The organism is Larkinella ripae (assembly GCF_054780775.1).
Genome location: NZ_BAAGVR010000026.1, coordinates 1 through 57,671 on the forward strand (window position 1 = coordinate 1; position 57,671 = coordinate 57,671).

The following is a 57,671-nucleotide window of genomic DNA, read 5'->3' on the forward strand; positions in this document are numbered from 1 at the left end:
CCGGTTCGGTACCCGGTTTAGGCTTTAATTCTGGAAACCGGGTGCTGAGCGGAACGCCCATCCAGGCCGGTTCCTACCCATTGACCTACTCGGCCAGTGACGGCAAAGCAACGGCGTCAACCTCGGTGGTCGTAACCGTGGCGAGTCCCGCATCTACGAATAAACCGCCCGTTCCGCCATCCATTTCGCCCCTGACGGCCACGGTTGGGCAAGGCTTTTCGACGACCCTGCCGGTTTTTACCGATCCGGAAAATGGCGCGCTGACTTACGCCGTTGTTAACCGGCCGGGCTGGCTGAATTTCAATACCGGAAACCGGGTGCTGAACGGAACGCCCACGGCCTCGGGCACGCACACACTGACCTACTCGGCCACCGACAACAAAGGCGCGAAAACCAACCTTTCGGTCACCTTGACCGTCAATCCGGCACCGTCCGTGACGGGCAATTTTGAAGGGTTTCTGGATCAGGTATCGTGCAGCGGTTTTACGGGCTGGGTCTGGAACCGGGATCAGCCGAATGCCGCCGTGACGATCGAGTTTCTGGATGGGGGAACGCTGGCGACGGCCAGGGTGGTCGGGACGACTTCCGCCAACCAGTTCCGCCAGGATTTGCTGGACGCCGGAAAAGGCAACGGCGCGCACGGCTATTCGTTTGCCGTTCCGCAAAGCCTGAAAGATAACCAGACAAGAACCATCTGGGCGCGGGTGCAGTACAACGCCTACGTGCTGATGTGGTCGCCCAAACCGCTCAACTGCGCGCCCAACCAGCGGCTGGCGGCTGCCGGATTTCCCGACAGTGAATTACCGCTGGAACTCTCGCTGACGCCCAACCCGACCACCGGCCTGGTGAAAGTCCGCTTTCAGGTGGCCGAAAAACAGGAAGCCGAGCTGAACGTCACGGATTTGCTCGGACGAACGCTGCACCAGCGTACTCTTTTGGGGACGGGTCAGCCGCAGGAAGAAACCGTTGATCTGGGCCAAAACGCGAACGGCGTGTATTTCATCCACCTGAAAACCGATCAGAAAAACCGGAGCGGACGGGTGCTGCTGCACCGCTGATGACTAGGAACCGGCGTAGCCAATAGCCAGGCCGGTTCCCGGTTCTGTATCATCGCCATCGCTCCCGCCGTCGGGTTCGAGGGTGTCGTTTTCGTCTTCCTGGGGGGCGTCGGCGGGGTTCGCCAATTCCGGTTTGGTTTCCAGACCAATGGCATCCTGATGCCCGGTTTCATCGATTCGTTCGGGTCGATTCGTATCCATGCGTTTTTGAGCGTATTTCTTCAGTAACCGTGGTGGTGCCAGAATGTTTGCACCGGTTTTTGCGTTACATTGCCTGAAACCTCCGCCCCGAATTGGTCGTTATAGTAAGTATGAAGTTGTTTTTGCGTGTCCTTCGCTGGGCGTTGATCGTTATTGTTATTGTGTGTGCCGGCCTGCTAACCGCAGCCCACTGGATTAAATCGCGGGATAGCGACGCCGAAATTGCCGAAAAATTCCGCGATGCGCCGGCCCATCCGGTTGTTCACCGGTATAAAATTGGCGACCGGACCATCCGGTACATGGAAACCGACGAACCGGGCCAGGATTCGTTGCCGGTGGTGCTGTTTGTGCACGGTGCGCCCAGTTCGTCGTCGTTTTTCAGCAACTTTTTCAAGGATACCACGCTGCTCCACCGCGCTCATCTGGTGGCCGTCGACCGGCCGGGTTACGGGTATTCCGATTTTGGGCGGGTCGAAACGTCAATTGTCAATCAGGCCCGGTTTCTGCAACCCCTCATCAACCGCTACCGGAAAGCGTCGTTTTTTATGGTGGTCGGCTCATCCTACGGCGGCTCGGTGTCGGCCCGGCTGGCGATGAACAACCCGGAGCTGATCGATCACGTCGTCTTCGTATCGTCGGCGCTGGGGCCGGGCCTGGAGCGTACTTATCCCATTAGTTATTTCATCGACAAACCGCCTTTGCGCTGGCTGATTCCGCCCCTGTTGCTGCTGGCCAACGACGAAAAGCTGGCCCACCGCGAAGCGCTGACCGAAATTCTGCCCGACTGGTCCAAAATCAAGGCCGCAGTGACGTTTCTGCACGGCCAGCGCGATGATCTGGTGTATCCGACGAATGTAAACTTTGGCCGTTCGCACCTGACCAATGCCGAATCCAAAGAATTCCTGTTGCCCGAAAACCGGCACGATATTGTGTTCAACAAGCGTGAATACATGACGGAAATTATCGTCAACATTCTGAATACGTATTCCCATTCGGTGAAAACCCGAAAAAACCAACCCGGCGAATACCTTACGACCACCCATTGATCATGAAAAATTACCAGCTCCGCCGACTCTCCGACCAGCCGATTCTGACCGCAGCCGACGTAAAACCGTCGCACCCCCAATTCGAGGTGATGGGAGCGTTCAATCCGGCGGCTTGCCGGTTTGGCGACGAGATTCTGCTGCTGCTGCGTGTAGCCGAAGCCGTGAAGCCCCAGCCGGGCAAAATTCAGGTTCCCATCGTGCAGGAGCAAAACGGCCATTACCAGCTGATTGTCAAAACCTTCCCCGAGCCGGAGGGCGACTACGATCCGCGCGTCATTCAGCTGGGCGACCAGACCTATTTAACCTCCCTGAGCCACCTGAGGCTGGCCCGCAGCCGCGACGGCATTGCGTTTACGGTGGATTCCGACCCGTTTCTTTTTCCGCAACGGGCCGACGAATCGTTCGGCGTTGAAGATGCGCGCATCACGTTTCTGGACGGCCAATACTGGATTACGTACACGGCGGTTTCGGAAAACGGCCCCGGCGTGGGACTGGCCGTGACGACAGACTTTGTGACCTCCGAACGGCAGGGCATGATCATTCCGCCCCCCAACAAAGACGCCTGTCTGTTTCCGCAGAAAATCAACGGATTTTATTACATGCTGCACCGCCCGATGGTGTCGGACATCGGAAAACCGTCGATCTGGCTGGCCCGATCACCGGACGGCATTCACTGGGGCGACAACCGGTTTCTGTTCGGAGCCGCCGGAACGCAGTGGGAACACCTCAAAATCGGCGCCGGGCCCGAACCCATCCTGACCGACGAAGGCTGGCTGGTGTGCTACCACGGGGCGAGTGTCGACCACGAATATTCGCTGGCGCTGGCCCTGCTCGACCGCGACGATCCGTCGCGCATCCTTGACCGCTCCACCGCGCCCCTGATGACGCCGGAGCTGGACTGGGAGAAAGTCGGTTTTTTCCCGAACGTGGTCTTTACCAACGGGTGGGTGCAGATGCCCGATGGCCGGATTCTGGTCTACTACGGAGCGGCCGATTATTGCGTGGGCGTGGCCGAACTGGTGCGGGTTTAAACGGATCTTTATAAAACCGCATCGGTCAGTCTAAAGCTTTCTAGATTGACCGATGCGGTTTTATGCATCAGGTCGTTCCTCAACTAGTAATTACTGGTTTAGTGTTTGATGACCTTCAGGATGACATTGCTTGTTCCGCTGGTCACACGAACCAATAGCAAGCTCGGCGGTTGCTGATCCAACGGCAGGACTTGACGCTCGATTAGCGCTGGTTTTTCTACCTGTCGTTCGCTGAGAACCCGGCCGTCGGCGGCAAGTAGTTGCAGGTTCAGGGGCTTACCCGCGCCACCCCTGATTTCCACCACGATCTGGTGTGTGGTGACCGGATTGCCCAGAATAATGGCCTGAAACCCCTGCTCGGCTTCGACGGATAACCGACCGGCGGGCGGGGGACAAATCAGCGATTTTCCAGACCATTTCAGTTCGAAGGCTGAACCTTCCACGCGGGCGCTGATCAGCCGCGTAGTGTTGTCCTTGAGTGTTGCCGGGGTCGTAAAACTGTAGGCGTGAGCCCCGTTCCCTTTTCCGGAATCCTTTAAATCCTGCCGGAAAATGTTGGCCATCGTGCTGCCCCAGACGGTATTGCCGGTAAAAAACTCCACCCGAACGGGCGTGTTGGGTTTGTCGCGGTTCCAGACCCAGCCCCGCATTGTGCCGCACTCCACCTTGTCCAGGTAGCCATCGAAGTTACCGCTGATCGAGGGAGGGCCGGGCGTAACGGTCAGTACAAAACTGCCCTGCGCCGTTAGCCCCAGCGGATCGGCTGCTTTCAGCACGACCGTAAAGCTTCCCACCTGCGTGGGCGTGCCGCTGATCACATTATTCCGCATGGACAGACCATTGGGCAGGTTCTGGGCCGTCAGGGTCAACGGATGATTTTCCGGGTCGGTAAACGTGCCTGCCGGTAAAGCGAAACTAAAAGGATGGCCTTGCTGGGCGCTCTGACTGGACATAGGTCCGTGAAACCGTGGTGGCTCATTCTTGGGAACACCCGGCCCGTCGGCACAGGTCAGGAGTTGTCCAGACAGTTTCAGCACGTAGGTCGAACCCACCCCCGACACCCGGGCACTGATCAGGCGAGTGACTTTATCTTTCAGGGCGTCCGGGGTCTTAAAACTGAAAGCGTGCGCCCCGTTGCCTTTCCCGGCATTCTTCAAATCCTCCCGGTATATATTTGCCACCGTGAATCCCCAGCCGGTATTCCCGGTAAAAATCTCTATCAGCACAGGCGTATTGGGTTTGTCGCGGTTCCAGGCCCAGCCCCGGATCGTGCCGCACTCCACCTTGTCCAGATAACCGTCCAGACTCCCATCAATGGAAGGTGGTTGGGGAACAACTGTCAGCAGGAAACTGCCCTGCACCGTCAGCCCCAAATGGTCGGTGGCCGTCACCGTCACCGTGAACTTACCGGTCTGCGTGGGGACGCCATGAACCGCGTTATATTGGATCGACAATCCCTTGGGCAGGTTCTGGGCCGTGAGCGTCAACGGCTGGTTTTCCGGGTCGGTAAATAAGCCATTTAGTAAATACAAATGAAAATCGGCCTCCTCCTGAACAGTCTGATTGGGAATAGGCCCGTGAAAAACCGGGGGTAGATTTTTGGCCGAATTGTTGTCAATGCGCTGTTCTTCCGCAAAAGCAGACCCGGCAAACGCACCGTCTATAGCCTGCACACTCCAGTAGTAAATTCGTTCCGGTGTCAACCCGGTGAGCGGATAGGTCGTTGTCCGGCTGTTGCCCACGCGCACCACCCGCCGGAAACCGCTGTTCTGGTCAGCCGAGGGCGACAGCACATTCTGGCCGCCGGGCGTCTCGCTGACGTAGAGATTGTAGGTGAGCCCGACTTGCGGGGTTTGCCCGTCGGTGGCGGGTTTCCAACTTAAAACCGCACTTTTGCCATCGGCACTCCGAACGCTGGTCAGGCCCGAAGGCGCCGTAGGCCGGGTGTTGGCGATCGCGCTCGTGTTGCGGTAAAGCCGGGTCATGGACCGGCCACCGGCATACCCCGTGTTGAGCAGGTCGAGCCGCCCGTCGTTGTCGTAGTCGCCCCAGGCGCCTGAACTGTAGTTGGCTGAAACCAAATCGGAATGCTGGGCCGTCACGTTTACAAAACCGTCCGGCGTATTCCGGTACAGAGCGATCCGGTTCCCTGTGCAGAGCAGGTCCAGTCGGCCGTCGTTATCGTAATCGGCCCAGGCTGGCGAGCCGCCCAATCCTGAAATCAGATTGGATTTGTCTTCAAAACCGCTGCCTGTATTGCGGTACAGTTTACTCACAAACATACTGCTTCCCAGTCGGCCGGTCATGATCAGGTCGAGCCAGCCATCGTTATCGTAATCGCCCCAGGCCAACTCGCTATCATGCAGCTGGAGCAAGCCCGGAATCAGGCTGGATTTATCCTCAAAACCGCTGCCCGTGTTGTGCAAAAGTTTGCTAACCAGATCAGCATTCGTTTCCCTCCCCGTGATCATCAGGTCGAGTCGCCCATCATTGTCATAGTCACCCCAGGCCACATTACTGGCGCCCAGCTGAGGCAGGTCCGAAAACGCGCCGGCACTGGCAAAGCCTTGTCCAGTGTTGCGGTACAGGGCGCTGGCAGCGTTACCTACCTCGCCAAAGCCGGTCCGGATCAGGTCCAGCCAACCATCATTATCAACATCGGCCCAGGCTACTGAACCATCCGATAAGAAGGAGTTTGCCAGGTGAGGAACCAGATTGGATTCGTCGACAAAGCCGTTTGGCGTGTTTCGGAAAAGCCGGGCTACGGTGGTTAACGGCCGGCTCTCCTCCGTCATTCCGTTGATGAACAAATCCTGCCGCCCATCGTTGTTGTAATCTCCCCAGGCCACGACTCCTTCATAGACCTGGGGCAGATTTGGAATCAGGCCGGTGGCATCCACAAAACCGCTGCCCGTGTTGCGGTACAGCTTTGTAACCGGCTCGGAATTGGAGCCGGTGATGATAAAATCGAGCCGCCCATCGTTGTCAAAGTCGGCCCAGGAAACCGCACTGTAGCGCAACTGCGGCAGCCCCGGAAATTGCTGCGCCGTCACATTGATGAAATTTCCCGTTACAATTACTGGAGCCTGATTCACCGTCAATGTGAAGCTTCCCTGCGCCGTCAGCTTTAGCGGGTCCGCGGCTTTCAGCGTAATTGTTGTGCTGCCCACCTGCTTTGGCGTTCCACTGATGGTTTGTCCATCGCGAAACGACAATCCTTCCGGCAAATTTTCGCAGGTGATGGTCAGCACCTGATTTTCCGGGTCCGTAAAAAGCCCCGCCGGTAAGGTGAAACTGAACGGACTGCCCACCTGCGCCGTCTGGTTCGGAATCGGCCCGTGAAAAACCGGGGATTGGTTACTGGCTGCGGCATTGCTAATCGTCTGCTCAGCGGCAAAAGTCGAACCGGTAAAAACGCCGTCGATGGCCTGCACGCTCCAGTAGTAGGTCTTGCCCGGCGTTAAACCGGTGAGTGGATAGAACCTTGTTCGACTGTTGCCTTCGCGCGCAACCTGCCGCATACCGGTGGTCTGATTCGCCGAGGGCGACAGCACGTTCTGGCCGCCGGGTGTCTCGCTGACGTAGAGGTTGTAGGTCAGCCCGGCTTGCGGGGTTTGTACGTCGGTAGCGGGTTGCCAGCTCAAAACCGCACTCGTGCCATCGGCGCTCCGGATGCTGGTCAGGCCTGAAGGTACCGTCGGTGGTGTATTGGCGGGCGTGCCGGTATTGCGGTACAGTCTACTTGCGATGCCGTTGCTGTTCTTGCCAATCACCATCAAGTCCATGCGGCCGTCGTTGTCAAAGTCGGCCCAGCCCGCGCTGGCTTCCCGGGGCAAATCCGGAAGTTGATCCGTCACATTCACAAAACCGTCCGGTGTGTTCCGGTACAGACGGGAAACCGCGCCGGTAAACAGCAGATCGAGCCGCCCATCATTGTCGTAATCGGCCCAGGCTGCCGAGCCCGCCCGGAGTTGTTCCGCCCCCGGAATCAGGCTGGTTTTATCTTCGAAACCGCTACCAAAGTTTCGCTGAAGCCGGGTTCCGGCACCCGTTATTACCAACAGGTCAAGTTTGCCATCGCTGTCGTAGTCGGCCCAGAAGGGGGAGCCAAAAAGGCCTGTAACCAGCCGGGTCTCGTTGGTAAACTCCTTGCCATCGCCCTCGTTGTGATAGAGCTTGGTAGTCCCTCCGGAAATGAACAGATCCGGCCAGCCATCGCTGTCATAATCACCCCAGCCTACCGAAGCGCCCAGCAACTGGGGCAGATAAGGCAGTAAAGCGGATTGATTGACATAACCATTGGGCGTGTTTCGGTACAGATAGGAATTGCCCAACCATTGCCATTCATCGCCCACGATCATGGGGTCGAGTCGGCCGTCGTTGTCATAATCAGCCCAGGCTACTTTGTCTCTATAGGCCAGCGATAGCGGCTCGGGGGAAATCGTAAACTCGCCCCCCGTGTTGCTGTAGACTGCCCGGGGATTGCTGTCAACGTGGTGATTGCTGATCGCCAGATCCAGCCAGCCGTTGTTGTCAAAATCGGCCCAGTGCGTAAACCCGCGATATCCTTCCGGAAACCGCCAGATGTCTAGGCTAAGCTTTGAAAGAAGGTTGGTCTGGTCGACAAAACCGCCCGACGTGTTCTGGTAAAATTTGGTGGTCCAGGTCACTGTTTCTCCATACGTATCATTCGTTATGCCGTTAATGACCAGATCAAGCCGTCCATCGTTGTTGTAATCCCCCCAGGCCACATTCCCCTCGGTCACGTGGGCCAGGTTGGTGAATTGCTGCGCCGTCACATCCTCGAAAACCGTATGCTGGCCGTGCCCCGTTTGGGGCAGATGAGCCAGCAACAGAATCAGGCTCAGAAGGCTCATTTGATACCCGGCCAGAGTTGTGCGAATGAATTCCGTACCCGCGAAAAAGCGAAAAAGAAGCCGAATTCGGCGGGAAGGCCCGAAATAGCCTGTTGATAAGCTGTTGAAAAGGAAACGTTTTTTCATCGTTGATAAGCCATACATTGGTTATAGAAATCACACCTAATGTATCAATTATCAGACAAATTATCAGATTTAAATTTATTATTTCTTTCGCTCTTTCCACTATTTTGCTATAATGATAGTAGGTACGTACATTAATCCACTAAAATTACCAGACAAAAAATGATTTAGCTGATAATTCTCCAGAAAGCAAGGCAGTCAACATGGAAAAATATAGATAAATGGAAGTTGACTAATTTTTTTGAGATGTCCCCAAAACGACAGAATGTGTCCCTTCCGCAACAGTCCGTTTCGGGAAATAAGCTGAATTTAGCCGCGTTAAAAAAATGTTTGTTGAACAGTCCGGCCACAATGTGGCCGGTTTTGTTTTTTGGACCGTATTTGACCGGGATTAAACGACCAGCTTTATAAAGCTCAAACCCCATTCTCTCATCTCCGCAACTACCCGGTTTTTGAGGGCTCGCTCGGTTAGAAAAAGGGCGAATGGCGCAAGCCGAGGAAGATTGGACTACAATGAAAAAGGGGCCGCAAGCGGCCCCTTTTTTACATTCTGAACTTTTGCTGGCTTACACCCAGTCCCAATCGAACAGGGGTTGGATTTTGCGCTTGGCGGCCAGAAAAACCTGGTACAGCCGCGACCGGCGGAACCGCAGCACCCGCAGGCCCATCAAACCGGCCATAGCCGCCGGAGCCTGGGTGGGCGATGCCGTCATTGAGGTCGAACCGGCATCCGAGGGATCGCCGAGGTCTTCCGAATCGTGGACAATCTGCGCCAGCATTTCCTCCAGCATGTTTCGGCTACGCGGTCCCCAGGTGGGTTCCGGCTCTGTGCCGGATTCGGTGCCTGCCGGCACAAACGGCATGACGTCCGGCTGAAAACGTTCGCCCGGCAGCGGCTTGGTCAAATCGGCCAGCACGGCGGGCTTCAGCATGTCGCTGTACATCCGTGGGCGGGTCAGCAGCTCCTTGTAGGCCAGCACCCGGTACAGGTACTGACTGGTTTCGCGGTGGAGCCGCAGGTTGTAATAACTCCGGATGCCCTGCTGGTCGATCCGGCGCTGTACGTGCGTAACCCCGCTGTTGTAGGCGGCAGCCACGAGCGTCCAGGAACCCAGCTCCTGGTGCAGTTCCCGCAGGTACAGGCAGGCCGCCACGGTGGACTTAAACAAATCCCTCCGCTCATCGCGCCCTGAGCGAACAATCAGTCCGTAATTCCGGGCGGTTTGAGGCATCAGCTGCCAGTAACCTCCCGCGCCTTTGGGCGAGGTGCTGGTACCGGAAAGGTCGCTTTCGACCAGCGGCAAGTACTTGAAATCCTTGGGAATGTTGTACTTGGCCAGAATCGGTTCAATAACCGGAAAAAATTTTACCGCTCGTTTCCGAAGCCGGAGCAGATAATCCCGATGCTGGGATTGTTGTAATAAAACCGTTACCCAGCGACGGGTAACTTTTGATTGTTTAAGGGGAACAGACTCCCCGCAAAATTGGACCGGCTGTAAACTTTGGATGGTTGCGGTTCCGGGCAACATCACGCTGACGGTGCCATTGGAGTGGGACGTAAACTCCCTGGAGCGGACGTCCTTTGCCAACACCAACCCGATGGGATTGAGCGTTGACAGCAGCAGAAAAACACTAGCTTCTTTTATCAAAACAGACTTAGTTGTTGTTTACGTCAACCCGACGGTCACGGTTTAATAAAAAGTCAATTCTACGAAGCTACTTGATTTTCTGGACTTTACCAAATTTCCATCCCTTAAAAATTACTAAACGGCCAACCTATTAACGCCATAGACCACTCAGAGAATTCGTCCGGACAGGGCCGCGACGATCCGGATTTTGGTGTAATCGAACCGGCCCTGCAACAAGTCAAAAACCGGTTTCAGGGCGTTATTATCCACCCCGACCCGGGCAATAGCGCGTTCTATTTCAAGGCGTTCAGCGGTATTAACCAACGCGGCCAGATCGACCTCGTAGCCGTTGGTGGCCAGATAAATTAAATGCATGGCAATGGTCGACGAGGAGAGCTTTCGATCTTCCGCTATTTCGTCAACGGTCATGCCGCGCTGGTAGCGTTCATACGTGACCAGGTGCGTGGCTCCTTTCAGATTGGTGCCCTCGCGCGCCTGTCCGGTCAGGAAGTTGGCGATCTCCTGCATGAACGGTTTTCCGAACACCTGCAACTTCCGGTCCCCGACCCCGCTGACGTTGCGGAAAGCTTCGGGCGTGGTGGGACGCAGGCGGCTCATTTCCTCCAGCGTAGAGTCGGTGAAGACCACATACGGCGGCACATTCTGCTCATCGGCCAGTTGTTTCCGCAGCTTCCGCAGCCGCTCGAACAGGTCGTCGCGGACGGTTTCGGTTTTGGTCTTCGGTTTCTGTTCGGCTTTGAGCTGGGCGGCATCTTCGGGCTTGATGAGTTCAATTTTGCGCCCCTGAAACAAAACCGCATCGGCAAGAATCCCTCGGCGGAGGAAATAATGATCGTCGTAGGCAATTTCGATCACCCCAATGTTGATCAGTTGCTGGAGGTACGTTCGCCATTCGTCAAACTTCAGGTCGCTGCCCGCGCCGTAGGTCTTGATCAGGTGGAAGTTATTCTGCATCACCGTCTGGTTGCGCGACCCCCGCAGTACGTCGATCAGCGTGTTCATCGGCACCTGCTCTTTCAGCCGCACCAGCGCCGACAGGGCTTTCTGGGCCAAAACCGTGCCGTCGAACATCACCCGCGGATTCTGGCAAACGTCGCAGTTCCCGCAGGGCTCGCCCAGGTCTTCCGAAAAATAGCTCAGCAGAATCTGCCGCCGGCACGAGTGCGCTTCGGCAAATTGCTGCATGCGCTCCAGCTTGGCCATTTGGAGACCCAGATTGGCGGGCGCATTTTCGGCCAGCATTTCCTTCCAGTTAGCCACATCGGCGAAGCTGTAAAACAAAACCGTATCGGCCGCTGAGCCATCGCGCCCGGCCCGGCCGATTTCCTGGTAAAAACTCTCTAGATTTTTCGGCATGTTGTAGTGAATCACCCAGCGGACGTTGGATTTGTCGATGCCCATGCCAAAGGCAATCGTTGCGCAGATGATCCGCATGTCGTCCCGCACAAACTCTTCCTGCGCCTGCGCCCGGTTTTCGGCGCTCATGCCGGCGTGGTAAAAACCGGCCCGGTAGCCTTTCTCCTGGAGCCGGGCCGCCAGACTTTCCGTCGATTTGCGACTCTGGCAATAGATAATGCCGGAATTGTTGGGTTGCAGCGCCAGAAACCGCTCGATCTGCTGAATTCGTTTCAAGCCGGGTAATACTTTGAGGCTCAGGTTCGGACGGTTGAACGAAGCGACAAAGATCGCCGGATCGTTCAGGTGCAGCTGATTGACGATGTCCTGCCGGGTCAGTTTGTCGGCGGTTGCCGTCAGGGCCACCACCGGCACCGTCGGAAAATGGTTTTTCAGCAGGTTCAACTGGGTGTATTCCGGCCGGAAATCGTGGCCCCAGGACGAAATGCAGTGGGCTTCATCAATCGCAAAAAAGCTGATGGAAAGCGAGTTCAGAAACACAAAAAACGATTCCGAGACCATTTTTTCGGGCGAAACATACAGCAGTTTCAGCCGGCCGGCCAGGCAATCCTGTTCGATTTCCCGCTGCTCGCGGCTGCTCTGCGTGCTGTTGAGGTAAGCCGCCGGAATCCCGTTCACCAACAGGGCTTCCACCTGGTCTTTCATCAAGGCAATCAACGGTGAAACCACCACGCAGACACCCGGTTTCATCAGGGCCGGGATCTGAAAGCAAACCGACTTGCCCCCGCCCGTTGGCATCAGCACCAGCGAATCCCGACCGTCGAGCAACGTCCGGACGATGGCTTCCTGCATGGGCCGAAACCGGTCGTAGCCGTAGTATTGCTTTAGAACATCAACCGGTTGCAGCGTTTCTATATCGTTCATTGTATTATAATTCGTGGTCAGACCGACAAAACCGGCGGCATGGTATAGACGTATTGGGATTCCGTTTGGCACACTACCCTATCCTCAAAAAGAGAAGCACACAGGCAACACCTTCGGCAATCCGAACGGCCCGGAATCCATCTTCAAAAATACAAAATTCGGCCCGCTTATCCCATGAAATTGATGATAAACACAACGCCGGTTTAGGGTGCATATCCTGATTCAGGCTTTGATTTTTCTCAGGTGATGTCTACACATTACGGGCGAAAATCCCCGACAAGCCGGCTTGCCGGTCGCAACGGTTTTTCGTCTAAAAATCCCGGATTATCCGTATGTTTGGAACCACAAAAACGTCTCAGATCCCGGGATTCTCATGAAAAAATTAGGACTGCTAAGCGGCCTGTGGCTGCTGGCGCTGGCGACACAGGCACAAAACCCGCTCACACCCGAACAACTCTGGAAATGGGGCCGGGTGTCGGGGCTGGGCCTTTCCAAAGACAAAAAGGTGGTGGTTTACGCGGTCAGCACGCCCAACGCAGCGGAAAACAAAAGCAGCCGGAAAATCTACAGGCTGCCGCTGGCGGGCGGCCCGGCGGAAGAAATTGCCACCACCGAGGGTTTGCTGGCCAACGCCAAAATTTCGCCGGATGGCAAACACCTGCTGAGCAGCGCAGCGGTTAAAATTGAGGACCTGACGAGCGCCGATAAATACCCGGATTTGAAAAAATCGAATGCCTACATTTATACGTCCCTGAATTACCGGCATTGGGATACCTGGGAAGACGGGCAGTACGACCACGTTTTTGTGGCCCCGCTCACCAACGGAAAACCGGGAACCGCCAAAGACCTCATGCCGGGCGAGAAGTTCGATTGTCCGCAAAAACCGTTCGGCGGTGACGAGGATTTTATCTGGCACCCCGACGGCAAGCGGGTTGTGTATGTAACCAAGAAAAAAGCCGGGACCGACTACGCCCTGAGCACCAACACCGACCTGTACGAATACGAGCTGGCGACCGGCACCACCAAAAACCTGACGGAAGAAAACAAGGGGTATGATGTCAATCCGGCGTTTAACGCCAAAGGACAACTGGCCTGGCTGCAAATGAAACGCGACGGCTACGAAGCCGATAAGCAGGATATTATTGTTTCGAACGGAGTCACCAAACTAAACCTCACCCAGCAGCGGGACAACATTCATGTTAACAGCTTTGCGTGGAGCGAAGACGGTTCATCGCTGTTCTTTAATGCCGCCATCGACGGTACCATCCAACTCTTTAAGGTGACGTATCCGGGTCTGACGAAAATGATGCCCGTCATCAGCCAGATCACCAAAGGCGATTTTGACATTACCGCGATTGTCGGCCAGTCGGGCAATACGCTGGTGGTGGCCCGCAACGACATGAACCACCCGACCGAGCTCTACGCGGTCGATCTGACGAACGGAGCCCTGAAACAACTCACCCACGTCAACGATGCGGGTTTGAAAACCACCGGCATCTGCAAAACCGAGCGCCGGATGGTGAAAACCACCGACAACAAATCGATGCTGGTCTGGGTGATATACCCTCCCGGTTTTGACGCGTCCAAAACGTATCCCACGCTGCTCTACTGCCAGGGCGGTCCGCAGTCGGCGCTGACGCAGATGTATTCCTACCGCTGGAATTTTCAACTGATGGCGTCGCAGGGCTACATCGTTGTGGCGCCCAACCGCCGGGGGATGCCCGGCCACGGCACTGAGTGGAACGAGCAGGTCAGCAAAGACTGGGGTGGACAGGTGCTGAAAGATTACCTGAGCGCCATCGACGCTGTTTCGAAAGAACCGTATGTGGACAAAAACCGCCTGGGCTGCGTGGGTCCCAGCTTCGGCGGGTATTCGGTGTACGCCCTGGCCGGGATGCACGACAAACGATTCAAAACCTTTATTTCGCACGACGGTATTTTCGATTTCAAGAGCATGTACGGCACCACCGAGGAGGTTTTTTTCGTGAACTGGGATTTGGGCGGCCCCTACTGGGACACCAAAAACAAGGACGCCCAGCGCACCTACGACAAATCGCCCAGCAACTTCGTCGACCAGTGGGATACGCCGATTTTCATTATTCAGGGCGGCAAAGACTACCGCGTTCCCATCGAACAGGGCTTGCAGGCTTTTCAGGCGGCTCAGCTGCGCGGCATCAAAAGCAAGCTGCTCTACCTGCCCGACGAAAACCACTGGGTGCTCACGGCCCAGAACGCGCTGGTCTGGCAACGGGAGTTTTTCAGCTGGCTGAAGGAGACGTTGAATTAAGGAGGAAAGGAATGAGGCAGGAAGGATGAGGGAAGCGGGAAAACCGCCTACTCCGCATTTCCTCTTACTTTCAGGCCGCTGGGGACGCGGGTCGGCACGGTTTTGTCGAACGAATCGTCATTGAGGGTATTCAGAAATTCGACGATTCCGGAAATGTCCCGGAATTTCAGGTTGAGCTGCGTCGCCAGCGGGTCCATCTGGTGAGCGCCCACGTGCGGATTTTCGATTTTGCCGCCCGCAATGTCTTCGTAAAACAGCAACACCTGATCCAGCGTCGTGAACTTCCCGCTGTGCATGTACGGCGCCGTAAAGCGGAGGTTCCGCAACGAAGGCGTCCGGAAGGCGTAATTGTTGTTGATGCCCGCGTCCGTTTCCGGGCGGTTTTGCGTATCCGGCACGCCCAGCGTATGCAGTTTAAAATCGGAGAACATCGGCCCGTTGTGGCACTTGGCGCAGCCCGAACGCAGAAACAGATTCAATCCGTCCTTTTCACTGTAGGAAAGCGCACTGCTGTCTCCGCGCATGTACCGGTCAAACCGGGTCTGGTTGGCAATCAGGGTCCGTTCGTAAGCCGCAATGGCTTTCGCCAGGTTTTCCGCCCGAATCGGATTCGACTCCCCGGCAAAAGCGTTGGCAAACCGCTGCTGGTATTCCGGTATTCTCTGAAGCCGGGCGACGACCTCCACCAGAATGGCGGCTTCCGAATACGCGTGGCCGCGCATTTCTTCCAGCGTTTGAATGGGAAGCAGCGCCTGTTCTTCCAGGCTGCTGGCCCGCATATCCCAGAACATCGGCGCCAGCCTGGGGTCGTAATCGCCGTGGCCGGTCAGCCCGTTGAAGGCCGTATTGAGGATACTTTGCGAATTGCGTTTGACGAATGGAATGGTATTAGGGGTCAGAAACTGCCGCTTGCTGTTGCTTCCGGTGCCGTTGACGCCAATCGAGGTTTCCAGAAATTCGGCGTAATTGAACTCGGCCTGGTGGCAGGTGGCGCAGGCCACATCCCGGTTTCCGGATAAAACCGGGTCGTAAAACAGGTACTTCCCCAACTCAACCTTTGGCGCGTTCGTCGGATTATCCGGCGGCTCCGGCGCTTCGAGCGGCAACGCGGCCAGCACGGCAATTGACTCCGATTCCGGTTTTTCCTTTTTCTGCAACGATTGCTGCTCGCTTCCACAGGAACTGAACAGGAGTAACAGGACGCACAGCCACGGTAATGGTCTATTTCCGGGAAATAGCATGGTCATTAAATCAAAAAATAGCGTCGTACCAGAAAGCGACCGCTTCCCCAAATTTACTACGAAATGGCTTGCCGCAGGAGAGCATTTCCCTGATAACCCATTGGCGTTAAGAATAATTTAATTTTGCATCAAAATAATAATACTTTACCTTCCATTTGACAAACCAATTATCACACTAGACCATGAAAAAAATCCTGTCTCTGTTGCTCGTATGCCTGAGTCTGACGATTGCCTCCGCTCAGACCGCCACCGAAACGAAAACCGCCAAAAAGGATGCGAAAGCGACCAAAGTCGAACGCAATCCGGATGGAACCTTCAAGAAAGCCGATCAAACTGCCCAGAAAACGGATAAACCAGAACGGAACCCCGACGGAACCTTCAAAAGCAAGGCCGACAAGGCAGCCATGAAGGACGATAAAAAAATGGCGGACAAGATGGCCAAACCTGACAAAGTCGAAAAAGAGGTAAAAGCCGTACCCGAAGATTACAAGGCGGCTATTGACAAAAGTCAGAAAGGCCCCGCTGGCGAAACGGTGTATACCGGCCCCCGCGGTGGAAAATACTACATCACCAAAGCCGGCAACAAGCGGTATTTAAGCAGTAGTAAATAAAAGAAGAAGGAAAAGAGAGGAATGGAGGAGGGAGTAGGTTTCTTTCCGTTCCTTCTTCCATTCCTCCTTTTTCTTAAAATTCTGCGCTTTTGGGGGTACGGGGGAACGGAATGACGTCCCGGATGTTGCCCATGCCGGTCACGAACAGCACCAGCCGCTCGAAGCCCAGACCAAAACCGGCGTGCGGAGCCGACCCAAACTGACGGGTTTCGAGGAACCACCAGATGTTGGCCGGATCGACGCCCACCTCCTCAACCCGCGCCATGAGTTTTTCGTAATTGTCTTCGCGCTGCGAACCGCCAATGATTTCGCCAATGCCCGGAAACAGCACGTCCATGGCCCGGACGGTGGGGCCGGGAGCCGCATCCGAAGGTTCGTCCTGTTTCATGTAGAACGACTTGATTTCGCGCGGGTAATTGGTCAGGATCACCGGTTTTTTAAAGTGTTTCTCGACCAGAAACCGCTCGTGTTCCGATTGCAGGTCGATGCCCCAGCCGACCGGATACTGGAACTTTTTTTCTTTGTGCGGTTTTGATTGCAGCAGAATCGCAATGGCTTCGGTGTAGGTCAGGCGCTGGAAATCGTTGTTGACCACAAACGCCAGTTTTTCGAGCAGCGGCATCGGACTGCGTTCGGCCTGCGGTTTTGCTTTTTCCTCGTCGGCCAGGCGGTTTTCCAGAAACTTCAGATCGTCGGCGCAGTGTTCCAGCGCGTAGCCGATGACGGATTTCACGAAGTCTTCGGCCAGGTTCATGTTGTCTTCCAGTTCGTAGAAGGCCATTTCCGGCTCAATCATCCAGAATTCCGCCAGGTGGCGCGTGGTGTTAGAGTTTTCGGCCCGGAACGTTGGCCCGAACGTGTAGATTTTGGACAGGGCCAGCGCGCCCAGTTCCCCTTCCAGTTGCCCCGAAACCGTCAGGTTGGTTTCGCGACCGAAAAAGTCCTGTTTATAGTCGATAGCGCCTTCTTCCGTCCGGGGCGGTTTTTCCATGTCCAGCGTTGTCACGCGGAACATTTCGCCGGCGCCTTCGGCATCCGAAGCCGTGATGATGGGCGTGTGCAGGTAGAAAAAACCGTTGTCGTTGAAGTACTGGTGAACGGCAAACGCCAGGGCGTGGCGAATCCGCAGCACGGCGCTGAATGTATTGGTGCGCGGGCGCAGATGGGCGATTTCCCGCAGAAATTCCAGGGAATGTTTCTTGGGCTGCAACGGGTATTTTTCCGGATCGGCGGGCCCGTAAATGTGAATGTCCGTCGCTTTCACTTCGACTTTCTGGCCCGAGCCCTGCGACTCAATGAGGGTTCCGGTGATGGCCACACAGGCGCCCGTCGTCACCAGCCGGATGGTTTCTTCACTGAACTGCCCTGGTTCGGCAACGGCCTGGATGTTATGGATGGTGGAACCGTCGTTGATGGCAATGAAAATGGCATTTTTACTTTCCCGCTTGGTACGAACCCAGCCTTTGACCGTGATGGTGTGCCCGGTTGTTTCCGACGCGAGTAGTTGTTTGACAGGTAGCAGACTCATTCTGAAACGTAAAAAGTGAAAGACGGTGCAAAGGTAAGGCATTCGGGGAAATATGACGTAATTGTTGCAAAAGACGAAAACCGAATACTAGAAAGTTTTATTTTTAATTGACTAATTGTCAGACCCTACCATTCAATTTTAACGAGCCTTTGTAGAACGTAAAACATTTTTATTTAAAATTGGTCTGGAATTTGATAGGCGCGTACCACAAAGCCCCGGGTCAGGAGTTTGTGGTCCGCGAATTTAGTTTCGTACTTTATGCAAAGACTCAGCCTTACCCAATCGCTCCAGCAAAAGCTGTCACCGCAACAGATTCAGTTTATCAAACTGTTGCAAATTCCGACGGCCGAACTGGAAACCCGCGTTGAAGAAGAATTAGAAATTAATCCGGCGCTGGAAGAGGGACTCGATACCGACTATGACGAACCAAGCTCCGACGACCCGTTTTCGGACGACTACAACGATGACGACTACAAGGAGCGGAATGACGAGGTAGATCTGGGAAGTTATCTGAACGAAGATGACTACAACGGGTATAAAATGCAGGGCGACGGTAATTACAACGAGGAAGAGCGCGAAATGCCGGTGGCTAACCGCTCAACCCTGACCGACACCCTCATGCAGCAATTCGGCTACCTGAATCTCGACGAGCGGCAGGAAGTCATTGGAATGCAACTCATTGGCAGCATCGAAAACGACGGGTACATCCGGCGGTCGATGCAGGCCATCGTCAATGATCTGGCGTTTTCGCACGGCATTTTTACCGATACCGACGAGCTGGAAACCGTCCTGAAACGCGTTCAGACCTTTGATCCGCCGGGCATTGCCGCCCGTTCGTTGCAGGAGTGTCTGCTGCTGCAACTGCAACGGAAAGACCCCGCCGACCCGGCGGTTCCGCTGGCGATCCGGATCATCGAAGATCTGTTCGAAGAGTTCTCCAAAAAGCATTACGACAAAATCCAGAAGCGCCTGAACATCAACGAGGACCAGCTCAAGAAAGTCATCACCATCATCACCAAACTGAACCCAAAACCGGGTTCGGTGGAAGGCGAAGACGGGGCGGTTCAGTACCTGATTCCGGATTTTATCCTGACCAACAACGGGGGCAAAATTGAACTGACGCTCAACTCGCGCAACGCGCCCGAACTCCGCATCAGCCGCTCGTTTGCCGAGATGCTGGATACCTACGAGAAAAGCGACAAGAATAACCGCTCGCTGAAAGAAACCGTCTCTTTTGTCAAACAGAAACTCGATGCGGCCAAGTGGTTTATCGACGCCATCAAACAGCGCCAGGCCACCTTGCTGAAAACGATGAACGCCATCGTGAAATTCCAGTACGATTTTTTTCTGGAAGGCGACGAAACCAAGCTCCGGCCCATGATTCTGAAGGACATTGCCAACCTGATCGACATGGACGTTTCGACGGTTTCGCGCGTGGCCAACAGCAAGGCGGTGCAGACGGAGTTCGGCATTTACCCGCTCAAATACTTTTTCTCGGAAGGCATTGCGACCGATTCGGGTGAGGATGTCAGCAGCCGCGAAGTGAAAAACATTCTGAAGGAATTTATCGACCACGAACCCAAAGGCAACCCGCTCTCGGACGATAAGCTCGAGAAAATGCTCAATGAGCGCGGCTACAACATTGCCCGCCGAACCGTTGCCAAATACCGGGAACAACTGAACATTCCCGTTGCGCGGCTGCGGAAGCAATTGTAAACCTTTTTCGGTTTACGCCCGGCCATCAATACGGTTTTGAAGCCTCCATGCGTTCATGTCATTGAGCTTTCTTATTTTTGCGGAATGATTGATGAGGAACGGTTGACTGAAAACCGAGAACCAAGCACTGAACCTGTGAGCATCACGCTGGCCCGCGTCCTGTCGGCGGTTTTTCATCCGCTGCTGATGCCCACGTTGCTGTTCAGCATCCTGCTGTTTGTCGCGCCGGGCTCACTGGGCGTCGACACCTACGGGCTGGCCTTTAAACTGAGTTTGCTGGTATTGATCGCCATCTGTACCTTTCTGGTCCCGGCCTTTCTGATCTTTTTTCTCTACCGAACGGGTTTTGTCCGCAGCCTGCACATGGAGGAGCTGCACGACCGCCGGGTGCCGTATTTCATGACCGCCCTGCTCTACACGACCACTACCCTATTCTTTGCGTTTCAATTTTCCAACGCGGTTCCGGAAATCGGGATTGTGCTGGGCAGCATTACGGTGTCGGTTACGCTGGTGGGCTTGATTAGCCTGTTCTGGAAAATCAGCGCCCACAGCGTCGGCATCAGCGGCATGGTGGGCGCCCTGGTGGCGGTTGCCATCAAATCCGGTGAGGTCAGTCTGCTGTATCCGCTGCTCGCCCTGATCGTGCTGGCGGGTTTGCTGGCCAGCGCCCGACTCCGCCTGAACGCTCACACGCCCGCGCAAATTGCCGCCGGAATGGGTCTGGGTCTGCTGGTTAGCATCACGACGGTTTTGTTACTGGTTTGAAAGCGGTTTACGGTTTTCAGTATCCGGTTTTCGGCGTTCGGTGTTTACTATTCAATTACCCGGATTGACTCGGTTTTTTTAGAGTAACCAATGAATTATGACGATTGAATCGCGAATATTGAATAACAAACATTGAATGGCGAAAACCGAATACCGAATACTGTAAACTGAAAACCGTAAACCCTTTTACCATGTACGAACACCTTCTCTTTGGTATTGCGGACGGTATTTGTCGCATTACACTCAACCGGCCCGAGGTTTTCCACGCGTTGAATCCGGCCCTGATTCGGGAGATTACGGGCGCTATTGAAGCCGCCGGTGCCGACGAAACCGTGCGGGTGGTGGTGTTGACGGGGGCCGGTGATAAGGCTTTTTGCTCCGGAGCCGACTTGAAAGAAGCCGCCGGGCAGCTACAGGGCGCAGGCGGTTTTTCGATGGGTGACCTCCTCAGGACGACCTATCACCCGATGGTTCGAGCCATCCGAAACCTGCCAAAACCGGTGGTCTGCCGCCTGAACGGGGTGGCTGCCGGGGCGGGTTGTTCGCTGGCGCTGGCCTGTGACGTGGTGATTACCACCGACGAAGCTTACCTGTCGTTGCTGTTCGTCGGGATCGGTTTGATGCCTGACGCCGGATCGACGTTTTTCCTGCCCCGGTTGGTGGGTGCCCAAAAAGCGTTTGAGCTGTGCAGTACCGGTCTGCGGGTCTACGGCCCGGAAGCCGCACAACTGGGGCTGGTGACGCGCTCGGTTCCGGCTGCGGAATTGGATGCGGCCGTCGCCGAGACGGTTGGCTATTACGCTCAGGCCCCCACGCAAGCTATCGGTTCGATGAAATTAGCCCTGAATCAGTCCTTGTACACGGATCTGGACACGCAGCTGGAGCAAGAAGCTCACTATCAGAACCAATTGGGCCAGTCGCGGGATACCGCTGAAGGAATTATGGCTTTTTTACAGAAGCGGAAGCCGGTTTTTCGGGGGAAATAAGACAGAAAATTCCGGCTGGTCGTTTGAATCTTATCTTTTTTAGTTTACTTTTGCAGTCCCAACACGGGAAATGCATTCGTAGCTCAATTGGATAGAGCACCTGACTACGGATCAGGAGGTTTGGGGTTCGAATCCCTACGAGTGCACGTTGATTATCAGCCACTTACAATATTGTAGGTGGCTTTTTTGTTTTATGCTGCAATGCAACTTGCAATACATCTATAAAAAGAGGCAGTTTTGGGATCAGGTGCATCTACCGGTACTTATTGTTTTAGCTTCCTACTCGGATTTGTAATGGACATTCCGACCAGTATAAATCTGACTCAACTGCAAATAAATTTATCTAAAAGCGCAGGATGACTTCCCGGCAAAACCGGCAAAAGTAATTGTGATTCCTGACACTTTTTGCAATTAAATCACGGATGGTATCTGAGGCACATATTTTGACCTTCCAGTATTGACTACAAAAGCAGGTATAAAATGGGCTAAAGCAACAAAATTTTATCTAAGAGCGTAGGGTGACTTACCGGCAAAACCGGCAAAAGTTAGAATTAAGAAGATCCGGCTCAGCTTATTGAGCAGTTAAATAAGGCCCGGTTTGTCACATCCACTAGCAAACAGTTCCACGCCATGCAGGTGCAATGACTCCGAAAGCAAACTGAAATGGCAAAAAATAATTGAGAAAAATTAGACTGACTTACTGACAAAACTGACAAGCAGAATTTCCAACGTATCACCGTTCAAGAAAAAGAGGGGCCTGATGCCCCTCTGATTTCTCCTGTTTCAATCGCCTTTTTATCCTTTAATCGTATTGATCGTGATAGGCTGTATAAATGACTGAACAGCCTCCTTTAGCCGCAATTTTCTGATCTAGCTTGCCCCATAAATTCATTGCTTCTAGCTGAGCCAGGGTATAGTTGAACTTAAGGCTTTGATAGACCTCGCTCTGGGCATGGCTTTTGCCTTCTGCTTTATCCTTACAATGCTGTACCATTAAGTAGAGCGATAAATACTTAATGGCTAGCTGCTCGGGGTTCCGGCTTAAGTGCTTATCAACGATCTCCAAAGAAATCCCAGAACCAAACCATTCGGTAAAGGTGGATTGAGAAATCAGAAACTCATGAATGGGAATCGATGGGTCACGCAATTTAGCAATATAGGGATCATCGCCGTTGGGCAGGTAAAGGCCATCGGCCATAAACCAGGCCTGCGCGTGATTTTCCCCTCTCACCAGTTGCACCGGAACATTGATGGTGCGCAGGATCGCCCGTAAAAAGCCCACAGTACCCCAGCAGCCCGCCGTCCAGTGCCGTTTGCCGAAAACAGGCACGTTTGGATCGATAGTTCCGTTCAGGATGCGGATGATCGGAGGATAGCCCCGGTACCGCCAGATGTCCTCGGCATTTCCTGCCGTTGGCGGGCCCTCAAAATGCATCAGATTGGATCGGCACCAGTCCAGCAATCGGTGTGTTGAGTGGAGCCGGTTATTAGTAATCAGGCTATTATCCTTTAGAAACTTGTAGCTCCGCCACGGGGCAGAAGGCGTCGCCCAGCCCTGATCGGAACGGATGAAGTAACCGGCGGGATCTGCCTGCCACCAGAACATATCCCGGCTATCAAAGAGTTGGCCTAATTGATCGACCGGATAATTCAGCACCGACCAGCCCACTAGCTTCTTGATTTCAACTACCAGCGACTGGGCCACACTGGCCTTGTAGTATGCCCAGGCATCGGCAGCGGATAATACGGTGTAAAAATAGGCATTGTCCGTCCTTGATAATTGATTGGTGGGCACATCAGCCACCGCAATGGAATTACCTTCCCAACACTTGACAAAGGCGATCCAGAGTTCGATTTGCTGCAAGCCACTCCAGGACGGCCAGGAACGGGTGCCGGTTGGTTCCTGCCAACTGATGCTGTTGGCGATCCGCGGATGAGCAATTAGCCAATCAAACAGGTCCGGCATTTTCGGCGCTTCAGGCCGCTGCATAGTCCAGCTGTCGATCTGTTTACGGTTAAGCTCGAACGCCTGGGGCCGTTCCACCCGCAGCAGATCGTTGATAAAAATTACCTCGGCTAACGTGATGCCCGATACGGTTTCGGCTTCATTGCGGTCGTATTGAAAGATCAGGTCAAATTTGCCCGATCGGTTTTTGGAAACCGTAAAGGTGGTAATTTTCGATTTTCCTGTAAACAGTGACGAAGGCTCGCCAGGGCGCTCATTCGCTCCGATTCGGGCCGCGCTCGGAGCCGCAAATTCCTGTTTAGGGAGAAGATCAGATTTTTCACAGGCCATCAGGAGCCAAATAAGGCCCAGCACTAAAAAAATACGTTTCATGATGTGTATTTGTTGTTTTATTTATTGCTGGGGCGAAGATAGGCAACCCTTTGGCGGGGAGTGAAGAAAGCAGGAATAGAAGCGACCAAAGCAGCGAATAGAGTGATCAAAAGTGTGTAGAAGCGGTCCAATTAGGGAATGGTAAACCAGGCAGACGAATCTAAACAGCGAAGTGCAATTGAAGGACGCAGATTAACAACACTTCAAAAATCTACAAAACATCTCAGAGATGAAGCGTTCAGCAATGGTTATTTTCTGGACGTTGATTTCTTGTCTGAGTTAATGGATTGCCCACTCCTAATAAATCAGGTCGGAATTGGGAAGAAAGAGCGTTATCATCAATCACACGTTTTGCTGCCGGTTTAAAGAGAATCTAGACCGACAACAAAACCTAATTTACTTAAGAAGGGATTTCTTCAACCAGAATTTCGTTACCGGCTCTATCATAATACGTGCAAGTCATCATCACTATGTCAACGATCCATTTTTCGATGCCAGATTTAGCGCACTCCTTACAAAACGTGTAATAGTCGGTTTTACCCTGCTGGTGCGCTTTCAAATCGGCCTTGAACTGGTCAATATCAGAGGAGTCAGCAACGGATAAAGGGGTATATTTTGCGGGTGATTTCACCAGTTGATCGTTGGCCCCTTGATAGTCAGTGTGGCCGTCGGTCACAAATGATTCATAATTAGTAACGCCCAAGACTTTTATTTCCTGAATGTAAGCCGGGAAGTCAGCGCCGGATTTAACTTGGCTGTGCGCTTGCTTGATTTGGTCAGAAGTAAACATTGTTTTTGCCTTTGTGAAATGATTGGTTGATTTCGTGCCATCCTGCTTAAGCCTGACGTAATGACTGATGAATTGGTGAGTAGAATGTTCAGGCTTTTGCGTCAGATGGCAAGACAAAAGTATCTTGGCGAAAAGCCTGGTAATTGTAAAAAATCGTTTTCCTATTATGAAGCCCTAAAAGTGCTCAGTTGCCTGGTCAGCAGGAATCAACTGAGCGCGCAGCTTGTAAATGAAATTTATGAATGCTAACCAAACAAAATCCCCCGCCTGGATCGGGCCAAACGAGGGATAACATATCAATGTAAATTAAGAGGTAAAAGTAAGCAATTATTTAATCTGATAATTTCAATAGGTGATTACAGAATTTAGAAGAAATAATTAGACAATAGGGTGATACTAACTAAATGATTACTTGTCAACTAATTGACTATAGTTGAAAAATAACAGTATAATTCTTCACTTTTAGCCGTTTAATCATACCTCCGTTTTTTGGATAGTTTGGTTAACGCAACTCCCACTCAATGGGAGAAGGTAAAATTACCTTTTTAAAATCGCCCTTCCTGTGTCTGAATCGAGATTTGCCCGCCCCGAAGGTAAATTTATCTTTGAACCCAATACCAGATACTCCGGTAATGCCCCCTTGCGCTGCTGGTCGCGTTTCAAATATAACAAAGTCTACCTTTTAAAGGTGATTCTGGCACACATTTAAAGCCTGAGTTCGCCAGCGTTGATTCTATCAATTCATACTGATAGACACCGATTTCAGAAAATCCGCAGGTCATTGCCTGGCGGTACCTAACCGATTGCTGAAAAGCCGATTTCGGACGGATGAAAGCCACAATTTGATAAACTAGTATACTATTTGCGGTTTTCTGTAATTTGGGCAACATAGCGGTACTTATAAAACAGAAAATTTAGGATGAATAATGAGTTACGTAAACTTTTTATAGCTGATCAGGAGGAACGATTGAATCACCCAGAGGTTGATACAGCTGAATATCGCTCCTTACGAAAACGTGACAAAGAACGACGCAAGCAGGTACAAATAATGATTGAAGAAAGGCAGGTGATTACTGCTCAAGATTACTATCACGCTGCCTTAATTTTTCAACACGGAGACACTGTAGATGAAATTTGGTCTGCACACCTATGGGCCTTGAAAAGTGTTGAATCAGGCAACCATGCGGGCAAATGGCTAGCCGTGGCTGCTTTAGATCGTTGGTTTATATACCAAGGAAAGCCTCAAAAATATGGCACTCAACTTGTCCCTGACGGTGTTCGTTATCGATTATGGGACGTTGATCCCAACACTACGGACGAAGAACGAGCGCAATGGAACGTTCCTATACTATCCGAGATGGAGTTTCGAGCGATACAGTTAACCTCTGAAAACAAAGGCAAAATACCATCAATGGAGGGCGCTCCTGAATGGTTAAGAAAAGCGGTCAAAAGATGGAAAGAATGTTGACATATATAATAATTCGAAGGTGTACTTCTAATCAGAAACGGTCTTTTTCTATCTATAATTTCTTAACATAATTCACACGTATAAACTCATGAAAATTATATTGTTTCTATTTTTTGCTTCTACAACCTTCATCTGCTATTCGCAAAACAATAGCTTTAAAAAAGAAAAATGGCATTGGGATACCCCTTCCAAACAAGATACTACCGCCGGATATGTACAGGTATTAAAAGTAGACAACGTTCTATACATTTCGGGCGCAGTGGCAACAAACGTTACACCAGATGGAATAGGACAAGTTTATCAGGCTTTGGCAAAATCGTTAAAAAGTTATGGCGCGACTTTTCAAAATGTAGTAAAAGAAAATTTGTACACTACGGATATTGAAGCAATGAAAACATACAACTCCGTAAGAAAAGCTTTTTATAATGGAGATTTTCCAGCGGCAACTTGGGTTCAGGTATCAAGACTTTACATGAGTGAAGCAAAATTGGAAGTCGAGTTAATTGCCCATCTGCCAAAATAAAACTGGAAATTTAATTTTCTGACCATGGTGCAAGGATCGCTATTTGGCCTAATCCCGCCGTTCTATAATTGCCCGAATCGGTTTGTACTTTTCATTCTTCTTATCCCTCCCCGCCAGTTCCAGTAGCAATTTCAGCACCTGCCTGTAGTCCTCCCGGTGTAGCACCAATGATATACTGACTTCAACGCCCTGCCGGGTTTCAACGCCGACTTCGGGTGGAATCAGTTTATAATCCTGCCAGGTGCAACCTGGCAGGAGTGACCTAAAACAAAAATAATTTAGAAAAAATAGATTGACTTCCCCAGAAAATTCCTGCGGAACTGGAGGAATCTTACACTAAGCATGATAGGCTTCCACTTCATAAACCAATCGTTTAATATGGTGTTTCAGGTAGATTCGTTGATCATCGATGAAAAACGCCAACTCGTCGTCGTAGTCCGTGGTAAAAAAACTGCCATTGGCAAAATAACCATTGCCTCGATCAAAGTAGCGGTTGAGTCGGCTGTTTGGTAATTGGCTGAGTAGGTCAGCAACCTGTTCAGGAAAGCAGGAGCGCATCCACCTAATCAGAGAGGTAATATCCTGAACCTTTCCATGGACCCCTACTGCTTCGGTAAAATCAATTTGCTGGCCTGCAGCCCGGGAGTGCCGCAATAAATCATCGACGGTCATGATCAGTTCGCCAAAGGGGGCTTTCCAAAGATCCGTTTCGCTGGAATCCCGGTGAAAGGCAGGTGAATCCATGAGTTCATGGACCCGGTGCAGGCAGCTTTTCATCTGCTCGGTGATAACATTCATATTAATGGGTGAAATTAGCAATTGCACTGCTGACCAGCAGGCAGATAATGGTGAAAAAACTGCCCCAGACGGCTAGGATGCTTCCTTAGGATAGCCGAGCCAGGGTCGTATGGTGGGTTAAAAGAACATCACTGACATCACTGGTACCCGTTACGGGCGCTGCCGCTGACGGTAGTGAAGTACTGGCCAGCGGAATGTGACCTTCGGTGACCAGCATCCCCGAGGTAGGATCAAGACCAATCCAGCCTGCTCCGGGGATGTACACTTCGGCCCAGGCGTGCAAAGCCGCTGAGTTTTCGGCCGTAAACGGGGTAGCCGGTTCATCGGCAGCCACCTGAGCCAGATAGCCCGACACAAAGCGGGCGGCTAAGCCTAACTGCCGCAGAATCTGTACTAGCAGCCAGCCCGAATCCCGACACGAGCCTGTTGCCTGATGCAGAGTTTCTTCAGGGGTTTGTACGCCCGCTTGTAGGCGTTCCTGGTAGGTAATGGCCTGATAAAGCTGTTGGTTAAGCTGGATCAGAAAGCCCACTGTGTCACGCCGGGTTCGATCAATCCGGCGGAGCCACTCGCATAAAAAAGGCCCGGGCGTCGAACTTTGCAGATAAGGTGCCAGATCGCTTTTAAGTGGGGCGTCATAGTCGAACGGAAACGATGCGGCTTCCGGATCCACGAAGAAGTCGAATGGATTAACCGGTTCCAGGCTAGCCTCAATTCGAACCTTGATGATCAAGCTTTGCACCGCCTCAGAGAAATCGACCCGGGCTATAAAATTGCCAAAGGGGTCCTGTTGCCAGTGAAGTTCGTGACCTTTCGGTTCGACCGTGAGCAAATACGATTCAATGACGGCCTTGGTATGAGCGGCTGGTTTGAGCCGGATCAGGTGGGGCGACAGAAAAACCATTCGATCATAGTCGTACTGGGTATGGTGATCGAGAGCGACGTGGATTGCCATACTGGTAAATAAAAATGAATACCCTTTTTCAAAAAACCACCGTGCTTACCGGGCAAATTTGCCGTATCGACCCTCACACCATAACCCTGGTCAGGCTCTTTTCTGGAAGATTGATCAATCGTGGGGCCGATGAAAAATTTCAACGGATGGCCTTCGAACATTTGCCTTCCAGACCCGGTTGTCGGCTGGCTTTCCTATGCGGATCAAGCCTCAGAACGCCTACCTAACTGTTTCAGGAGCCGATAATGGGATTGAAGCGCCGAAAAAAACGTGGGATTCTCCAGGTAAGGCAGATCAAAATCATGGGCGGTCTGCTTCACAATGGCGGTAATAGCCGGGTAGTGAATATGGCAGACTTTCGGAAACAGGTGGTGTTCAATCTGACGGTTCAGTCCCCCGCAGAAAAAAGCCGCCAGGGCCGAACGGGGAGCGAAATTAGCCGTTGTCCGGAGTTGGTGCACCGCCCAGGCCTCCCGAATCCCTATGCCTGTAGTCGGAACCGGAAACAAAGTACCTTCCACCACGTGGGCTAACTGAAAAACCAACCCCAGCACCAGACCTTCTACCAGATGCATGGTGATGAAACCAAGCGCGATCTGCCACCCGGTCAGGTCAAGGACCAGATAAGGCAGAATTAAGAAGAAAAAGTAGTAGGCGGCTTTGGTGACAAACAGCATGACGTATTCGCTTCGGGGGTGCGATGAGTTATCCTGTTGACCAATTGTTGATTTAAAGAATTTCAGGTAGTCTTTGGTAAACACCCAGGAGAGGGAGGCCAGCGAATACAACGCGAATGCATACCACTGCTGAAAACGCTGCCAGGGACGAACCGGCTCGTCGGGGTCGACCCGAATTAACCCCGGCGCAATTTCAATGTCTTCGTCGTGGCCGGGAATATTGGTGTAGGTATGGTGGACGACGTTGTGGGTAATTTTCCAGACATAGGGGTTGGCACCGGCTAAATAGAAGGTTGCTCCCAGCAGCCGGTTGACCCAGCCACGGGATGAAAAGGCGCCGTGCAGGGCATCATGGGAAATATTAAAACCGATGAAAGCAGTAAACATCCCCAGCCCGATGGCTAGAGCTAACAGGATCCATGGACCAAATTGATTGGATAGGATCAGACCGTAAAGTAGCCCGAAACCGCTCAAAAAGAAACCGGTTTTGATCCACATGGCGCTATTGGCGTGGGGTGAAAGGCCCCGCTCTTTAAAGTAAGCATCGACTCGCTGCCGGGCAGTAGAGAAAAACTGGGACCGGGTGGTATTATTGAATTTGAGTTGCATGAGTTAACGTCAAGTAAAAATCCGGCCGACTTCCAGTAATTGCCACAGCAAGGGCAAGGCTAATCGGCCTTTTTTGGTTAGTGTGTATTCGACCCGGGGCGGAATTTCAGCATAGACCTTGCGGTTTAAGACCTTCAGAGCCACGAGTGCTTTTAGCTCGCCCGCCAGCACTTTTTCACTGATGGCCGGCAAGTGCTCACGGAAATGAGTGAAGCGCAGTGTGCCTTCACCTACCCTTAGAATAATAAACAAGCGCCATTTTCCACTCACAATAGCCAGCGTTTTGCTGATGAGACTGTGATCAGCCTCGGCGGGCGGATTAGTTCGGTTCTTTTGGGGCATCGTAATGGATTTTGGACCAGGAACCGATTGTATTCAATCACCCACCGGGTTAAAGAGAATAAGGAAAAGGCAGTAAAAAACCTTATAGGTGCAACGATGAACTTGATTGTTAAAAATTAACAGGCATCGGTCGATCTTCGCCGGTGATAATGTGCAGAAAACGAAGCGTTAACAGGTAAGCTCCAATGCAATTCTAGAGCAGAGGTTATGAACTAACAACGTGGTAAGTAGACACGATAGTTCATCATGTCTGGAAAATAGTACAATACTTCAGGGTATTCAAAATAAAGACCGCTACCGGCAACTAAACTGAAAATAAACTGTTTGATAAGTAGCTACACCTCTTCGACGGCCCCTTATCCCTCCTTCACCGGGTCGACCGTTAATCTGTCATAGCGCTTTATTACTGCTTACTGGCGAATTCCATTTTGGATGTGCCTGACAGGAATACCTCAACGCGTTGAGATATTCTATCCATTTGTATAAGACAAATGCAACATCTTAAATTTTAGCAGCTATGGTATTATTACCTTTTCAAACTATAACATCCCCTCCTGTATTAACATGGGCTTTGGGCATTATTGGCGATTGGCGAAAAATCTTTCGCCCTGTCGTCGACCAGAAACAACCAGTGCTTGAAAAACGCGGATCAGGTATGAATTCATGGCACCACTTTCTTTCGTTGGTGACTATTTGGTGGACAAATAGTTCCCTGAGCTAAAATTCAGTTGCTGACTTTAGAATGGAATTGATCGAGTACCGTACAGAAACGCAATAGAATGCCTTTTCACTTCTGCCAAGTTACCATGCTAATCAACTTGAGTTTTTTTGTCTATGACGATGCCGGCCGTCACTCGTACCACCGCCTTCACGCCGATACAGCCGTGAGTTCTTTGGCAGGATTTAAGTTTGGTCAACCGTTAAGTATTACCGAGCAATTTGAAGATAGTACAGCGAAAAATTATGTAGTAGCGGATCTGCCATTTAGAAAAGCCCGCAATAGCAATTTGCCCGGTTTAGGACAAGCTTTTGATATTTATTTGGCCCTTGAGGAAAAATGGAATGAATTTATGCCCCCTTATTTCCCGTCAGATAACCCCTTGTATGGCCCTACCCTGTAAAAACAATTACGTTAATTTAATTCAAGGCTATGAAACTATTACTTAAGTGGGCAATCGGTGAGCTAACCAGCCGAAATCGATTGCGGAAAATCAGATATTGGGTGAAATAAATCACGCAGGACGTAGCTCCGTCGAGCTACTATTTTATAATAAAAACCAGCCGGAACAGGGAGCTGTTGAGTTAATACTAGTTCAGGGTAGTTCTGCCCGGCAAGAAAACCAGGATAGAGAGGTATTCACCTGTAGAGTGTCCACTTTAATGGAGTTGGCCGAAGGGGCAACCAAAAGCCGTGAACATCAAACTGTCCAAAATTTTAACTCCACCCAGGAGGTCATTGATTGGCTTCAGGCTGATCGTGTCTAATCTTTTGTGTTTAAACCTGACTGAAATGTTAAAAATGACCCATAAGCAGCGTCGAAATGTAACGCTTCGCCCCATTCCATCAGACAAAATGCCTTATCTGGTACGTGGTATGGCCTCCACATTATTGCATTTAACCTACGAGCAGGCCGGTAAACGAACTGATTTAATTCCACAATTCATACGAACATCGTTAAAAGTAGAGGGTACCCAATTATGACCATTTTCTTTGATTCTCTGTTTATCCAAACAAAAAATGGATTTGTGTGCCGGGTTGCAGTCCAAATCCCGGGTCTGAAAGTTCCGCTTCAGCAAGGTGAAAACACGGATGCGGTTGAAGCCGCAGGCATTAATATATACCAATGGGTTGGCAGAAGGTTGGATGTGTCTGTTCGAGCCGGCGTTCATGCGATCACCGGACTTTCATACTAAATGTTAGCGTAGAGCAATCCCTGGCTTTATAGTGGACCTTTAAAAATGGGGAGGTGATATGGCCCTATCAATCCGACATGATCAGGATGCAGCCATACCGTTTCTTCCTTTTGAACCAATCCATGGATGGGATCCGCCGGATCTGAGGGATTTTCCACCCCTATTGTTTTACGAATGGCTTTTAAGCAATAGCAAACCTGATACCGGCGAAACGTGTTGCTGGCCCCTATGCGCATAGGTTTAGAGAAGCTAGGCCGGCGGCTAAAAAGATAGAAGTCGGGAAAAAGACTTTAGGTGAATTTTTCCTGTCAGCTACTAACAATCTAGACACTTGGTTGGAAAACAAGTAAAAATCCATTGAAAAACTTCCGGATGCCGGGCAGTTTATGGGGAGAGGTGGCTAATTCATAACCCATACTATTCGAAAGAACCTCCATCCTCTTTTATTAACTAAATTGATGCTTCTTAATAAAAAAATTTCCATTGCCTTTTTTATCCGCAACATCCGACGGGAGGCTTTTTTTGTTTTTCTGTTTGCAAACCTGATTGTCGTCATCAAGCTGGTTTTCAATCTTTGGTTTCTGATTATTCCTATAGCTATTCCAGTTCTACTCGGTACTTGTATTGCGCTTTTACTGGCCTTCCGCACCAATCAATCTTATGAGCGATGGTGGGAAGCCCGTATCGCCTGGGGGGCTATTACCAACGACAGCCGCAGTTTCATCCGTCAACTTCAAATGTTCGTCTCAGGCGGGCCGGATAGAGAGGCCGTTATTCAAACGTTTATTCAGCGGCATTGTGCCTGGTGCTATGCCCTAGGCGATAGGCTGCGTGGGCAGGATGTTACCGCACGCTTAGAGGAATTTCTTAGTGTGGACGATGCCCGGCGTATTAGTAAAGCAGCTAACATACCAAATGCTTTGCTTCTTGATCATGGTTTGGCCGCTCGTAATCTCTATGATAATGCGCAACTAACCGATTATCAGATGGTTCAGCTTAGCAACACAATGAATAATTTAACAGATTCGATGGGCCGGTGCGAACGAATAAAAAACACAGTTTTTCCTCGTACGTATACGTTCAACATGCAGGTATTCATCTACCTCTTCACAGCATTATTACCTTTCTGCTTCGAAGCCGATCTTTATTTCTTGGATGTGCCGTTGGTTACGCTTATCTCCTGTGCCTTCATTTTAATTGAAAAAAGTGCAATACAGTTACAGGACCCCTTTGAAAATCAGCCTACTGATACCCCGGTAACGACCATTGCTCGTACGATTGAGATTGATCTCAAGAGCATGGCTGCCTACGCAGTTATTCCTGAAAGATTGGTGCCTCAGGACTATTACTCCTGCTGAACATCCGATTTGGAAAACTCCTTTTTAGATTTGCCAATCGGCTGACTTTATTAATTACTGCCAGCATTCAGTTTGTAAAGGTCGATATAATTATTAGTAGCTGATTACTAACAGTTTATTTTTTGCTCTCCACATAGTAGGTTTTTTTGGCACAAATAGAATAGCCAGGTGGTATCCACCTGGCTATTGCGTGCTTATACTCAATTAATTCTACTTATACCTACGAACACTCTGGCTTTATGGTTTTTGCTGTAAACTGAGGATTTGGCCCATGAAAATAGCCAGACGGCTTGCCTGGCTATTCGAACACTCTCTGTGTATTTCTCCTCTTCCATATCCACGAACCATTAACAGGCTGTGGAAGAGGAATGTTTTAGAAATAGCCGGGCGGTGATGCTGCCCGGCTATTTGGCCGTTTTTCACACAAAATATTTAAACTCCCTGACCAGAGGGTGGCAGCAGAAAATGAAGACTTGGGGCAAAAGATGATCTTCTACCATTCCCTTATTCAGCCTTGAACTACCTCACTTGAGCGGCTGAACCCGTCTTTTTATCCTACCAGGCTGCCGCTGCTGATTTGGCTGTCGGGTTGCTTCCCATCTTTGTGGCATGTATCACCTTAAAACAACATGCTACCGAATGAAACGATTGCTTTTTGCCCTGCTGATGCTGGGTTCCCTGGCCGCCTGCCAGAAAGAAGATCAGGCCGTTGCTCCCCAAGTTCACTCTTCCGCCCGGACTGGTGCGGTTACGGCGGGGCCCATTACAGCTGGAACGGGTACAGGCTCTTCTAATCCCTGGACCAATAGCGGTCTGCCCAAGCCGAATGTGCCCCTGGAACGGATGGTGCCCTGGCCCCAGCCGGTCGCCGATTCCGTAACCAGACTGGTGACTATTTTCAATGGGGTTTGGCATCAGGAATTCTGCCCGCCATTGGCCTTCCCGGTAAAGGTCTTTTATAATGGAGCCTACAAAGGGCAGATTCATGGCTATCTCAATGGCAATATTACGTCAACGGTCTATCCTGATCGCCGGGGGCTCGTCGTTCGATTGCCCAAGAACATTGATTACTACATCGGCATTCTGGACAGCAAAGGCTATTACTACGAACAATTTAAAACTTCACCAAGTCAAGATCACGAATGGGTAATGCTTTCGGATGCTTCCCCCAATAAGTACTACTGGAAGCTGAAATATGGCCCGCAGTAAAGGAACACGGATCAGAATCAGCCCGGTCCGCAAGACCGGGCTTTTTTCGCTCTCATACGCGCTCAATAATAAATGCGTTAATTTGGGCAGAGAATGTCTAGTTATCCCCATGAACCGCATCGCTTTTTACCTATTGCTGCTTATCAATGTCTGGGCCTGCTCGAAAAAAGCGCAGCCGGAACCCGATTCTTACCTGCCCACTCGTAAGACCAATTTGGCCCTGGGCAACCCCAGTCATGCCAGTGTCAATCAGGAAACCAACTACCTCATCGAGCGGCCCGCTTACTCGCTCAGCTATAACCGCAGCACCAGCATCGCCAACTGGGTAAGCTGGCATTTGTCGGCCGCCTGGAAAGGAGCCGCCAAACGCTACGCCGGCAACTTCATTCCGGATCAATCGCTGCCCTCTGGTTGGTATCAGGCCCGGCATGCTGATTACACCAATACCGGCTTTGATCGTGGCCATTTATGTCCATCCGACGACCGCGACAGCACCGCCGAGGAAAACCAGTCGACGTTCATCCTGACCAATATCGTACCCCAGGCGCCCCGCCTGAACCGGGAAAGCTGGAATGGGTTGGAAGCCTATACCCGTAAGCTGATCAGCGAAGGCAACGAAGCCTACATCATTGCGGGTACTTATGGCCAAGGCGGAACGGGTGATAAGGGTAAGGTCAATACGTTGGCCGAGGGCAAGCTGACGGTTCCGGCGGCACTCTGGAAAGTGATTGTGGTGCTACCGGTGGGCAGTAATGATATCAACCGGATCGACGCTCAGACCAGGGTCATTGCGGTTTGGCTGCCTAACATCAATGCGGCCGGTGAGCAGCCCTGGAGTACTTACCGGGTCAGCGTTGATGAGATCGAGCGGATGACAGGGTATAATTTGCTGGCCAGTGTGCCAGACGCGGTTGAGCGGGAGATTGAAGAGATGTCGGACAAAGTGACCGTGCAGGCGGTGGAAACCGTGCTGGGCTGGTAAATCGATTCTAAGGAAAAGCGGCAACCATTCAACTTCCACTATTAAGCTGCTTTTAGGATTTCTTTCCAGTTGGCGCTTCCGATTGATATTGTTCTTTCCGCAGCCAGTCGGGAGCGGCTTCAGGAGCAGGCATGCGGTCAAACACCTTTTCCAGTTTGCCCTTCCTAGGATCGTGTCTCACCCCGGGGGCTTTTTTCTTGCCCCACAAAAATAGCCAGGCAGAAGCTCCACCTGACTATTGAAAATCTAACCCTTTACTCGGTTACGTCTGAATAACGCATCTCACTCCCGGATGCGGCGGAAAGTGAGGGTATGGGGCTGCTTTGTGGTTGGGGGGTCTTATAAGACATAAAAATAGCCAGACAGTTATCCGCCTGGCTATTTGATCGATATGCACAATGATCCCTCAATCTTCTTCACGCCAGATCAACTGCGTGTGCAAACGAAATGTTTTTAAAGAAGCCGGGACCGGAAAAGCCGTTTTGTGCGGGCCTCCAGTTCGATTCCCTCGACTGCCCAATGCAGCGGAATTATTCGCTAAAATGCTCTTTGAAGATGAAATAGAGCCAGTGTCCATCATTTGCCCACCCAGTTTCTCTAATGCGGAGAATGTAGAAAGCAGTTCTCCTCCTGCCCATGTGTTGCTATTATTGATTTCGGTGGAATTAAAGTTAACTCGATCCATATTGATGAATGGTTTTAGCGAATCAGCGATATTTTTAAACATTTTCAAGAGAAAAGGGTGTTTTTCCCATTGTGGTAGGCTCGTTCTATAAGTAGGTTTACTTGTATTTCTTACATAGAAAGATCACTTATGGATAAGGCTACTAAGGATAAAGACAAACAAGGTGACATTAGAACCCGTAAGTTTGGCGATGTCAACTTGCCCCCTAAGCGAGAAAAATTAACCAATCGAGAGGCTCCCTTACCCGAACAGCTTGGACCGCTCAAAGACCTATTAGGCGTCTGGACCGGAAAGGGTACAGGATGGAACATGATCGCGCTTCCGTTCCATAACGCTCCGCCTTCACCAGCAGGTTTTAAATTTCGGGTGCTGATGAATCAGTATGACGAAGAACTTCAATTCACCTTTGTCGACGACGATGTTCCTAATCGAGGTCTTCAGAGACCCGACGTTGTCGACGGCTTTGACCAAGCCGTTGTTACGCTTGATTATCAGCAGAAAATCGCGCAGACCATAGCGGAAGACAGACCTGACAGCAACGGTCTCGCGGGGAAGCCAGGACTACCCATCCACCACGAACCGGGCTTGTGGCTGTACGATAAGAATCGCAGGGCCAAAGATGATCAAATCAAGGGCGACCAAGTCACCCAAGTCGAACTTGATGTCGCACGACTGGCATCGATTCCACACGGAAACTCTGTTCTTGCCCTTGGTAAATCAGCTTATTTTAAAGGTATGCCGGAGATTCCACCTTTAAGTGGATTGCCATCAGGTCGCTTCGAAGACGTACTCACTCCAGATTACGACTTCAAGTCTGACCCTTATCTCGAGCCGTATAAGCATTATATTGATTTCCCTTTTAAGGGGACCTTCTCGGCCGTCCCTGGCTTTCCTGGATTCAGTCCCGCCGACATGAACGAATTACTTCGCTTCGCCAATAAAGACGTGACCATTGTTAAAACAACGACATTGACCGTCGACACGACCCGTAAGAGTGCCGGTATAACGAATGCTCCATTCTCGGTTCGAGAGGCTGAGCCAGTGAGCATGAAGTCGACATTTTGGATTCAGGAACTCGCCGAGAAGGATATAAACGGGAATCCAAGGATGCGGTTGCAGTACTCGCAAGTCGTCATGCTGCACTTTTTCCATCCCCGCGAGGACGAGTTTCCAGAACGAGCCGTCTGGCCGCACATCAGCATAGCCACCCTAGAGAAGATACCATTTAAATACGACCTGGTGTCAAGTTAATAAACTACTCTCGATCAGGGTATAACAAATCTGGTAGAGAGTCAAGCCATACCGCAAGGGTATGGCTTTTTTGCTACTCCTATGTGAAAAGTACCTGTTTAAATGTTTAAACAAATATCGGTTTTTTGGGCCGTTTAATCTGTAAATATGCAGTACTAAGGAATAGAAGAGATCCGGTGTTTACGGCAAGATGCCAACCACGTAGAAATATGATCTTTTATTTTCCTTCAAGGGTGTCCATTCAAGTGGACACCCTTTTGCCCCGCTCAAAATGTAATGTTTTGTACATTTTTATCATGTGCATGGTGATTTAGCAGAGGACCATAACTATTAGCTAAATTGTCGTATTATTAAACATCCGGACCCCGACTTTAAAACCTTGACTGCATGGGATACTTGAGAGCCCGAATGGTCGCCTGTTTAAACAAAACTTTGCTTGCATTATTCCTTTACCGCGTTGTGTTTTTATAACGTGGGTTTTACCCACATTAACGATTCAGCCTGCTATTGACACGAATCGATACCAGCATTATATTTACTGCATAATCGTCCCGAGTGGGACGGCTCAAAATTCGGCTAAGGGGTAGCTGTTGAGTTCACGTTTAACGGAACCAGCTTGCGCACCCGATGCCGAAAACTCTCTTCACTACCGGACTGCGAAGAGCTGAGTTCAAAATACAACTCAAGCCATGGCAGCCGAAAAACCGGCCCGTAAAGGGTCAGGCATTAAGCCCTCGCAGTCTAAAAAACAATCAAAAAGAAGTTACAGGATTCAAAATTTAGTTTTTCCAGACTCTTGGAATTAGCTGGTCCTTTCATCCGGTGTGCGGATTTTTTCTTACGAATTTTGATTTTCTTTAACCAGTAATGCGGCTCTGTAGGATTGACAAATAAGTGCAAGGGTGGCCTTGATACTACCCTTACACTTATTTGCTTGATTTAGTGGTCTTACTTTGTCCTTGTTCCGTCAAAGATTACCAAATGCTTCTGATTAGCAGGCCTCCCAATTTGGGAATAGAAAAAGCCACTTTACTACAGCATATTGGCGAATTTCATAACCTCGTCTTCTTCAAAAAGGGCCAGGTAGTTTTCCGTGGTAACAATACTGGTGTGGCCATAGCTATCGCTGATCATTTTCAGCGGAGTGCCTTTCCGCAGCATCGTAGTACCAAACGAATGGCGCGCTACATAGGTGGTTAAAGGAGAGGCAATGCTCAATTTCTGAGCAATCACTTTCATACTATTATTAACAATTTCTACTGCGTAGGAGCAGGCTCTTACCTTATCGGTCGGTGTTTCGGCGCTGTTATAGAACGGAAAAACATAACCGTTCCGGCAGCTTGGATTACCCTGACGTTCAATGACTTTCCAGGCTTCTGACCGAAGATAAACCCGAATAAAACGCGAGTTACTTTTGGTGGAGTGCTTGGTCTTTTGCCGGATAAATGTAAAATACGCCCCGTTTTCGTCAATATCGTTCCATCTCAATTGGCAGATATCAGCCATATTGATTCCCGACGAGTAATAGGTGAACAGCCAAAAATCAAGTGCTTTGCGTTCACGTTCGTTTTCGGGTTCATAGGTTTTGATCAGTTCCAGGTCACGGGCGCTTAGCGCCTTTTTAGGTTTTAGACCGGAAGGAATTACATATTTCCGGCGACCGAAAGGGTACACGGATCTATCAATGACATTTTTCGCAATTGCATCGTTAATAATGCATCGCAAACTTCTTAAATAGATCCCAACTGTCGTCGAGTTTGCTGGCTCTTCCTGGCCATAGGGTGATCGAGGAGCCCGCCCAAACTTTAACATCCACCGTTCGTAATGTTCCAAAAACGGGGGAGTAATATTCAAAAAGCTCAACGGAATCTCTTTTCCGCGAATCTGTAATTTGAAGTCGATTAACTTGATTGGCGATAAGGACCGTAAAAAGCGCTGGAGTGATCCGGAAAGATGCTTAAACTGATTAGCAGTTCGAATGCGGTCATTTAAATAAAGATCCTCGAACTTAAGATCCAGTGCCCGAAAAACATCTTGTCTAACTTTTAAATCAGGATCAATTCGTCCGTAATATTCTATTCCAAGCTTTAGTGATGCAAACGAAAAATCGGCCCCTAATTTATTGATGACATTCCGATACCGGTCCAGATAGCCTTCAACATGCTGACCCGCCATATCAAAATAGCCATATATTTCGCGATGGACGCGAATAATTTCCAGGTCCTTAACCCGATTATCCAGCAGAGGCCCTATTTTTTTAACCGTTGCCAAAAATCATTGGAAACTTTGATGCCAGTAGTATAAGGACGCTTTACACGCCTGTAAGTAACCCTAATTTTGATAATTCCCATATTGGGATCGGGCGTCTTCTTGGTATCAAACTCGACTCCCAGCGTAACTCTACTTTGCATCTTTTTTTAATTTATGTATCTGTTAATCCATGGGCGGCACCCGAAATGACCTGCTCTTATGGAAACTGTTTGATAATGAAACTGCCACGTTTTGCATACTACTAAACTAAAACCGTGCCGTTAAATTTTGATGATAGCCAATATTAAATACTTTAATATTAAGTTTTAAACTCTTTATTAGTAGCATATATTTGCGGTATATGCAAGATATTATTCTAATAACCAACATTTTAAATAGTGTTATGCATTTTAATGGTTATTAGTAATAGTAATATTTTATTGCTTAAAATAATTTTAAAATTTCCTTTCATCGCTAACAAATCAGGCCCTGAGTATCAGCAGGAATACGATTATGCCAACAAAATAAAGCACCAGTACTTTTCTGTCATGCCGCACCATCCACCAGTCAAACCAGATCAGGCAACGCTTAAATCTCATTTTGGTCCACGACTGACTTTCCTGCGGCTTCGTAGATTTTTGGGCGATAAGGGCAAGGTAAACGGCCGCCAACCGGCTAATTGCTCTGGTTCTCATTTTTTGGTTGACAGTTCAAGGTTTAATTGAGGAGCCAGACCGGTACCGGCCAGCCATTTTTTGATTTCACGCAGCCCCACCGGCGTCACGTATAGGGTGACGGTTTTGATCTCGATGGCATTTCGCCAGAAGAAATTCTCCTTGGTTTTAAACCAGCCGGCTTCGATGTACTTCGGATCGGGAATATTACTGCGGCCGTCGTGCTCGACGATCATTTCTTTTTGTAGCCAGCTAAATAAGGCCGGTCGGGTTAGACCCAGTTTTTTAGCGGCATCGGCCACGCTGATAGCGCCGAGATAGGTTTTTTGTGCCATGATTAGAGGTGGTGGTGTTTCATACCCCTTCCTGTTGGGAATACGGCAGAAACAGGGGTGAGAAGAGGAGTTTGAAGAATATTCCTTATTGGGCAGGATTTGCTAACGAGTGTTTATATACGTAATTAGCCGTGCAGGTCTAGACAGAACGTATCGATCATTCGCGACACTTGGGCCAGTTCAGCGTTTAGAGCATCGGGTGATGTCTGGTGTTGATTAAAAATCTGATCGGCCAGGATGTCTTGCTTGCTCACAATGGTGGACACTGCTTTGGCCATTTCGCGCCGGGCGATCCGTTCGTTCACACGTTGAATGCGTACAAGCAGCAGCGATATACCGACATCAATACCGGTGTTTTTTCGCCTGACCGTTGCTGCGATTGCCGCGTTCAGCTGGCTGATTAACTCCGTGCGAACTGATTCCAATGTGTATTTTTTGCGGGAAGTAGCCGGGACTGCCGGGCGATTGCAGGACAGAGCATTCATAGCGTATGCCCTCCTTTCTTGCGCATTTCAAAAGTTTGCCCAACCCGGGAGAAGGACTCGATCAGTAATAGAATAGCTGACAGGTTGTCGACCGAAAAACGTTTACGAAGCTTTTTGGTCTCCTGAACTTTGACTAACACATAGCGCAGCAATTCGCTGTATTCCTGGCCAGAAAACGCATCCAAGAGCCGGGCCATTTCCTGAACGACGATCGTGGCTTCCTGGGGTGAAATGCTCCGCAGAATGGTCTTGGTAATAACCGGTGCGGTAACACTTTTAACGGCTGATTTACCAAAAGGATTGACTGGAGAGGATGTAGTTTGCTCCAGCAGCAGGGCATAGTCCTGCTCAGGCTTGAGGTTGGTCGAGCGGTTCATAAAGATGAGAAGATAGAGGAAATGTGTTCCCCTGATGCAGGGGAACACTATATGCCGGCAAGTTGATCAGGCGCTTTGGTTCTGGGATTTGCCCCAGTACCGGGAAGATTCACCGCGTCCTCGTGCGGTGCGATTCGCGATGGCAATCAGATTAGTCAGGTAGCGGTAAAGTTTAAAAACGGCTTCGGCCCGCTCGGTATCGTCTTCTAAAACAGACAGCATATTGTCAAAAATCTTGTGCAGGTAGAGGTCGGTGATGTAAGGAGTAAAGGCGTCGTGACTCCGTTCCAGGTCGATCATGTCCTGAATCATCTGATCATCGTTGATCGCAATGGAACGGTCCGAAATTACCGTTGGAGCAAATTTTTCCAGCAGTTGATGCCCGGGCTTGGTTAAGCGGTAGATGATGGTCCCATCGGACGGATCAGCTGAGGGAGTTGCGGCTATTGAACGGCCGTCCGCTAGTGAATTTTGTTGTGGCAAGTTTGTAGTTTGCCCTTTCCCAGAGTAGTTTTGCTCTCGTTTTTCCATGATTAATACCAGATTAGTTTTGAAACCACTCCCAACGCTTGTATCCTGGCAGAGCAGCGTTGGGTTTTTCATTTTAGCCAATCAGAGTCTACTTACTTTGCCGGGCAACCTTTCGGACCTATGCAGCTTTTGTGTTTCTTCTGATTTGTTGAACAAAGATATAATAAATATAGCTTATATACAACATATTTTGGCAAAAAATTAGCTGCTTTTTTTAATTGTAAACGTGACATTCAAATCATAGCCTAAAGCGTCGCCGATTTTTTTCAGGGTTTCAACGGTAAAGTTATTTCTTCCTTTTTCATAAAAAACTATAGTAGGATGAGCTAAGCCTAATTTGTCAGCCAGATCTTTCTGAGTCATTCCACGAGATTTTCGAATATCACGAATATGCTTTCCTATTTCTTCTGGATTATCGAGCATTTAATGGTGTAGCTTAAATGTAATATTAGCAAATGTACTAAATTTGATGATTGCTCACAAGCAGGTGTGATTGAGTTTATATGTATGTGATTTTGAAAATGCTTGACCGTTCAAGGAAGCATTCTATCTTTGTGGTATGGCAAAGACAAACAGACCCAAAGACACCAATCAGCTTGCTAAGCTCATTGCTGACATTGCGACCGGTGAAGCCGATAACTACACCCCCGAAGATACGAAAAATCCGGCTGCCGTTGCGCTAGGAAGATTAGGAGGGCTTAAGGGAGGAAAGGCGCGCGCGTCAAAGCTAACTCCTGAACAACGCAGGGAGATTGCTCAGAAGGCGGCACAAAAGCGGTGGAAGAAGAAAGAGGACTAACTTTTCTTCTGCTCTTTAAAAAAATCTAACTGATAAGGCACTTTATATTTTTCGTACAGCTTTTTCCTAAATTCATACGGCTGCCCCTCTGGACTTTCTTTTAGCACGTCAGTGGTTTGGTCTCTATACTGTTCACACTCTTTACGACCTTCTGGATTGAAGTGTTGGAAATGTTTCCGCTTCCTCTTTCCAGTAATCAATGGATTCAAAATATTTAATTTGGGTAGTATAGTTTTATCAAACCGACTATCATAAATCAATTCATTAAAAAGCTTTCCAACATAGAAAGGCTTTGGATATTCCTTGTAATCCCGATCTGGATAATAAACGCGATACAACTCCTTAAAATAAGAATACTCGTATGAATAAAGAGGGTCATAAGGCTGGGGGTCGAGCGAAATTATTCTTTCTATTTCGCCAACAGTAAATCTGAGTCCACTTTGTAGCTCAACAATCTCTTCTTTTTTCTGCTTTTCTCGCTCTGCACGAGTCTTAATCAGACCTGCTTTTTCTTCAAAAAGCTTTCCAGTTTCAAATGCTCTTTGAAGTCTCTGCTCTTCGGTTAGTTCAACGTGTTTACTTACGTTTGGTTGGCTAATATCCTGGTCTGAATCGACATTTTTACTATACTTGTTTTGTTTGCTGATTCCCATAATAATTAAGAGTTATATTCATGTAAAAATTGTGGTATTGCTTCTTCAATAGATCGCTCATCATTCCAATGCCAATTAATAGGCTTTTTACATTGGTCAAGCTTGGGGGAAAACTTGTTGACTCTAGCCCACGCATTACGGTTAGTTGACTGAGTATCACGAGCATTGAATACATAAATAATGCTAGGTTCGACATGATTAGCGATTCCAAACTCTTTTATATATTCATAGTCATTCAAATAACGACGAATGGCTTCGTACTTCTCATTTGGCAATAAATATTCACGAGCGAAATTATCGGCTTCCGTCTCTCTCTCTTTTACTGATAGCTGTTCGTTATCGTCATCAGTGAGATGATATTTATTTTCTTTTATTTCCGGCCAATCAAAAAGAATGTGATAAAGTTCGTGAATTAAAGCAATCCAAAGAGTGCCGTAAAACCCCCTGTGATTGCTTAGTATGATTGCAGGTTTACCATTATGATTAAACGTTGCTCCGTTTATTTTTAACGCCTGTAATGGAGGTTGATAGATAACAGTAATGCCTAGTTTGAAAAGTAATTTTGAAACCTCTAATAGTCCATACTCAACATTAGTACTATACCAGCTTATACGGGGAAATAATTTTATCAATGCTTCCCTGTCATAAGCATTTGGGTTTTTAATCTCACTCAAAGTAGCCAAAGCTGAGTTAATCCAAAAAGCACGTGTAAGGTTGCTCTCCGGTTTAAAAGCAACTGACGAAAAAGCTACATCAATAACGGGTCGCTTGTATTCAAAAATTGACCGTATCCCTAAACGCGCCATAATACGATTTTTAATATGATCAAAGTCAGAGATATTATCAATTAAACCTGCTTTTTTTAAGACAGCTAAATCAAAGTTATCTTTAATAAAATTGACTTCATTGGCAGTTATGCTGTTAACTGGAAAATTCTTCTCAACAGCTTTTATATATAAGCCTACAACTTGTTCTAGTGGTAACTGTAGAAAGTTAGCCAGCTTAACCAAATTTCTGACGTCAACTTGTTTTTGCGACCCAGTTAACACACCCTTCATAGTGGTTGTGTGAACACCCATCAAATTAAAAGCAGTTGTCTTGGCTATTTTTAATTCACTCAGCTTCTTATCAAACAGCTCCTGTAAAGAGGGAGTGTTCGACTGCAAAATCCTGTCCAAATAGGCATCTATATCGTCTTGATTAGTAAAGTTCATCGGCTTCGTACAAAAAAAATCAACTTTCTACACTACCAAATTTACGAATTTACAATGAAAATGCAAATATTTGTACAAAAATAATCAGAATTGTGAATGTAATTTAAAATGAATATATGCTTGAGTGGTTATGCACATTATAGTATATTTACATCATGAACAAGCTACCAATTGCCAAACGCACCCAAATCATTCAACTGCTGGTTGAAGGCATGAGCCTACGCGCTACGTCACGGATTGCTGACGTTTCGATCAACACGGTTACTAAGTTGCTGGTTGATGTGGGCGCAGCTTGCCAACGCCTCCACGATGCTACGGTAATAGGCGTAGAAAGCAAGCGGGTGAAGTGTGACGAGATTTGGAGCTTTGTTTATGCCAAAGAAAAGAATGTAGAAGATGCCGCAGCTGCACCGGATAAAGCGGGTGACGTTTGGACGTGGACAGGCATTGATGCGGATAGCAAGCTGATTGTTAGCTGGTACGTGGGCAACCGGGATGAAGAATCTGCAATGGAATTTATGCAGGACATTAAAAGCCGGATTTCTAACCGCATTCAGTTAACTACGGACGGTCACAAACCGTATTTAACGGCGGTTGAGTCAACGTTTGAAGGCCACATTGATTGCGCTCAACTGGTAAAGATTTACGGCACAGCAGAAGGCTTAGGCAACGAACGCCGGTATAGCCAGCCTCTATTTGCAGGCAATAAAAAGAATGTTGTTGCAGGTCGCCCCGACGAAGATTATATCTCTACCTCCTACGTTGAACGGCAGAACCAGACGATGCGGATTCATATGCGCCGGTTTACGCGCCTTACGAACGCTTTCTCAAAGAAGATTGAGAACCATTGCCACGCAATTGCCTTACACTTTGTCTATTACAACTTCTGCAAGTTATATGATTCTCTATGGGTAACCCCTGCAATGGAAGCGGGGCTGGCAAAGAAGCCAATGACGATTCAGCAGATTGTCGCATTAACAGATTAACTTCATCACTATTTAGAATTAAGCACAATGGATCATCAATTTCTCACTTCTTTCAATGCCCATTTAAAGTTATACAAACGTCAAATTTGGGAATGGGACACTTTGGCGACAATCAAAAAAAGTTTGGAGATTAGTCCGTGAAGATTTCGATAGAAGAGTGGATACAGAGCCGGTGTCTGCCGATTACATAAAATTCAAGCTGCCAGAACGGCTAAAAAAAAATAATAGTAGACCAACGGATAGTACGCGATCAAATGAAGGCGCGCCACCGTGATGAAAAGAAATTAATTTAGATGAAGTATTAGAAACCCATCAGGCAAAATCGAACTGAGACATTACCCGAATTCAGGCCTTCCCTGTCGAATTGATTAATACATTATGTGATGTTTTAAATACCCCAAAAACGGGGGTTTTAAAATCAGATTAGAGGCACTATGCCAGCAGTGAAGCGGCTTAACCACCATTTAAGTAATTGACCTAACTCCAGGCGACCACTTCAAAAATTGAAGAGGGGATAAAAGGTGGAGTTGATCAGCGACTGCCCGACGAAAAATTACAAAAACGCGCGGCCGGTAATTAAATCGATACTTTATCCTGTAAAGGGATCAGCGATTGCTCTTAGTAAATCTGATCCGCCCCCGTGTCTTTCAGCTGCTGTTTCTCCTTTTCAACCTGGTGGATGAACTCCGGCTCCGCGTGTGCACTGACAACCGTCCCGTTTTCGATTTCCAATTTCGCTTGGAGTTTATGCTCACCACCAGGTTGACGAAGGAAAGCATGGAAAGCGATGGTTTGGTTTTCGCCTGAATACTCGCGGGCGACAACGCCTAAAAAGCGCTGCGCCGTGATCGCCGAATTGGTGTCAAAGGTGGTGCCACTGGTTTGGTCGATGACGGCATAGGCGTATTGATTCGAATCGATCATAAGGCTGCTAAGGATGGAAATCGTTTGCTATATTATAACAATCTAAAAGGGATTTTGAATCCCAATTAAAACCACCGCCCAGAACAGGTCCAAATAGTCCCACTGTTGAACGATCTTGCTTAGAACAAACCAAGATATTGTTAGATCAGATCGTGCTTCTCCGTTAAGATTTGGGCGTAAAGAAGTTCTTTGGCTAAATGGGCAGAATTATAGGTTAGCGGGATGTAAAATCAGTTAGTGCTTTGACGATAATTGGATCGTAGCTAATCCTTAAATCTTCCTTGTTAACCACTACCTTAACATCGACAGGCACCCCTATTCCCTCATAACACTGGTCGGCCGAGTCATGAATGCGCTTATCAGGCACAGAATAAAACCACCCATTCGGGAGCTGCTTAAATCGAAAGCCGTCAAAGCTGCCTTCGGTATTCTCGCCAATCAGTCGAACCATCGGTAAGCGGTGCATGATCAGCGCCAGATTATCACCGGCACTTACCGTTCGGTCGTTGGTTAATACAGCAATCGGCGTTTGGGTCAGCCGACGACGACCTTTCGGACGTAAGCGAAAGGTGGTCAACTTAACAAAATCCGTATAGCCCCCATGCTTGCGTCTCCGGAAGCGGTAATAGCCAACCTGACCTTTTTCTACAAAGCGACCGGCTACCCCAAACGCGAACCGGTCACCCCCTCCTTGATTAAAGCGAATGTCCAGCAGTAGTCCTTTGATGGGGCCGAAGTAAGTCAGGATACTGTCCAACTCTCTCAACCTGGGGCCTGATCCGCCTTTTCCAAATGTACAGGAGCTGATGCGGATATAGCCGTAATTAGCCGATCGGGCATAATAGAACTGCCTTCCTCCATCTTCGTAGGTGCCCCCACTGGCTTTCAGCGGCTCAAAACCCTGTTTCGACAAAGTCGAATCGGTTGCCTGCCAGTAGGTTTGCACTGAATCCCGGTTGAACTGAAACAGATTCGAGTAAACCGAAGGTTTACGGGGCCAGACGTACTTGGGTGGCTTCAAACTGCGGTCGGCTAAGCGGACATGGGCATCATTCAAGGGCTTTATCATCTCCGCCAGAATCGAGAATAGGCGCTCGGGCGGTGTCGTAGTGTCGACCAGCGGTGCGTACCGGTTGTACTGCTGCTGCCAATCAACGTGTTTCATGTCGAAGGTCGCATACCTGGCTTGATAGGTTTGCCAAAACGTGTTGAAATTAACAACAGGATCAAGATTTGCCGAACGCTGGGCAACGGCACAACCAACGACAAAGCAATTTAGGTAGACAAACACCCAAGTAGCGATCTTTCTCATTTAGTCAGGAATATAGCTTTTGTCTCAACTTTCCATCATTAACGCTCTACAAAACCATTTTAGCCTCTTCAAGCTGAGTAACATAGTACATCGCCGTGTCGATTACCCCATCGTCATTTACCTAAGCTCAAAAACAAGCCAATCCCCAACAATCTCCGTTCGAGTTGTCACCCGGATTTATCCATTGCCCCCTCAATCTTCACGCTGGAAAATGAGGCTCCAAAAAGTTGAAGATTCGGCCTTGGACAGATTTTGCCTGGGCAAAAAGGTCTTTAGGTCAAACCGGCTTTCGACTGGTCGCCTGATGTCCTGTTTTTCCGGATCGAGCCGGGGCAATTTTGTGCTGTCAAATTCGAGGTTTAAAATTCGGCACAGCGACTGTCACCACTTGCATGGGGGAAGCTGCGGTTTTTTGTAGCAGGTAACGTTTGGTTCGAGTTGTTACCCCGTTTCGTCCGGCGATCAAATAGTTTTGCCTGGCAAGCGAACCCACTAATCAGCAGTAGGGCCGACCCTTTGACAGTCTGTACCGTCCAGGTCGTTTGATATCCTGTTTTCCGGGGGCCTATGAGTGACTTTTGCAGTAACAACCTAATTATCCAATGGCACAGAACATAAAATACAGCGTAGATTTTTATTTGATTTGGGGTAACTTTTTTGACAACTCCTGACAACACCTGTTTTGAGTGCCTATTTTGCCCCTAATCTCGGCACTCAAAAGATTTTCAAGGATCCGTTTTCCCGCGTTTTTTTGAATCTTCAACTTTTTCAGAAAAATCCGCGTTATTTGTGTGTAATATTGCAATACCACAAAATCAATCTGGCTAAGGGGTAGCTGGCGCGGAAAACGGGTGTTTTGAGCGAAAATCGTTCAATCTCTTGTTATACGCTCTATCTCTGGCCGGGGGCATATCACTACCGGACTGAGATATGGCAACACCAACGAAACGCGCGCGGGAAATCTTTGACAAGATGGCCGAGCGCAAGGAACAGTTAAAGAATTATGTCGAAAGTGGAGAAGAATCCCAACGACCAGCCCCAGCCAGGCTCCTCAGGCTCAGAACCGTATCTTCTCACGCAGGGTGAGGAAGGATACCTATTTACCACAGACGAAGGAATTCGGTACAATTTGCGAATAGCTTTTCAGGAAGGGTATTATGCGCAAACTCCCTTTGCTGATGATGTATATGAAGTATCTCTCCTATCAGAAATCAAGGGGAATGTCGGTCAGCAGGACCCCAGAATTGAAGCTACTCTTTTAGCTACCCTCGTTAATGCTTTTGAGGACAATCCTAGCTTGGTTTTGGTTTACGTTTGTAGCGAAGCCGACGATCAGGAGCAGACCCGCAGCCGACTTTTCAGACGCTGGTTCCGGAAATATGATACCCAATATAGAATGTTGGAATTCAACCGGGAAGAAAAGCGTCAGTTTGCTGCTGTCATTTTTCGAAAAGACCATCCATTTGCAAAGGAAATAAGTACTTTATTCGCCGAAACCGACCGGAATAAATAGCAGAGGATTTTTTGTAGCACCTCCCTCCGATCGGCTAAAAATATCTTATTGCAACGGGTCTTGACTTTCAGGGCCCCTTCTCTTTTCCCCCCTTCAAATTGGCGTTCTTTTTTACCGGGTCCGAATTGGCTGCATTCGCTGATTTGCCCGTTTTTTCGAACATGACCATCATTTTGTCTTAGGTCGTGGATATAGGACCGTTGTAGCAAAGATCACTCATCATCCTCGTCAATCGTCAAATGCTCCCGGCCAAGCCGCCAAATACTCGACGGCGTTCCCGTGGCATGAGCGGCAAAACTGGTGATGTTGTAAATGGCTGAGTCAATGGCCTTCTGCCGTTTCTCGTCGTCTTCGGCCAGGAGAATGCCGCCGATGGCGTCCGCCCCGTCAATGCCTTCGGTAATGGTCTCAAACGCCAGAACGTCCAGCATGTCCTCATTACCGCGAATGGTGTCATGCTGATTCAGCCAGTAGTTGACTGCCATTTCTCCCATCCCCGGGGCCATGCCCACCACGTTTCGCACAAAATCAAAACCGATCTGCTGGACAATCTCGTCGGGCTCTTTGGGCTCATCGCCGGACAGCAGCGCCATCAGCGTCGTGCCTAATGCCCCCAACGAAGAAACATACAGGGCGTTAAACAGCACACCGGTCCCAAACGAAAAGGCCAGCCGTTTCAGCGCTTCGTCGGCTGCGGGTGAACCGCCCGGAGCTTTGATCCAGGTGGTCAGCGCCTGCATCAGGGTGTTGAGCAGTTTCTGTGATTGCCCACTAAATAACCCCACCACTTTGGAAAAAAAGTCATTGGAGAGCTGCATGGCGGTCTGCTCGGTGAGCTGCGACATCTGGTTGGTGGCGAACATGGTCCGCTCAGCCAGATCCGCTACGCGATCGGCATAGGCGTCGCTGTTGGCATCCAGCCCCTCGGCGTCGGCCTGGTACTTGGCCGCTTCGACAAACGCCAGAATCACCCCGCGATCGCTACGCTTCATGGCCCCGGTTCCCCACTGGTCGGCCAGGCCATCCAGATATTTCAAGCCCTGCTGAGCTTTGGTCAGTGTGGTACCGTTCAGGCCCAGATCCCGCAGTTCGATATCGCCCGTATGCAGCGTTTGCCCGCCGGAAATCCGGTAGATGATCGTGGCGAACTTTTCGCGGTGCCGTTGCCGCAGCGTTTCGTCCTGGATATGTTCACCCTGCAGCCAGCGGACGTACGGGGCTTCGTTGGTTTCCTGGCCCAGCAGTTTGGTGCGGTAATCATCTTCCCCTGTGTTCAGAATCGATTGGGCCGTTAAGTCCGTATACGCTCCTTTCGCCAGCTTCAGGGCAATGCCGGCCGCTTTGTTGAGGAATTCGGATCGGATGGTTCCCAATCCGTAGGCGCTGACATACGTCCCGGATTGCAACAGAGGCAGTTTGATATTGACCGAAAAGACCGACTGGATGTAACGCCGGGACCAGTTTTCTACCGAACGCACAAAACCGTTATCTTCGTAAGCTTCGGCCCGCTTTTGTTTGTGGTTCTGGTAATCATCGATCCTCCGCCTGAGGTAGCGCAGAATTTGTTTTTTCTCCGGACCCGTGTAGGTCAAATCAAGAGCGGTAGCCAGCCGCTCCAGGTTCTGGACCAGCCTGCCGTACTGCAGCACATCATCGACCGCGGAAGCATACTCACCCATCAGCCGCACTGGGTCTTTCAGCGCAATACCCGTTCGCAGTTCCTGCTGCTGACGCTCATCCAGCGCCTGGCGGTCGACAAACACTTTGCTGTTGGCCAGCGTCCGAGAACCGGCCTGGCCGGACAAGCCCGCTTTGCTGCTAGAAACCGGATAAAAAAACGGGGCAGTATCCAGCGAACGGTTGGGCCTCAATACGGCGTTTTCGGCTTCCAGCATCCTGTTGATGCCCGGGTTATTGAAGAAATCCTTGATCGCCTGGTAGGCACCCGGTTCCCCTGCGTAGCCCCCGAAGCCGGTTTCAAAGCGCTGGCGAAGCTGGTCGATCTGGCTCTGATCAAACAGCAAATCCTGCCGGTTGCCTTGGGCATCTTCGTAAAAGGAGCCACTGGCCCGGGGGGTTAGCGAGCCGTCGGCGTTGCGCGTATACAACTGTTCGGCGATGGGCTGACCAGTCGTCACGTGAGCCGGTATTTCGCCACTGGCAGCCAGCGTATCGGCCGACAGCACGGCTCCCATGGCCACGCTGATGGGCAGGGTAATTTCCTGTTCGATGACCGTACCGGCCGGATCATAGGTCCAGGTGCGGACCGACAAGGTCCGGGCCATGCCCGGTCCGGATAATTCGTCGGAGAAGTTGGCCAGCCGCTTTTCGGCCTGGTTGCGCAGGGGTTGCAGGGTGATCGACGCGTAAGCGGCCCGGCGCATCGATTCGGTTTTCACCCCCTGAATCAGCTCTTTCAACGTGCCGCTCTGATCATCCAGCCAGCCAATAAACGTTTCCAGGTTGGTCCAGTTGCGCATCAGTTTGGTCATCGACTGAAAGAGCCGACCCTTGTTAAAGTAGCCCTTCTGGTCGGCCTGGTAGGCATCACCAAAACCCGTGGACACCAGCTGCCCGAGTTGGTAATTGTCGAGTTGAACCGTCCGCCCCCCGGCCAGAAAATACAGGTTTTTCGGGTCCTGCCACGCCAGTTGCCCCGGCCCTGTTAGCTTCCAGCCCGTTTCACCGGAAATTTGCTGTACAAACGCTTGATCCGCCGGGGTCCACAGCGCCAGGGGCGTGTTGATCAGGTCGGGCGTTAGGCCCGGGGGCGGAGCCGACAACCGGCTTTCGGCCGTGGCCCGCCGGGTGTCTAGACTGGAAACCGGACCGGCTAGTTGAAACTGGGGTTGGCCCCTGGTCTGAGCGTCGGTAAGTTCGGTGGCCACATCGGCTAGATTCTGCCCCCGGCTTTTCTGGATCACCTGCCCGACCCACTCGTCGATCGATAGGTCCAGGGGATCTTTTTGTGGCAGGATGCCGGCCCACTCCGCCAGCGTTCGCCCCAATTCCTGCAACCAGCTCCAGAAGGCATTTTTGCGGCTGGGGGTGACAAACCGGGCGCCTTTGTCTTCAATCGCCCGCGCCATGGCCTCTTTTACTTTCTGGCGGAGTGGTAGTGTTTTGTAGTAGGCCTGTTGATTTAACTGACTGAAATAAATCGTATCGCGAATCAGACTCTCTCCCTGGGCAAACAAATCAGGAAACAGCCGCTCAGTCAGATTTGTCCAGACGTGGCCCACTTCGTGCAGGGCAGTTTGCCCCGTGGCCTGTGTGGGATCCAAATAAACCCGGCTGTTCCACTCAAAGCCGCGGGGGCGAATTCCATTTGTCAGCCGCAAAGCCCCACTGTCCGCTAGTGCATGCTGGTATTCGGCCGAATTTACCGATATCGGGATAGTAGAATCGAATATTTTCAGGCTGGCAACGAATGAATCCAGTTCCGATTTGACGTCGGCTTGCAGGCTTTTTGAAGTAGAAACAACCGGCGAAATAGCCGCTGCCCCTTCAACATCATTAGGAAGTTGAAATAAAACAGAGTTTCCGGAATCATCAATTTTGGTCAACAAGCCGCTGAATATTCCCTCCATTGCCGCGTTGATGTCAATCCTTTCTTGCCCTTCGGGATAAGGCCGCTGGTCGAACAAAGCGTAGAACAGATTGTCGGCACTGTGAACCAGATATTGACTCTCACCCTGCTCGGCAATTTTATCCTGAACAAAGGACTCAAAAGCCCGCGCCATTAATTCATGCGGACTCGTCCAGTACGCCGATGCCCGGCCCTGATCCAGTTTCTGGGCGTTGGTGACAAAATCAGTTTTAACAGTAGCGGTCTGCGCGATTCCAGCCTCGGCCCGCTGCATTTCAGCAAAGGCTTTCTGATGGCGAAAAAGTGGGCCGGATACATTGTCGTATTCGTTGATGCTTCGACCGGTGCCGGCTTTGTAAATGTTGTACAAGGCTTTTTCGGCATCAAAATAATAGTCGCCTTTAAACTTGGATCCGGGGCGTGGTACCCACTTTCGTTCGCCCAAGTCTCCGGTCAATAATTGAGCCGTCAGCGCGTCAAACTGTTCCAATTGCTCGGCGGTGGCCGGGGATTGTTTTTTGCGGTAGGAAGGTGGGCTGGTCAACGGTTTTCGCAAATCAGCGATGGCCGCTTTTAACGCTTCACCTGTTTTCCAAAACGCACCCTCTGCTTTATTGACGTCGGCCTGCCGTTGAACGGTTTTGCTCGTAATCACTTTCCATGCTGTATCAAAAGCAGCCGAAACCTCGGGACGTACTCCCGATCGGATGGATTTGCCGTGGCTGAAATAGGTTCGGTCTTTGGTCGTCAGGTCGAATGTGCCCTGCTCGTTTCGGGCTGGGGCTGCCTTTCCATCCTGGCGGGCAAAGAAGTTGTCAAAGGCGTGAAACCATTCGTGAGCAAGCGAGCCCGCTCCCTTTACTTTCGTCAGGTTAATAACGGCGCGGGCAGGTTCGTAATGAGCCTGGGCGGCCGACAACCCTTTGCCCCGGCTGCCAAATCCGATTGACAGTTCTCCGCCCAGACTGAGTGTGGCGGGTGGAACGCCCAGCACGTCGGCCAAGTCCATAAAAGCATCGTAGGCCATGTTCAGCACAATCTGCCGTTCTTCGGCTGCCAGCCAGTTTCCAAATTCTCCGCCACGGAACCCGAACGTGCTCATCAGCATTTCGGGGGTAGCGTTTTTGCCGTCCCGGTAATCAGGCCGATTGCGCTGGAGATTGTCCAAGTGGGGCCGCTCAACGACCGGAGACTTTTTGGTGATAATTTCCTGCGGATTCTCCGCCATGTATTGCAGGGCGGCATCGCGGGTGGCAAAGTTTTCCTGAACAGTCCACGTCTTCCCATTGCTGTAAACCCGGTAAATGGCGTAGTTGCCTTCGGATTTTTGGTAAACCCGGTGATTCGATGAAACCGCAATTAACGGAATGGCGGCATAGGCCTCGGCTTCCGTAGTAAACCCGCGTTTGACGGTGCGAAACTGATTGCCTTTGGTAATGGCGACTTCAAAGGTTTTGTTTTTATTCTCAAAAACCTTGTATTTTTTGGCCCAGCCGGGTTGTCCGTCGGCTTCGGCTTTTGCGCGGGTGTAGCCGCGTTCGGCGGTGTCTTTTCGGGCGGCTCCAATTTTCTGCCCAAAATCAGTCAGACGATCTAATGTTTCTTCGCCCTCGGCCTGTTGTTCGGCAGACAGTTCAGCATCGGCAGATTCAGGGGTGACGGGTACCGCTTCGCTGTTATCGACAATTTCGGCAACGGCTTCTTCGGCGGCCACACCTTCATTTTCAGTGGTGACGGTTTCCGTTGTTACGTTTTCTTCAACGACGGGCTGGGAAGTCTCGGGCTGAACTGGTTCAACTTCTGCTTCCGATACAATCTGCTCCGCCACGGCCAGTTTCTGCTGCTGCAGCCCGGCGATTTCGCTCTGGATTTCGGAAAGTTCGGTTTGGGTCTGAGCCAGCAAGGCTTCAGCCGGATTAACGACGGCTTGGATTGACGCCAATTGACTGCCCTGCGTGAGAATGGTCGTTAAATAGCCGTTGGCAAACGCATCTTCAATCGCCTGATACGCCGCTGGTTCAACGCCCGGTAGCGTGGCCTCCAATTGCTCAACGGTCCGAATCTGGCCCGCCGTTGATTGCTCAATGAGTTGCTGGGATTGCTCCGGCGTAATTTGGCCGGAGCGGAAGGCGTCAACGACCGATTGGAATTTGTAGGCGGGAATATTGTTGGCGATAGCCGCCTGAATAACCGGGTCGGGCTGCTCGGTGATCTGGCTGCGTAACTCTTCGATTTGCTGGGATTTGACATCAGCGCGAAGTCCCGCATCAGCCAGCGCAATGTCGATTGGCGCAACCGAATCGGCGGTTACGGGGTCAGCGCTGGCTTCGGCCGCAATTTCGGCTTCAGTAACAGCAACTTGTTCGTCGACTACTGGTTCAAGCTGGGCGGCAAGGTCTGCTTTTTCTGTAAGATTTGCTTGGTTTTCAAGAGTCTCCGCCTGACGTTCAAGAGTCTGGACAATCGGCTCAGTGTCGATGATTTGCTGGATACTCCCGTCGGTTGGGGTTGTAGCCGGTTGATTTTCGATTGCAGTATTGCCGCCAACGCCAGAGTCGTTGCGGGGCTCTTCCGCGAGTTGGGCAAACTGTTGTCGGGTGTTGTCATAAAGCGCGACGTTTCCATCAAAGATAAGAGATTCAACCGTTTGACGAAGTAAACGGTTGATATTTTCGGGAAGTGGGGGTTGCAAATTCTCCGAGTCCTGCGTGAGCCGGATCAGCCAGTCTTCGCCGTATTGAGTTTGATACTCTTCGACCCATTGGCCCAATAGTTCAAAATCGGCATCTTCCAAACCATTGATGAGTTGTTCAGCCGTTTCCAAGGCAAATTCTGCTATATCTTCTGCACCGTCGGGCATTGGCTTCGGATTTTCGCCTTGCCATGCCAGAACGTTTTGCGCTGATAGGGCGTTGAGTTCTTTGCCCGTCAATAGGGCAAACTGCTGCCGCAAATGGGACAACCCGTAGGTTTTGGCGGACGCTGGACCTGACGGAAATTTGGTCATAAAGTCGACCACGTCCTGCTCAGTCAAGCTAGGTATGTCTTCCTGCAACACACTGACGAACTGATCCAGCCTCAGTGCCGAAGATTGGTCTTTGGGAGCGGCGTAAGCCTTGGCAATTGTCGAGGTAAACGCATTGATATCCGCCCAGCGTTCCCAGCCCTTTTTCAGGTCTTTAAACTTGCTGATGCTGCCGTAAATCTGCTTTTCGATCACCGACAGGTTACCACCTTCGTAGCCATCCAGGTACTGCTGAGCCAGGCTGGCGGCTTCGATCTGCGCATCTTCGTTCAGCGACGGCCATATCTGCCGGAGCGTTGCTGTTCGCTCCGCAGCATTGCTCTGGTTAGCGGATTGTTCTGCAAACTCCGCAGGTGGCTCGCCAACAACCGCTCCGATTGCAGAATCTGAGCGTTCAGCCGCTTCAACAACCCGCTGAAGGGTTCCGAGGTCGCCTTCGGTGATTTCTCCAATTTGCTCCGCAGCCCGGAGAGTCGCTTCAAGTTCGTTTTGTGTCTGGAGTGCAGCGTTAGTTCCATGCCAGCGGTCGAGTTGATCAGCGTAGTCAGGTTGGACCGCTGGTGGTGTGGCAGCAACTGACTGTACTGGTTGAGGGGTACTGGTTTCATAGCGGGATTGCGTTGGTTGTAGATTCGTTTCGATTGGGATTTCAGGCTGCGCTGCGGCCCGCAAACGACTTTCAATGGCGGCTGCGTATGCTTGCCGGACGGCCTGTTGCCGGGCCGTTAAGGGCTGCCCGGCGGTGATCCGCTCCGCGATGTCGTCCAGCGTCACAAGTTCATTCGTTGCGTCCAGTTGCCCGATTTCCACAAACGACTGCCAATCCGAATCTGAAATGTCGGCTTTATCGGTAGCAGAATCCACCTCGGATGTTTGGTTCTGGGGAATTGGTGGCGGAGTCGATTGGGTTTGCTGAACGCCAAGCAAAGTTTCGAGTTCGCTTCGCGTATCCGCATATGCTTCGCCGTAGGTGGGATTACTGGCCAGAAAAGAACTGTCCCGCAGATAGGCTTTAGCCAATGTCTGCGCCTGGGCCAGTTGCCGGGTTTGACGCTTATCCCCAGCCGCCGCGGTCAGGTTCTCCAGCAGCGTCTGCCCGTCGGCCAGCCAGCCCGCTTCCGGTCCGTTATCAGCCAGGGCATACGGACGGGCGTTCTGGTAGTAATCCGCCGTCGGATCCCCGATATTGGTTTGGCTGCCCGGATCACCCAGGGCTTTATTGAGCGCAGCGTATTGCTCCAGATCATTGACCGGGCGGGACAGTTCGTAGCGAACCGGGCTACGCTGGGCGGGCACGTATTTACCCCCCGCATCCAGCGTGGCCGGCACGTTGATTTCTCCGCCCGTCGGCTCTACCTGCCGGAAAATTTTCCGGTTCTTATCAAAAACCACGTCCAGGCCAAGTTTCGAATCATGGGTTCTGCCGTGCGGCTCAAACGGGTCCTGTTCGGGGTCGGCCTGGGTCAGGTAAGCCGATCGATTGTTGAGGTAAAAACCCTGCAAGGTGTCCCGCTCCAGGTCCAGGCGGGTGTAACTGTTCATGGTCAACTCGTCGAGGGTTTGCAGCGCCTGCTGCTGGGCTTCCACCTGCGCTTCGGCCCCGGCCAGATCTCCGCCAATCAGCGGATCCGCCAGTAGCTTCTGACGTTCAATCTGCTGCTGCAACCGCTCGGCGGGGTTTAGACTGCCCGACGCCAGCGCCTGCT

41 protein-coding genes, 1 tRNA gene and 1 pseudogene (1 of these 43 running past the window's edge) are annotated in these 57,671 nt (G+C 50.5%); 19 read left to right on the forward strand and 24 right to left on the reverse strand.

Annotated features, from left to right (window positions below; genetic code table 11):
• The coding region (locus ACYVHX_RS21030; RefSeq protein WP_460673661.1) for a putative Ig domain-containing protein at nucleotides 1–1,058 on the forward strand (1,058 nt) is incomplete at its 5' end.
• A gap of 3 nt (nucleotides 1,059–1,061) precedes the next feature.
• On the opposite strand, the gene ACYVHX_RS21035 is transcribed toward ACYVHX_RS21030, so the two are convergent.
• Nucleotides 1,062–1,259 (reverse strand): hypothetical protein, encoded by a 198-nt coding sequence (locus tag ACYVHX_RS21035; protein WP_460673662.1) that lies wholly within the window; start codon nucleotides 1,257–1,259, stop codon nucleotides 1,062–1,064.
• A 110-nt stretch (nucleotides 1,260–1,369) separates the two neighbouring features.
• Here ACYVHX_RS21035 and ACYVHX_RS21040 point away from each other — a divergent pair, with 110 nt between their 5' ends.
• Together ACYVHX_RS21040 and ACYVHX_RS21045 are read left to right on the forward strand one after the other, a co-directional pair.
• A complete protein-coding gene (locus ACYVHX_RS21040; protein WP_460673663.1) occupies nucleotides 1,370–2,305 on the forward strand; it encodes an alpha/beta fold hydrolase in 936 nt (311 codons plus the stop codon).
• 2 nt (nucleotides 2,306–2,307) lie between these two features.
• The gene (locus ACYVHX_RS21045) at nucleotides 2,308–3,336 is read left to right on the forward strand and encodes a glycoside hydrolase family 130 protein (RefSeq protein WP_460673664.1); all 1,029 of its coding nucleotides are present in this window, start codon (nucleotides 2,308–2,310) and stop codon (nucleotides 3,334–3,336) included.
• A 98-nt stretch (nucleotides 3,337–3,434) separates the two neighbouring features.
• Here ACYVHX_RS21045 and ACYVHX_RS21050 read toward each other — a convergent pair whose 3' ends face one another.
• The 3 genes and pseudogenes from ACYVHX_RS21050 to recQ form a co-directional block, all read right to left on the reverse strand.
• Nucleotides 3,435–8,213 carry an FG-GAP-like repeat-containing protein gene (locus tag ACYVHX_RS21050; protein ID WP_460673665.1) on the reverse strand — a complete coding sequence of 1,593 codons (4,779 nt, stop codon included), beginning with the start codon at nucleotides 8,211–8,213 and terminating at the stop codon, nucleotides 3,435–3,437.
• 1,157 nt (nucleotides 8,214–9,370) lie between these two features.
• Nucleotides 9,371–9,865: pseudogene (locus tag ACYVHX_RS21055) on the reverse strand (lytic transglycosylase domain-containing protein); the annotation flags it as partial.
• Between the two features lie 267 nt (nucleotides 9,866–10,132).
• Nucleotides 10,133–12,265 (reverse strand): DNA helicase RecQ, encoded by a 2,133-nt coding sequence (gene recQ / locus ACYVHX_RS21060; RefSeq protein ID WP_460673666.1) that lies wholly within the window; start codon nucleotides 12,263–12,265, stop codon nucleotides 10,133–10,135.
• 373 nt (nucleotides 12,266–12,638) lie between these two features.
• Here recQ and ACYVHX_RS21065 point away from each other — a divergent pair, with 373 nt between their 5' ends.
• Complete coding sequence (locus ACYVHX_RS21065) at nucleotides 12,639–14,552, forward strand: S9 family peptidase (RefSeq protein ID WP_460673667.1); 1,914 nt, start codon at nucleotides 12,639–12,641, stop codon at nucleotides 14,550–14,552.
• A 47-nt stretch (nucleotides 14,553–14,599) separates the two neighbouring features.
• Here the strand turns inward: ACYVHX_RS21065 and ACYVHX_RS21070 are convergent, their stop codons facing one another.
• Nucleotides 14,600–15,793 carry a cytochrome-c peroxidase gene (locus tag ACYVHX_RS21070; protein WP_460673668.1) on the reverse strand — a complete coding sequence of 398 codons (1,194 nt, stop codon included), beginning with the start codon at nucleotides 15,791–15,793 and terminating at the stop codon, nucleotides 14,600–14,602.
• A 182-nt stretch (nucleotides 15,794–15,975) separates the two neighbouring features.
• Between ACYVHX_RS21070 and ACYVHX_RS21075 the strand changes: the two genes are divergently transcribed.
• On the forward strand, nucleotides 15,976–16,404 hold the full coding sequence (locus tag ACYVHX_RS21075) for a hypothetical protein (RefSeq protein WP_460673669.1): 429 nt from the start codon (nucleotides 15,976–15,978) through the stop codon (nucleotides 16,402–16,404).
• 73 nt (nucleotides 16,405–16,477) lie between these two features.
• Here ACYVHX_RS21075 and asnS read toward each other — a convergent pair whose 3' ends face one another.
• Nucleotides 16,478–17,932, reverse strand: coding sequence for an asparagine--tRNA ligase (asnS, locus tag ACYVHX_RS21080; protein ID WP_460673670.1), 1,455 nt, complete (start codon nucleotides 17,930–17,932; stop codon nucleotides 16,478–16,480).
• Nucleotides 17,933–18,190: 258 nt separating this feature from the next.
• On the opposite strand from asnS, the gene rpoN reads away from it, so the two are divergent.
• From rpoN to ACYVHX_RS21100, 4 genes are all read left to right on the forward strand, one after another.
• Nucleotides 18,191–19,648 carry an RNA polymerase factor sigma-54 gene (gene rpoN, locus ACYVHX_RS21085; RefSeq protein ID WP_460673671.1) on the forward strand — a complete coding sequence of 486 codons (1,458 nt, stop codon included), beginning with the start codon at nucleotides 18,191–18,193 and terminating at the stop codon, nucleotides 19,646–19,648.
• Between the two features lie 135 nt (nucleotides 19,649–19,783).
• Nucleotides 19,784–20,413 (forward strand): hypothetical protein, encoded by a 630-nt coding sequence (locus ACYVHX_RS21090; protein ID WP_460673672.1) that lies wholly within the window; start codon nucleotides 19,784–19,786, stop codon nucleotides 20,411–20,413.
• Nucleotides 20,414–20,604: 191 nt separating this feature from the next.
• Nucleotides 20,605–21,399: an enoyl-CoA hydratase/isomerase family protein gene (locus tag ACYVHX_RS21095; RefSeq protein ID WP_460673673.1), complete on the forward strand. Its 795-nt coding sequence runs from the start codon at nucleotides 20,605–20,607 to the stop codon at nucleotides 21,397–21,399.
• 72 nt (nucleotides 21,400–21,471) lie between these two features.
• Nucleotides 21,472–21,545 (forward strand) — tRNA-Arg (locus ACYVHX_RS21100).
• A gap of 656 nt (nucleotides 21,546–22,201) precedes the next feature.
• On the opposite strand, the gene ACYVHX_RS21105 is transcribed toward ACYVHX_RS21100, so the two are convergent.
• Entirely contained in the window at nucleotides 22,202–23,737 is a 1,536-nt protein-coding gene (locus ACYVHX_RS21105) for a hypothetical protein (RefSeq protein ID WP_460673674.1), read from the reverse strand.
• A gap of 400 nt (nucleotides 23,738–24,137) precedes the next feature.
• Entirely contained in the window at nucleotides 24,138–24,527 is a 390-nt protein-coding gene (locus ACYVHX_RS21110) for a DUF1398 domain-containing protein (protein ID WP_460673675.1), read from the reverse strand.
• A gap of 919 nt (nucleotides 24,528–25,446) precedes the next feature.
• Here ACYVHX_RS21110 and ACYVHX_RS21115 point away from each other — a divergent pair.
• Nucleotides 25,447–25,995, forward strand: coding sequence for a hypothetical protein (locus tag ACYVHX_RS21115; protein WP_460673676.1), 549 nt, complete (start codon nucleotides 25,447–25,449; stop codon nucleotides 25,993–25,995).
• 88 nt (nucleotides 25,996–26,083) lie between these two features.
• The gene (locus ACYVHX_RS21120) at nucleotides 26,084–26,518 is read left to right on the forward strand and encodes a RidA family protein (protein WP_460673677.1); all 435 of its coding nucleotides are present in this window, start codon (nucleotides 26,084–26,086) and stop codon (nucleotides 26,516–26,518) included.
• 336 nt (nucleotides 26,519–26,854) lie between these two features.
• Here ACYVHX_RS21120 and ACYVHX_RS21125 read toward each other — a convergent pair whose 3' ends face one another.
• The 4 genes from ACYVHX_RS21125 to ACYVHX_RS21140 all read right to left on the reverse strand — a co-directional run bounded on the left by ACYVHX_RS21125 (nucleotide 26,855) and on the right by ACYVHX_RS21140 (nucleotide 29,899).
• Nucleotides 26,855–27,316 (reverse strand): hypothetical protein, encoded by a 462-nt coding sequence (locus tag ACYVHX_RS21125; protein WP_460673678.1) that lies wholly within the window; start codon nucleotides 27,314–27,316, stop codon nucleotides 26,855–26,857.
• Nucleotides 27,317–27,401: 85 nt separating this feature from the next.
• Nucleotides 27,402–28,271, reverse strand: a complete 870-nt coding sequence (locus tag ACYVHX_RS21130; protein WP_460673679.1) for a transglutaminase family protein — start codon at nucleotides 28,269–28,271, stop codon at nucleotides 27,402–27,404.
• Between the two features lie 203 nt (nucleotides 28,272–28,474).
• On the reverse strand, nucleotides 28,475–29,557 hold the full coding sequence (locus tag ACYVHX_RS21135) for a fatty acid desaturase family protein (RefSeq protein ID WP_460673680.1): 1,083 nt from the start codon (nucleotides 29,555–29,557) through the stop codon (nucleotides 28,475–28,477).
• A gap of 9 nt (nucleotides 29,558–29,566) precedes the next feature.
• Entirely contained in the window at nucleotides 29,567–29,899 is a 333-nt protein-coding gene (locus tag ACYVHX_RS21140; RefSeq protein ID WP_460673681.1) for a winged helix-turn-helix transcriptional regulator, read from the reverse strand.
• Between the two features lie 806 nt (nucleotides 29,900–30,705).
• Here ACYVHX_RS21140 and ACYVHX_RS21145 point away from each other — a divergent pair.
• From ACYVHX_RS21145 to ACYVHX_RS21160, 4 genes are all read left to right on the forward strand, one after another.
• On the forward strand, nucleotides 30,706–31,020 hold the full coding sequence (locus tag ACYVHX_RS21145) for a hypothetical protein (protein ID WP_460673682.1): 315 nt from the start codon (nucleotides 30,706–30,708) through the stop codon (nucleotides 31,018–31,020).
• A 1,251-nt stretch (nucleotides 31,021–32,271) separates the two neighbouring features.
• On the forward strand, nucleotides 32,272–33,171 hold the full coding sequence (locus tag ACYVHX_RS21150; protein WP_460673683.1) for a bestrophin family protein: 900 nt from the start codon (nucleotides 32,272–32,274) through the stop codon (nucleotides 33,169–33,171).
• Between the two features lie 639 nt (nucleotides 33,172–33,810).
• The gene (locus tag ACYVHX_RS21155; protein ID WP_460673684.1) at nucleotides 33,811–34,380 is read left to right on the forward strand and encodes a hypothetical protein; all 570 of its coding nucleotides are present in this window, start codon (nucleotides 33,811–33,813) and stop codon (nucleotides 34,378–34,380) included.
• A 109-nt stretch (nucleotides 34,381–34,489) separates the two neighbouring features.
• On the forward strand, nucleotides 34,490–35,362 hold the full coding sequence (locus ACYVHX_RS21160; RefSeq protein ID WP_460673685.1) for a DNA/RNA non-specific endonuclease: 873 nt from the start codon (nucleotides 34,490–34,492) through the stop codon (nucleotides 35,360–35,362).
• A gap of 406 nt (nucleotides 35,363–35,768) precedes the next feature.
• On the opposite strand, the gene ACYVHX_RS21165 is transcribed toward ACYVHX_RS21160, so the two are convergent.
• Nucleotides 35,769–36,095, reverse strand: coding sequence for a hypothetical protein (locus ACYVHX_RS21165; protein WP_460673686.1), 327 nt, complete (start codon nucleotides 36,093–36,095; stop codon nucleotides 35,769–35,771).
• 81 nt (nucleotides 36,096–36,176) lie between these two features.
• Here ACYVHX_RS21165 and ACYVHX_RS21170 point away from each other — a divergent pair, with 81 nt between their 5' ends.
• A complete protein-coding gene (locus ACYVHX_RS21170) occupies nucleotides 36,177–37,298 on the forward strand; it encodes a heme-binding protein (RefSeq protein ID WP_460673687.1) in 1,122 nt (373 codons plus the stop codon).
• Between the two features lie 1,032 nt (nucleotides 37,299–38,330).
• Here the strand turns inward: ACYVHX_RS21170 and ACYVHX_RS21175 are convergent.
• From ACYVHX_RS21175 to ACYVHX_RS21200, 6 genes are all read right to left on the reverse strand, one after another.
• Entirely contained in the window at nucleotides 38,331–39,569 is a 1,239-nt protein-coding gene (locus tag ACYVHX_RS21175) for a tyrosine-type recombinase/integrase (protein ID WP_460673688.1), read from the reverse strand.
• Between the two features lie 670 nt (nucleotides 39,570–40,239).
• Complete coding sequence (locus tag ACYVHX_RS21180; RefSeq protein ID WP_460673689.1) at nucleotides 40,240–40,557, reverse strand: phage antirepressor KilAC domain-containing protein; 318 nt, start codon at nucleotides 40,555–40,557, stop codon at nucleotides 40,240–40,242.
• 125 nt (nucleotides 40,558–40,682) lie between these two features.
• Nucleotides 40,683–41,042 carry a hypothetical protein gene (locus ACYVHX_RS21185; RefSeq protein WP_460673690.1) on the reverse strand — a complete coding sequence of 120 codons (360 nt, stop codon included), beginning with the start codon at nucleotides 41,040–41,042 and terminating at the stop codon, nucleotides 40,683–40,685.
• A complete protein-coding gene (locus ACYVHX_RS21190; protein WP_460673691.1) occupies nucleotides 41,039–41,419 on the reverse strand; it encodes a hypothetical protein in 381 nt (126 codons plus the stop codon). The genes ACYVHX_RS21185 and ACYVHX_RS21190 overlap by 4 nt, the downstream gene beginning before the upstream one ends.
• A 66-nt stretch (nucleotides 41,420–41,485) precedes the next feature.
• Nucleotides 41,486–41,950, reverse strand: coding sequence for a hypothetical protein (locus ACYVHX_RS21195; RefSeq protein WP_460673692.1), 465 nt, complete (start codon nucleotides 41,948–41,950; stop codon nucleotides 41,486–41,488).
• A 201-nt stretch (nucleotides 41,951–42,151) separates the two neighbouring features.
• Complete coding sequence (locus tag ACYVHX_RS21200; RefSeq protein ID WP_460673693.1) at nucleotides 42,152–42,373, reverse strand: helix-turn-helix domain-containing protein; 222 nt, start codon at nucleotides 42,371–42,373, stop codon at nucleotides 42,152–42,154.
• Nucleotides 42,374–42,509: 136 nt separating this feature from the next.
• Between ACYVHX_RS21200 and ACYVHX_RS21205 the strand changes: the two genes are divergently transcribed.
• Nucleotides 42,510–42,749 (forward strand): hypothetical protein, encoded by a 240-nt coding sequence (locus tag ACYVHX_RS21205; RefSeq protein ID WP_460673694.1) that lies wholly within the window; start codon nucleotides 42,510–42,512, stop codon nucleotides 42,747–42,749.
• Here the strand turns inward: ACYVHX_RS21205 and ACYVHX_RS21210 are convergent.
• Together ACYVHX_RS21210 and ACYVHX_RS21215 are read right to left on the reverse strand one after the other, a co-directional pair.
• Nucleotides 42,746–43,402, reverse strand: coding sequence for a P63C domain-containing protein (locus ACYVHX_RS21210; RefSeq protein WP_460673695.1), 657 nt, complete (start codon nucleotides 43,400–43,402; stop codon nucleotides 42,746–42,748). The genes ACYVHX_RS21205 and ACYVHX_RS21210 overlap by 4 nt on opposite strands.
• 5 nt (nucleotides 43,403–43,407) lie before the next feature.
• The gene (locus tag ACYVHX_RS21215; protein ID WP_460673696.1) at nucleotides 43,408–44,616 is read right to left on the reverse strand and encodes an ImmA/IrrE family metallo-endopeptidase; all 1,209 of its coding nucleotides are present in this window, start codon (nucleotides 44,614–44,616) and stop codon (nucleotides 43,408–43,410) included.
• 155 nt (nucleotides 44,617–44,771) lie between these two features.
• Here ACYVHX_RS21215 and ACYVHX_RS21220 point away from each other — a divergent pair, with 155 nt between their 5' ends.
• Nucleotides 44,772–45,602, forward strand: a complete 831-nt coding sequence (locus tag ACYVHX_RS21220) for an IS1 family transposase (RefSeq protein WP_460673697.1) — start codon at nucleotides 44,772–44,774, stop codon at nucleotides 45,600–45,602.
• Between the two features lie 618 nt (nucleotides 45,603–46,220).
• On the opposite strand, the gene ACYVHX_RS21225 is transcribed toward ACYVHX_RS21220, so the two are convergent.
• Nucleotides 46,221–46,526 (reverse strand): hypothetical protein, encoded by a 306-nt coding sequence (locus tag ACYVHX_RS21225; RefSeq protein ID WP_460673698.1) that lies wholly within the window; start codon nucleotides 46,524–46,526, stop codon nucleotides 46,221–46,223.
• Nucleotides 46,527–46,740: 214 nt separating this feature from the next.
• The gene (locus ACYVHX_RS21230; RefSeq protein WP_460673699.1) at nucleotides 46,741–47,838 is read right to left on the reverse strand and encodes a S41 family peptidase; all 1,098 of its coding nucleotides are present in this window, start codon (nucleotides 47,836–47,838) and stop codon (nucleotides 46,741–46,743) included.
• 1,003 nt (nucleotides 47,839–48,841) lie between these two features.
• On the opposite strand from ACYVHX_RS21230, the gene ACYVHX_RS21235 reads away from it, so the two are divergent.
• Entirely contained in the window at nucleotides 48,842–49,351 is a 510-nt protein-coding gene (locus tag ACYVHX_RS21235) for a DUF6169 family protein (RefSeq protein ID WP_460673700.1), read from the forward strand.
• 212 nt (nucleotides 49,352–49,563) lie between these two features.
• On the opposite strand, the gene ACYVHX_RS21240 is transcribed toward ACYVHX_RS21235, so the two are convergent.
• Nucleotides 49,564–57,671 carry the 3' portion of an LPD1 domain-containing protein gene (locus tag ACYVHX_RS21240; protein ID WP_460673701.1) on the reverse strand. 1,768 nt of this gene lie beyond the right edge of the window, so the window shows 8,108 of its 9,876 coding nt (coding positions 1,769–9,876); its start codon lies beyond the right edge, outside the window; it ends in the stop codon at nucleotides 49,564–49,566.

Excerpts from the sequence above, each read along its gene's own strand:
- ACYVHX_RS21150 (WP_460673683.1), top strand. The coding sequence starts at position 32,272 with ATGCTTCTTAATAAAAAAATTTCCATTGCCTTTTTTATCCGCAACATC.
- ACYVHX_RS21065 (WP_460673667.1), top strand. The coding sequence starts at position 12,639 with ATGAAAAAATTAGGACTGCTAAGCGGCCTGTGGCTGCTGGCGCTGGCG.
- ACYVHX_RS21215 (WP_460673696.1), bottom strand. The coding sequence starts at position 44,616 with ATGAACTTTACTAATCAAGACGATATAGATGCCTATTTGGACAGGATT.
- ACYVHX_RS21075 (WP_460673669.1), top strand. The coding sequence starts at position 15,976 with ATGAAAAAAATCCTGTCTCTGTTGCTCGTATGCCTGAGTCTGACGATT.
- recQ (WP_460673666.1), bottom strand. The coding sequence starts at position 12,265 with ATGAACGATATAGAAACGCTGCAACCGGTTGATGTTCTAAAGCAATAC.
- ACYVHX_RS21115 (WP_460673676.1), top strand. The coding sequence starts at position 25,447 with ATGAATAATGAGTTACGTAAACTTTTTATAGCTGATCAGGAGGAACGA.
- ACYVHX_RS21185 (WP_460673690.1), bottom strand. The coding sequence starts at position 41,042 with ATGAATGCTCTGTCCTGCAATCGCCCGGCAGTCCCGGCTACTTCCCGC.
- ACYVHX_RS21155 (WP_460673684.1), top strand. The coding sequence starts at position 33,811 with ATGAAACGATTGCTTTTTGCCCTGCTGATGCTGGGTTCCCTGGCCGCC.
- ACYVHX_RS21195 (WP_460673692.1), bottom strand. The coding sequence starts at position 41,950 with ATGGAAAAACGAGAGCAAAACTACTCTGGGAAAGGGCAAACTACAAAC.
- ACYVHX_RS21170 (WP_460673687.1), top strand. The coding sequence starts at position 36,177 with ATGGATAAGGCTACTAAGGATAAAGACAAACAAGGTGACATTAGAACC.
- ACYVHX_RS21205 (WP_460673694.1), top strand. The coding sequence starts at position 42,510 with ATGGCAAAGACAAACAGACCCAAAGACACCAATCAGCTTGCTAAGCTC.
- ACYVHX_RS21050 (WP_460673665.1), bottom strand. The coding sequence starts at position 8,213 with ATGAGCCTTCTGAGCCTGATTCTGTTGCTGGCTCATCTGCCCCAAACG.
- ACYVHX_RS21140 (WP_460673681.1), bottom strand. The coding sequence starts at position 29,899 with ATGCCCCAAAAGAACCGAACTAATCCGCCCGCCGAGGCTGATCACAGT.
- ACYVHX_RS21210 (WP_460673695.1), bottom strand. The coding sequence starts at position 43,402 with ATGGGAATCAGCAAACAAAACAAGTATAGTAAAAATGTCGATTCAGAC.
- ACYVHX_RS21145 (WP_460673682.1), top strand. The coding sequence starts at position 30,706 with ATGCTAATCAACTTGAGTTTTTTTGTCTATGACGATGCCGGCCGTCAC.
- ACYVHX_RS21135 (WP_460673680.1), bottom strand. The coding sequence starts at position 29,557 with ATGCAACTCAAATTCAATAATACCACCCGGTCCCAGTTTTTCTCTACT.
- ACYVHX_RS21130 (WP_460673679.1), bottom strand. The coding sequence starts at position 28,271 with ATGGCAATCCACGTCGCTCTCGATCACCATACCCAGTACGACTATGAT.
- ACYVHX_RS21095 (WP_460673673.1), top strand. The coding sequence starts at position 20,605 with ATGTACGAACACCTTCTCTTTGGTATTGCGGACGGTATTTGTCGCATT.
- ACYVHX_RS21110 (WP_460673675.1), bottom strand. The coding sequence starts at position 24,527 with ATGTTTACTTCTGACCAAATCAAGCAAGCGCACAGCCAAGTTAAATCC.
- ACYVHX_RS21235 (WP_460673700.1), top strand. The coding sequence starts at position 48,842 with ATGTCGAAAGTGGAGAAGAATCCCAACGACCAGCCCCAGCCAGGCTCC.
- ACYVHX_RS21230 (WP_460673699.1), bottom strand. The coding sequence starts at position 47,838 with ATGAGAAAGATCGCTACTTGGGTGTTTGTCTACCTAAATTGCTTTGTC.
- ACYVHX_RS21070 (WP_460673668.1), bottom strand. The coding sequence starts at position 15,793 with ATGCTATTTCCCGGAAATAGACCATTACCGTGGCTGTGCGTCCTGTTA.
- ACYVHX_RS21105 (WP_460673674.1), bottom strand. The coding sequence starts at position 23,737 with ATGAAACGTATTTTTTTAGTGCTGGGCCTTATTTGGCTCCTGATGGCC.
- ACYVHX_RS21200 (WP_460673693.1), bottom strand. The coding sequence starts at position 42,373 with ATGCTCGATAATCCAGAAGAAATAGGAAAGCATATTCGTGATATTCGA.
- rpoN (WP_460673671.1), top strand. The coding sequence starts at position 18,191 with ATGCAAAGACTCAGCCTTACCCAATCGCTCCAGCAAAAGCTGTCACCG.
- asnS (WP_460673670.1), bottom strand. The coding sequence starts at position 17,932 with ATGAGTCTGCTACCTGTCAAACAACTACTCGCGTCGGAAACAACCGGG.
- ACYVHX_RS21035 (WP_460673662.1), bottom strand. The coding sequence starts at position 1,259 with ATGGATACGAATCGACCCGAACGAATCGATGAAACCGGGCATCAGGAT.
- ACYVHX_RS21225 (WP_460673698.1), bottom strand. The coding sequence starts at position 46,526 with ATGATCGATTCGAATCAATACGCCTATGCCGTCATCGACCAAACCAGT.
- ACYVHX_RS21045 (WP_460673664.1), top strand. The coding sequence starts at position 2,308 with ATGAAAAATTACCAGCTCCGCCGACTCTCCGACCAGCCGATTCTGACC.
- ACYVHX_RS21120 (WP_460673677.1), top strand. The coding sequence starts at position 26,084 with ATGAAAATTATATTGTTTCTATTTTTTGCTTCTACAACCTTCATCTGC.
- ACYVHX_RS21160 (WP_460673685.1), top strand. The coding sequence starts at position 34,490 with ATGAACCGCATCGCTTTTTACCTATTGCTGCTTATCAATGTCTGGGCC.
- ACYVHX_RS21220 (WP_460673697.1), top strand. The coding sequence starts at position 44,772 with ATGAACAAGCTACCAATTGCCAAACGCACCCAAATCATTCAACTGCTG.
- ACYVHX_RS21190 (WP_460673691.1), bottom strand. The coding sequence starts at position 41,419 with ATGAACCGCTCGACCAACCTCAAGCCTGAGCAGGACTATGCCCTGCTG.
- ACYVHX_RS21125 (WP_460673678.1), bottom strand. The coding sequence starts at position 27,316 with ATGAATGTTATCACCGAGCAGATGAAAAGCTGCCTGCACCGGGTCCAT.
- ACYVHX_RS21040 (WP_460673663.1), top strand. The coding sequence starts at position 1,370 with ATGAAGTTGTTTTTGCGTGTCCTTCGCTGGGCGTTGATCGTTATTGTT.
- ACYVHX_RS21180 (WP_460673689.1), bottom strand. The coding sequence starts at position 40,557 with ATGGCACAAAAAACCTATCTCGGCGCTATCAGCGTGGCCGATGCCGCT.